This window comes from Arthrobacter sp. BGA-UO-ETr-C19 (genome assembly GCF_059568005.1).
Genome location: NZ_JCAQPC010000007.1, coordinates 1 through 56,745, shown reverse-complemented (window position 1 = coordinate 56,745; position 56,745 = coordinate 1). Strand labels below are relative to the sequence as shown.

General features: G+C 66.6%; 53 protein-coding genes (1 of these 53 only partly in view). 32 read left to right on the top strand and 21 right to left on the bottom strand.

The window, feature by feature from the left end:
* From AC57BR_RS02325 to AC57BR_RS02265, 13 genes are all read left to right on the top strand, one after another.
* On the top strand, positions 1-427 hold the 3' portion of the coding sequence (locus tag AC57BR_RS02325; protein ID WP_496358160.1) for an alternate-type signal peptide domain-containing protein. Its footprint begins 107 nt before the window's first position; the window shows 427 of its 534 coding nt (coding positions 108-534); the start codon falls outside the window, past its left edge; its stop codon occupies positions 425-427.
* A gap of 75 nt (positions 428-502) precedes the next feature.
* Positions 503-1,108: a hypothetical protein gene (locus tag AC57BR_RS02320; protein WP_496358159.1), complete on the top strand. Its 606-nt coding sequence runs from the start codon at positions 503-505 to the stop codon at positions 1,106-1,108.
* Complete coding sequence (locus AC57BR_RS02315; protein ID WP_496358158.1) at positions 1,095-1,757, top strand: signal peptidase I; 663 nt, start codon at positions 1,095-1,097, stop codon at positions 1,755-1,757. The genes AC57BR_RS02320 and AC57BR_RS02315 overlap by 14 nt, the downstream gene beginning before the upstream one ends.
* Positions 1,754-2,242 carry a hypothetical protein gene (locus AC57BR_RS02310; protein ID WP_496358157.1) on the top strand — a complete coding sequence of 163 codons (489 nt, stop codon included), beginning with the start codon at positions 1,754-1,756 and terminating at the stop codon, positions 2,240-2,242. The genes AC57BR_RS02315 and AC57BR_RS02310 overlap by 4 nt, the downstream gene beginning before the upstream one ends.
* A 52-nt stretch (positions 2,243-2,294) precedes the next feature.
* A complete protein-coding gene (locus AC57BR_RS02305) occupies positions 2,295-3,026 on the top strand; it encodes a GntR family transcriptional regulator (protein WP_496358156.1) in 732 nt (243 codons plus the stop codon).
* Positions 3,027-3,307: 281 nt separating this feature from the next.
* The gene (locus tag AC57BR_RS02300; protein ID WP_496358155.1) at positions 3,308-4,303 is read left to right on the top strand and encodes a sugar phosphate isomerase/epimerase family protein; all 996 of its coding nucleotides are present in this window, start codon (positions 3,308-3,310) and stop codon (positions 4,301-4,303) included.
* Between the two features lie 47 nt (positions 4,304-4,350).
* On the top strand, positions 4,351-6,126 hold the full coding sequence (dhaL, locus tag AC57BR_RS02295) for a dihydroxyacetone kinase subunit DhaL (protein WP_496358154.1): 1,776 nt from the start codon (positions 4,351-4,353) through the stop codon (positions 6,124-6,126).
* Positions 6,123-6,605 (top strand): ribose-5-phosphate isomerase, encoded by a 483-nt coding sequence (locus tag AC57BR_RS02290; protein WP_496358153.1) that lies wholly within the window; start codon positions 6,123-6,125, stop codon positions 6,603-6,605. The genes dhaL and AC57BR_RS02290 overlap by 4 nt, the downstream gene beginning before the upstream one ends.
* Positions 6,606-6,607: 2 nt before the next feature.
* Positions 6,608-7,576, top strand: a complete 969-nt coding sequence (locus AC57BR_RS02285; RefSeq protein ID WP_496358152.1) for a 3-hydroxyacyl-CoA dehydrogenase family protein — start codon at positions 6,608-6,610, stop codon at positions 7,574-7,576.
* A gap of 82 nt (positions 7,577-7,658) precedes the next feature.
* On the top strand, positions 7,659-8,426 hold the full coding sequence (locus tag AC57BR_RS02280; RefSeq protein ID WP_496358151.1) for an SDR family NAD(P)-dependent oxidoreductase: 768 nt from the start codon (positions 7,659-7,661) through the stop codon (positions 8,424-8,426).
* Between the two features lie 11 nt (positions 8,427-8,437).
* The gene (locus AC57BR_RS02275; protein ID WP_496358150.1) at positions 8,438-8,593 is read left to right on the top strand and encodes a hypothetical protein; all 156 of its coding nucleotides are present in this window, start codon (positions 8,438-8,440) and stop codon (positions 8,591-8,593) included.
* Between the two features lie 54 nt (positions 8,594-8,647).
* The gene (locus AC57BR_RS02270) at positions 8,648-10,051 is read left to right on the top strand and encodes an MFS transporter (RefSeq protein ID WP_496358149.1); all 1,404 of its coding nucleotides are present in this window, start codon (positions 8,648-8,650) and stop codon (positions 10,049-10,051) included.
* A 126-nt stretch (positions 10,052-10,177) separates the two neighbouring features.
* Complete coding sequence (locus AC57BR_RS02265; RefSeq protein WP_496358279.1) at positions 10,178-10,987, top strand: triose-phosphate isomerase family protein; 810 nt, start codon at positions 10,178-10,180, stop codon at positions 10,985-10,987.
* 9 nt (positions 10,988-10,996) lie between these two features.
* Here the strand turns inward: AC57BR_RS02265 and AC57BR_RS02260 are convergent, their stop codons facing one another.
* Entirely contained in the window at positions 10,997-11,293 is a 297-nt protein-coding gene (locus tag AC57BR_RS02260; protein WP_306921216.1) for a hypothetical protein, read from the bottom strand.
* Positions 11,294-11,456: 163 nt separating this feature from the next.
* Between AC57BR_RS02260 and AC57BR_RS02255 the strand changes: the two genes are divergently transcribed.
* The 3 genes from AC57BR_RS02255 (at position 11,457) to AC57BR_RS02245 (ending at position 16,494) form a co-directional block, all read left to right on the top strand.
* The gene (locus AC57BR_RS02255; protein WP_496358278.1) at positions 11,457-14,132 is read left to right on the top strand and encodes a Tex family protein; all 2,676 of its coding nucleotides are present in this window, start codon (positions 11,457-11,459) and stop codon (positions 14,130-14,132) included.
* A gap of 73 nt (positions 14,133-14,205) precedes the next feature.
* The gene (locus AC57BR_RS02250; RefSeq protein ID WP_496358148.1) at positions 14,206-16,065 is read left to right on the top strand and encodes a gamma-glutamyltransferase family protein; all 1,860 of its coding nucleotides are present in this window, start codon (positions 14,206-14,208) and stop codon (positions 16,063-16,065) included.
* A 108-nt stretch (positions 16,066-16,173) separates the two neighbouring features.
* Positions 16,174-16,494 carry a hypothetical protein gene (locus AC57BR_RS02245; RefSeq protein WP_307100118.1) on the top strand — a complete coding sequence of 107 codons (321 nt, stop codon included), beginning with the start codon at positions 16,174-16,176 and terminating at the stop codon, positions 16,492-16,494.
* 99 nt (positions 16,495-16,593) lie between these two features.
* Here AC57BR_RS02245 and AC57BR_RS02240 read toward each other — a convergent pair whose 3' ends face one another.
* From AC57BR_RS02240 to AC57BR_RS02230, 3 genes are all read right to left on the bottom strand, one after another.
* On the bottom strand, positions 16,594-18,693 hold the full coding sequence (locus AC57BR_RS02240; RefSeq protein ID WP_496358147.1) for an HNH endonuclease signature motif containing protein: 2,100 nt from the start codon (positions 18,691-18,693) through the stop codon (positions 16,594-16,596).
* Between the two features lie 133 nt (positions 18,694-18,826).
* Positions 18,827-19,687, bottom strand: coding sequence for an SDR family oxidoreductase (locus AC57BR_RS02235; protein WP_496358146.1), 861 nt, complete (start codon positions 19,685-19,687; stop codon positions 18,827-18,829).
* Positions 19,688-19,694: 7 nt separating this feature from the next.
* On the bottom strand, positions 19,695-20,654 hold the full coding sequence (locus AC57BR_RS02230; protein WP_496358145.1) for an MSMEG_6728 family protein: 960 nt from the start codon (positions 20,652-20,654) through the stop codon (positions 19,695-19,697).
* Between the two features lie 265 nt (positions 20,655-20,919).
* Here AC57BR_RS02230 and AC57BR_RS02225 point away from each other — a divergent pair, with 265 nt between their 5' ends.
* Entirely contained in the window at positions 20,920-21,447 is a 528-nt protein-coding gene (locus AC57BR_RS02225) for a hypothetical protein (protein ID WP_496358277.1), read from the top strand.
* Between the two features lie 188 nt (positions 21,448-21,635).
* On the opposite strand, the gene AC57BR_RS02220 is transcribed toward AC57BR_RS02225, so the two are convergent.
* Positions 21,636-22,301: a transglycosylase family protein gene (locus tag AC57BR_RS02220; RefSeq protein ID WP_496358144.1), complete on the bottom strand. Its 666-nt coding sequence runs from the start codon at positions 22,299-22,301 to the stop codon at positions 21,636-21,638.
* A 222-nt stretch (positions 22,302-22,523) separates the two neighbouring features.
* Entirely contained in the window at positions 22,524-25,181 is a 2,658-nt protein-coding gene (locus tag AC57BR_RS02215; RefSeq protein ID WP_496358143.1) for an excinuclease ABC subunit UvrA, read from the bottom strand.
* Positions 25,182-25,349: 168 nt separating this feature from the next.
* Here AC57BR_RS02215 and AC57BR_RS02210 point away from each other — a divergent pair, with 168 nt between their 5' ends.
* Positions 25,350-26,318, top strand: coding sequence for an adenosine deaminase (locus AC57BR_RS02210; protein ID WP_496358276.1), 969 nt, complete (start codon positions 25,350-25,352; stop codon positions 26,316-26,318).
* Between the two features lie 14 nt (positions 26,319-26,332).
* Here AC57BR_RS02210 and AC57BR_RS02205 read toward each other — a convergent pair whose 3' ends face one another.
* Together AC57BR_RS02205 and AC57BR_RS02200 are read right to left on the bottom strand one after the other, a co-directional pair.
* Complete coding sequence (locus tag AC57BR_RS02205) at positions 26,333-26,959, bottom strand: hypothetical protein (protein ID WP_496358142.1); 627 nt, start codon at positions 26,957-26,959, stop codon at positions 26,333-26,335.
* A gap of 110 nt (positions 26,960-27,069) precedes the next feature.
* Positions 27,070-27,891, bottom strand: a complete 822-nt coding sequence (locus AC57BR_RS02200; protein WP_496358141.1) for a CPBP family intramembrane glutamic endopeptidase — start codon at positions 27,889-27,891, stop codon at positions 27,070-27,072.
* 237 nt (positions 27,892-28,128) lie between these two features.
* On the opposite strand from AC57BR_RS02200, the gene AC57BR_RS02195 reads away from it, so the two are divergent.
* Positions 28,129-30,432, top strand: a complete 2,304-nt coding sequence (locus tag AC57BR_RS02195) for an FdhF/YdeP family oxidoreductase (RefSeq protein WP_496358140.1) — start codon at positions 28,129-28,131, stop codon at positions 30,430-30,432.
* An 82-nt stretch (positions 30,433-30,514) separates the two neighbouring features.
* On the opposite strand, the gene AC57BR_RS02190 is transcribed toward AC57BR_RS02195, so the two are convergent.
* The 3 genes from AC57BR_RS02190 to AC57BR_RS02180 form a co-directional block, all read right to left on the bottom strand.
* Positions 30,515-30,877, bottom strand: a complete 363-nt coding sequence (locus tag AC57BR_RS02190; RefSeq protein WP_496358139.1) for a DUF6457 domain-containing protein — start codon at positions 30,875-30,877, stop codon at positions 30,515-30,517.
* A gap of 58 nt (positions 30,878-30,935) precedes the next feature.
* Positions 30,936-31,910, bottom strand: coding sequence for an aldo/keto reductase (locus AC57BR_RS02185; RefSeq protein WP_496358138.1), 975 nt, complete (start codon positions 31,908-31,910; stop codon positions 30,936-30,938).
* Between the two features lie 223 nt (positions 31,911-32,133).
* The gene (locus AC57BR_RS02180; RefSeq protein WP_496358137.1) at positions 32,134-33,027 is read right to left on the bottom strand and encodes a glucose 1-dehydrogenase; all 894 of its coding nucleotides are present in this window, start codon (positions 33,025-33,027) and stop codon (positions 32,134-32,136) included.
* 306 nt (positions 33,028-33,333) lie between these two features.
* Between AC57BR_RS02180 and AC57BR_RS02175 the strand changes: the two genes are divergently transcribed.
* Positions 33,334-33,636, top strand: a complete 303-nt coding sequence (locus AC57BR_RS02175) for a DUF2630 family protein (protein WP_496358136.1) — start codon at positions 33,334-33,336, stop codon at positions 33,634-33,636.
* A 12-nt stretch (positions 33,637-33,648) separates the two neighbouring features.
* Here the strand turns inward: AC57BR_RS02175 and AC57BR_RS02170 are convergent, their stop codons facing one another.
* A complete protein-coding gene (locus AC57BR_RS02170; protein WP_496358135.1) occupies positions 33,649-33,948 on the bottom strand; it encodes a hypothetical protein in 300 nt (99 codons plus the stop codon).
* 234 nt (positions 33,949-34,182) lie between these two features.
* Between AC57BR_RS02170 and AC57BR_RS02165 the strand changes: the two genes are divergently transcribed.
* Positions 34,183-35,058: a pullulanase X25 domain-containing protein gene (locus AC57BR_RS02165; protein ID WP_496358134.1), complete on the top strand. Its 876-nt coding sequence runs from the start codon at positions 34,183-34,185 to the stop codon at positions 35,056-35,058.
* Positions 35,059-35,199: 141 nt separating this feature from the next.
* Entirely contained in the window at positions 35,200-35,502 is a 303-nt protein-coding gene (locus AC57BR_RS02160; RefSeq protein ID WP_496358133.1) for an acylphosphatase, read from the top strand.
* 2 nt (positions 35,503-35,504) lie between these two features.
* Here AC57BR_RS02160 and AC57BR_RS02155 read toward each other — a convergent pair whose 3' ends face one another.
* Positions 35,505-39,317 carry a TM0106 family RecB-like putative nuclease gene (locus tag AC57BR_RS02155; RefSeq protein ID WP_496358132.1) on the bottom strand — a complete coding sequence of 1,271 codons (3,813 nt, stop codon included), beginning with the start codon at positions 39,315-39,317 and terminating at the stop codon, positions 35,505-35,507.
* A gap of 133 nt (positions 39,318-39,450) precedes the next feature.
* Positions 39,451-39,753, bottom strand: a complete 303-nt coding sequence (locus tag AC57BR_RS02150) for a DUF1540 domain-containing protein (RefSeq protein ID WP_307100153.1) — start codon at positions 39,751-39,753, stop codon at positions 39,451-39,453.
* A gap of 311 nt (positions 39,754-40,064) precedes the next feature.
* Here AC57BR_RS02150 and fdhA point away from each other — a divergent pair, with 311 nt between their 5' ends.
* Together fdhA and AC57BR_RS02140 are read left to right on the top strand one after the other, a co-directional pair.
* A complete protein-coding gene (gene fdhA, locus AC57BR_RS02145) occupies positions 40,065-41,276 on the top strand; it encodes a formaldehyde dehydrogenase, glutathione-independent (protein ID WP_496358131.1) in 1,212 nt (403 codons plus the stop codon).
* Positions 41,277-41,404: 128 nt separating this feature from the next.
* The gene (locus AC57BR_RS02140) at positions 41,405-41,698 is read left to right on the top strand and encodes an Rv3202a family protein (protein ID WP_496358130.1); all 294 of its coding nucleotides are present in this window, start codon (positions 41,405-41,407) and stop codon (positions 41,696-41,698) included.
* A gap of 47 nt (positions 41,699-41,745) precedes the next feature.
* Here the strand turns inward: AC57BR_RS02140 and AC57BR_RS02135 are convergent, their stop codons facing one another.
* On the bottom strand, positions 41,746-42,498 hold the full coding sequence (locus AC57BR_RS02135; RefSeq protein ID WP_496358129.1) for an HNH endonuclease family protein: 753 nt from the start codon (positions 42,496-42,498) through the stop codon (positions 41,746-41,748).
* Between the two features lie 378 nt (positions 42,499-42,876).
* Between AC57BR_RS02135 and AC57BR_RS02130 the strand changes: the two genes are divergently transcribed.
* On the top strand, positions 42,877-43,422 hold the full coding sequence (locus AC57BR_RS02130) for a YceI family protein (protein WP_496358128.1): 546 nt from the start codon (positions 42,877-42,879) through the stop codon (positions 43,420-43,422).
* Positions 43,423-43,560: 138 nt separating this feature from the next.
* Here AC57BR_RS02130 and AC57BR_RS02125 read toward each other — a convergent pair whose 3' ends face one another.
* On the bottom strand, positions 43,561-44,292 hold the full coding sequence (locus tag AC57BR_RS02125) for a GntR family transcriptional regulator (protein ID WP_003804462.1): 732 nt from the start codon (positions 44,290-44,292) through the stop codon (positions 43,561-43,563).
* Between the two features lie 154 nt (positions 44,293-44,446).
* Here AC57BR_RS02125 and AC57BR_RS02120 point away from each other — a divergent pair, with 154 nt between their 5' ends.
* The 7 genes from AC57BR_RS02120 to AC57BR_RS02090 all read left to right on the top strand — a co-directional run bounded on the left by AC57BR_RS02120 (position 44,447) and on the right by AC57BR_RS02090 (position 52,611).
* Complete coding sequence (locus AC57BR_RS02120) at positions 44,447-45,868, top strand: MFS transporter (protein WP_496358127.1); 1,422 nt, start codon at positions 44,447-44,449, stop codon at positions 45,866-45,868.
* Entirely contained in the window at positions 45,865-46,890 is a 1,026-nt protein-coding gene (locus tag AC57BR_RS02115) for an L-idonate 5-dehydrogenase (protein ID WP_496358126.1), read from the top strand. Before AC57BR_RS02120 ends, AC57BR_RS02115 begins: the two co-directional genes overlap by 4 nt.
* A gap of 94 nt (positions 46,891-46,984) precedes the next feature.
* Entirely contained in the window at positions 46,985-48,196 is a 1,212-nt protein-coding gene (gene manD / locus AC57BR_RS02110; protein WP_496358125.1) for a D-mannonate dehydratase ManD, read from the top strand.
* A gap of 38 nt (positions 48,197-48,234) precedes the next feature.
* Complete coding sequence (locus AC57BR_RS02105; RefSeq protein WP_496358275.1) at positions 48,235-49,176, top strand: PfkB family carbohydrate kinase; 942 nt, start codon at positions 48,235-48,237, stop codon at positions 49,174-49,176.
* An 11-nt stretch (positions 49,177-49,187) separates the two neighbouring features.
* Entirely contained in the window at positions 49,188-50,651 is a 1,464-nt protein-coding gene (locus AC57BR_RS02100; protein ID WP_496358124.1) for a mannitol dehydrogenase family protein, read from the top strand.
* Positions 50,644-51,270 (top strand): bifunctional 4-hydroxy-2-oxoglutarate aldolase/2-dehydro-3-deoxy-phosphogluconate aldolase, encoded by a 627-nt coding sequence (gene eda, locus AC57BR_RS02095; RefSeq protein WP_496358123.1) that lies wholly within the window; start codon positions 50,644-50,646, stop codon positions 51,268-51,270. The genes AC57BR_RS02100 and eda overlap by 8 nt, the downstream gene beginning before the upstream one ends.
* A gap of 441 nt (positions 51,271-51,711) precedes the next feature.
* Positions 51,712-52,611, top strand: a complete 900-nt coding sequence (locus AC57BR_RS02090) for a serine hydrolase domain-containing protein (RefSeq protein ID WP_496358122.1) — start codon at positions 51,712-51,714, stop codon at positions 52,609-52,611.
* Here the strand turns inward: AC57BR_RS02090 and AC57BR_RS02085 are convergent, their stop codons facing one another.
* The 5 genes from AC57BR_RS02085 to AC57BR_RS02065 all read right to left on the bottom strand — a co-directional run.
* A complete protein-coding gene (locus AC57BR_RS02085) occupies positions 52,612-53,808 on the bottom strand; it encodes a TerC family protein (protein WP_496358121.1) in 1,197 nt (398 codons plus the stop codon).
* Between the two features lie 148 nt (positions 53,809-53,956).
* Positions 53,957-54,712 (bottom strand): ArsR/SmtB family transcription factor, encoded by a 756-nt coding sequence (locus tag AC57BR_RS02080; RefSeq protein ID WP_496358120.1) that lies wholly within the window; start codon positions 54,710-54,712, stop codon positions 53,957-53,959.
* Positions 54,713-54,737: 25 nt separating this feature from the next.
* Positions 54,738-55,013: a winged helix-turn-helix domain-containing protein gene (locus AC57BR_RS02075; protein WP_496358274.1), complete on the bottom strand. Its 276-nt coding sequence runs from the start codon at positions 55,011-55,013 to the stop codon at positions 54,738-54,740.
* A gap of 139 nt (positions 55,014-55,152) precedes the next feature.
* A complete protein-coding gene (locus AC57BR_RS02070) occupies positions 55,153-56,433 on the bottom strand; it encodes a dicarboxylate/amino acid:cation symporter (protein WP_496358119.1) in 1,281 nt (426 codons plus the stop codon).
* 190 nt (positions 56,434-56,623) lie between these two features.
* Positions 56,624-56,745: hypothetical protein (locus tag AC57BR_RS02065; protein WP_496358273.1), on the bottom strand; the 122-nt coding region annotated here is incomplete at its 5' end.

The following is a 56,745-nucleotide window of genomic DNA, read 5'->3' as shown; positions in this document are numbered from 1 at the left end:
AACCCCCGGCACCGTCATCGCCGGCGACCTGAACGTCCAGGCCGCTACCGGCGTCTGGAAGGACGGCTCCGGCAATACTGTGGATATCTCCTCCTACAGGGTTGTGCCGGGTGACACGTTGACCTACACGCAGGTCCTCACCGTGACGCTGTCGGGCGACAAGATGGCTGCGAACATCACGGCTTCGGGCACCGGCGCAAACAACGGGTTCACTCCCGCCAACGTGACCGTTAGCGCTCCCGTTCTCACTGCCGGTACGCCCAGCGCGGTCGTCGCCAACCCCCTGACAACGTCGAGGACGGTCACCGCGACCATCACCTTCGCATTCAAGTCCAGCACCACCGGCCGCGCGGACGTCGGCGCGACCTACAACTTCGGCAGCGTCGCCTTCAACCTGAACCAGATCACCCAGACGGGCCTGTCCTAAGTCGCTTCCGGCCGTCGCTCAGGGCGGCCGGAAGTTCAAACGTCGGCAGTTATCGAATGAGGGTCAGGAGGAGCCATGGGCATCCCGCGCCACCTGCGGGCCGCGGCACTTGTCGCCGCGGCAGTGCTCCTGGGCCTCCTGACCGTCGAGGGCAGCTATGCGCTCTGGTCTGCTGCTGCTTCCGCGGCACCCGGAACCGTGACATCAGCCTCGTTCGACGTCAACCTCTCGGGGCCCGCAACGCCGTTAACCAGCATGACACTGGCGGGGGGACAGTCGGCTGTCGTGTCGGTAAATCCGTCCGGTGCGCTGACGCCGGGAAGCGCTGTCTACTCCAACGTTTCGATAACCAACAATTCCGACGCCGGAGGCCAGTTCAATGTCAGCGTCGCCACGGGTCCAGCAGCAAAGACCAATGTTGCGTCGGGTGATTTGGCGCAATACCTCACTGTCAGCGCCAAGTTCGCGGCAAATGCAGCGGCCTGCGGCACCACGGCCTACACCAACATCGCTGCTGCCGGACTAACACCAGTGGCCGTCGCAAAAATGACCAGCACAACGCTGTGTTTTGAAGTCAAGCTCGCCTCCAACGCTCCAGCCACCGTGAAAGGACAATCCGTGACCATCACGATTCCCCTCACCGCGACTCAGCTCTGCGGGGTGCCCAGTGGCTGCGCCTAGTATTCTTCCGACGGCGGACCTGGCAGTTGTCGGTCTGGCTGGCGGTCCGGATTCCGGCGAAGCAGGTTCGGCGATAGATGGTTCCACGAGCAGCGTCCGTGCCGGGCGCCGGGCTGTCCGGTGGCTCGCGGCGGCAGGCAGAACCGCCAACTTCGTGCTGCTGATGATCGCGGTGTTTGCTGCTCTGGTGCTCATCCTGGTCCCCAAGGCCACGGGCTCTCAGACCTATGCTGTGCTGACGAACTCGATGGCGCCCAAGTACTCGCCGGGCACCTATCTGGTGGTCAAGCCCACGGCTTTCAGCGAACTGAAGGCCGGGGATGTCATCACGTTCCAGCTGGAGTCGGGAAAGCCTGCGGTTGAGTCTCACCGCGTCATTGGCTTTGGAACCACGCAATCGGGGGAGAAGACCCTCATCACCAAGGGTGATAACAACGACATCACCGATCCCAATCCCGTTCGTGAGCTTCAAGTGAAGGGCAAGCTCTTCTACGCCGTCCCGTATGTCGGCTACGTCGCCAACGCACTGGGGAACTCAGACCGCGGCCTCTGGGTGTCGGTGGGTGCAGCCGGCCTCATCGGGTACGGCGCCCTGCTCATCTTCCGACACGTCCGCAGGCGGCGCCGCGAAGCGGGTGTGCTGGCATGAAGACCCCCGACGTCGTCCAAGCCAAGGTCCCCGGCGCCATGCTGGCACTTTTCGCCTTCATGCTGACGGTGCTGCTGGGCATCGGCGGCACGGCGGCCGTCGCGCTGTGGCAACAGTCCGCAACGGCGACGATGTCGGTCTCCGCTGCTGCCAACTGGGCTTCCCCGACAATAACCTTGGCCTGCGCGCCCAGCACGAACGAAAAGACGGCCACCCTGACGGTAACTTCCGCGCAGACGCCCATGCTGCTCACTATTGCCCGGCAGACCAACGGCACTTACAGCCCACTCGCCATCGAGTACGCGTCCGACCTTAACGCGCAGACATTCACGCTAACCGAGACCTCGCTCATTGTCGTTGCCAACGCCGGTGCCAACCCAATGACCGTCCGCGTGACCGCTACCTTCCCTGACGGTCAAAAAGCGACCGCGGAATGGACCCTGGGCATCGTCGCCAACGGTGGGAAGGTCAAATGCGCGCCGTAACGTCTGCCTGAACGTGCCAGCCTTCCCTGAGGCGCCCCTATAGGATCTGATCATGCAAAAAGCGTCCAACGGCACCCGCGCCGGCACCCGGCCCGAGGATCCGACCGGGCGAAAGGCAGGCCGGACCGTCAGCCGCCAGGTCCTGGCAGACCACGTGTACGAGGAACTGCTGGCCTCGCTCATGGACGGCAGGCTGGAACCAGGGGCGGCCGTCAGCATCGACGGAACTGCCCGCGAGCTGGACGTTTCCCCGACGCCCGTCCGCGAAGCGTTGGCCCGCCTGGAACACACCGGCATGGTCCGCAGGGTGGCGCTCAAGGGTTACCGCGTGGCGCCGGTGTTCACCCGGGAGGACTTTGCGGACCTCATGGAGGCCCGGCTCGCGATCGAGCCGGTCAACGCCCGGCTTGCCTGCGCGCGCCTGAACCCGCACCGTCTCGCCGAGCTTGAGCAAACGGTCACCGACCTGAAGTCCGCGCCGCGCGGCCCGTCCTTTGCCGAGTACAAAGACTACCTCGAGGCCGACGAGCGCTTCCACCAGCTCATCGCCCAGCAGACGGACAACCAGTTCCTCGTCGGCGCCTACGCTGCACTCGGGGGACAGGTCCAACGCTTCCGGCTTTTCGGGGGAGTGGGGATCACGGACGCCGAGAATGCCATCGCCGAGCACCAGTCCGTCCTGGACGCCTTGTCTGGCGGCGACCCCAACAAGGCAGAAGCGGCCATGGCGGCCCACATTCAGAAGGTCCGCGAACGCGCCATGGCGGACGCCCCGGAGGAGTAGCGGCACCCGCTCAGCAGCGTCGGCGCACCCGAAAGTAAGTAGCAGCAGAGGGCGTTCCCAGCCGTGGGAACGCCCTCTGCTGCTATCTAGTTGGGTGGGGCGTAGCGTGGAAGATGGAATGACCCAATGCCCCGGACGTGAGGCTCTTCACACGCGGACGTCATCCCTATAGGATCTTCGATGGCCGTCAATCACGGCAGGGATGGGGAATGTGACCTTGACAACTCCTACTAGATAGTAAATCCTATAGGAAACAGGATTCCACGAGGGAGTGAACAACCATGGCTTACACCGCCGACAACTGGCCCATCACCGCGGCACTGCTGCAGTTCCCGGGCGTCGACGCCCAGGGCACCCACATCAACGACGCTGACTCCTCTGCCTGGGCGGAGGTCTTCACCGAGGTCAAGGAAGCAGGCTTCGCCAACGCCGACCTCACCGACAGCTGGGTCCGCCCTGGCGATCTCAGCAAGCAGCGCCTCGCCGAGTTCAAGCAGACCGCCGACAGCGTCGGCATCGGCATCCCGGTCATCTCCGCCATCCGCCAGAGCGTGATTGAGGAGGGCAAATGGGAGGACAACCTGGCCTACAGCCACCGCACCATCGACGCCGCCGCTGAACTTGGCTGCGAAGTGGTTTCCTTCGGCCTGCACCAGGCCATCACCCCGGAACAGCAGAAGCAGCTCTGGTTCTGGACCGTCGAAGGCCACAAGGACCCGGTCGGCGACAAGGAAGCCTGGAACAACGCCGTCGCCCGTTTCCAGGAGCTCGGCCGCCACGCCGCAGAGGTGGGTGTCCTGCTCTCGCTTGAGATGTACGAGGACACCTACATCGGCACCGCGGACTCCTCCGTGCAGTTCGTCCAGGACATCGGCCTGTCCAACGTTGGCCTCAACCCGGATTTGGGCAACCTGATCCGCCTGCACCGGCCCATCGAGGACTGGCGGGAAATGGTTGCCAAGACCCTGCCGTACTCCAACTATTGGCACATGAAGAACTACATCCGCGACGAGGACGTGGCACGCGACATGTATGTTGCCATGCCTGCACCCATGGAAAGCGGCCTCATCAACTACCGCGAGGCGTTCAAGGTTGCCCTCTCCGTGGGCTTCCAGGGCATCCTCTGCACTGAGCACTACGGCGGCGACGGCCTCTCCGTGACGGCCAGCAACCAGGATTACCTGCGCCGCCACGTACTGCCCAAGAACGAAGGCTACGCTCTCGGCCAGAGCCAGGTGGCGCAGGGCCGTCAGCAGCCGGCCGCCGTCGCCCGCTAAAACAGCTCACCAGAACCGATCAACCAACCCGGATTCAATGAGGAACCATGACCCAGATCTTCGACAATCCCGCTGATTTCGCAGACGAGGCGCTGGACGGCTTCGTGGCCGCCAACCGCGGGTACGTTGCCCGCGTGGACGGCGGCGTCGTCCGCTCCACCGAGATCCCCGCCGGCCAGGTGGCCCTCGTGGTGGGTGGCGGCTCCGGTCACTACCCGGCCTTCGCGGGCCTGGTCGGGCCTGGCCTGGCCGCCGGGTCCGCGTGCGGCAACATGTTCGCCTCGCCGGCCGCGGGACAGGTCTACCGCGTGGCCAAGGCGGCAAACGCGGGCGGCGGTGTGCTGCTGAGCTACGGCAACTACGCCGGCGACGTGCTGCACTTCGGCCAGGCCCAGCTCCGGCTCAACGCCGAAGGCATCGAGACGCGCACCGTTCTGGTCACGGACGACATCGCCAGCGCCCCGCTGGACCAGATCGAGAAGCGCCGCGGCATCGCCGGCGACCTGACGGTCTTCAAGATCGCAGGTGCCGCGGCCGAGGCAGGATTGAGCCTTGACGAGGTGGACCGGCTCGCCATCAAGACCAACCACCGCACGCGTTCGCTGGGCGTTGCCTTCGACGGCTGCACCCTTCCCGGCGCGTCTGAGCCGCTGTTCCACGTCCCGGCCGGCCAGATGTCGCTGGGCCTGGGCATCCACGGCGAACCGGGCATCTCCGAGCACCCCATGCCCACCGCCTCCGAGCTCGCCGAGCTGCTGGTCTCCCGGCTTCTCGAGGACAAGCCGGACGACGCCGGGGACCGCGTGGTTGCCATCGTCAACGGCCTGGGCACGGTCAAGTACGACGAGCTGTTCCTCCTTTTCGGCAAGGTCGAAAAGCTCCTCCGCGCCGCCAACCTGACCGTCGTGGAACCGGAGTGCGGCGAACTCGTCACCAGCCTGGACATGTCCGGACTCTCGCTCACCCTGCTGTGGCTCGACGACGAACTCGAGCAATTCTGGGCCGCGCCGGCCGATACCCCTGCCTTCCGCAAGGGCAACACCGCGCCGCGCGCCCGCCGCGAACTCTCCAGCGTCGAAGACACAGCCGACGAGGAGACCGAAAAGGCAACCGCGGCGTCCGCTGACCTGGGCCGGCTGGCAGCCGCCGTCCTCGCCCAGGTGCGGGACGTCGTCGTCGAGCACGAAGCGGAACTCGGCGACCTGGACGCGATCGCCGGCGACGGCGACCACGGCATCGGCATGCGCCGCGGCGTTGATGCGGCTGCCGCTGCCGGCGAGCAGAACGCAGCAGCTGGAACCTCGGTTGAACGGGTGCTCACCGCCGCAGGCGAGGCCTGGAGCGAGCGCGCCGGCGGAACTTCGGGCGCACTGTGGGGTACGGCTGTGATGGCCGCCGGCCTCGCGCTCGGCAACCGGGATTCGTACGCTCCCGGGGACGCGTCGGCCGCCGTGTCCGCCTTCAGTAACGCCATTACCGAACTCGGCAAGGCGGAGCCGGGGGACAAGACCATGGTTGACGCCCTCCTGCCGTTCCGGGACGCGTTCAACGAAGCGTTCGACGGCGGGGCCTCCCTGGCCGATGCCCTCACCAGCGCCGCTGCCACGGCGAACGAAGCAGCCCGCCGGACCGCGGACCTGCGCCCCCTCAAGGGCCGCGCCCGCCCGCTGGCGGAAAAGAGCCTTGGCCACCCGGACCCCGGCGCAGTCTCGTTTGGACTGATCGCAGAGCGTGTGGCCACCTACCTGGCATCTGAGGCGGCCGATTCCACACCGGCCGCATCCCACATGGCCTCGACGGCCGGAAACGGAGCAACAGAATGAACACCACAGAAGGCTGGCGCATTGTCATCGGCAACGATGAGGCCGGCGTCGAATACAAGGAAGCACTGAAGGCCCTGCTGGAGGCGGACCCCCGCGTTGCCTCCGTCGAGGACATTGGCGTGGCAGCCAACGACTCCACCGCGTACCCGCACCTGGCTGTGGCAGCCGCCCGCAAAGTGGCAGAAGGCGAAGCCGACCGCGCACTCCTGATCTGCGGCACCGGCCTCGGCGTGGCCATCGCCGCCAACAAGGTCCCCGGCATTCGTGCCGTCACGGCGCACGACAGCTACTCCGTGGAACGCTCCGTCCTCAGCAACAACGCCCAGGTCCTCACCATGGGCCAGCGCGTCATCGGGCTGGAACTTGCCAAGAAGCTCGTGGGCGAATGGCTGGAGCACCGCTTCGATGAAAACTCCTCGTCCGCCGCCAAGGTGGACGCCATTTGCTCGTACGAACCCGACTACACGAAGGCCGACTGAACATGACCGAAACACCCACCAGCTCACGCAAGTTCGCCGTCGTCGGATCCGGCTACATGGGCGGCGGCATCGCCCAGGTCCTGGCCCTCGGCGGTGCGCGCGTTGCCCTGGCCGACGTGTCCGCCGAAGTGGCACAGAAGAACTACGAGCGACTGCTCACCGAGTCCGACCAGTTCGTGGCCGACGGCCTGTTCCCCGAAGGATCCACCGAAATCCTCAAGCAGAACCTTTGGGCCGCGAAGGACATCGAGGAAGCCGTGGCCGACGCCGACTTCATCGAGGAGGCAGTGCCCGAGGTCATCGCCATCAAGCACGAGACCCTGGCCCGCATCAGCGCTGCCGCCCGGCCGGACGCCATCATCGGCTCCAACACCTCCACGATCTCCATCGCCGAGCTCTCCCAGCCGGTCGCCAACTCGGAGCGCTTCCTCGGCGTGCACTTCTCCAACCCGTCGCCGTTCATCCCCGGCGTCGAAATCATCCCCCACGAGGGCACCTCCCCTGAGACGGTGGCCGCTGTCCGCGACCTGGTCCACTCCGCCAACAAGCAGACGGCCGTGGTTAAGGACGTCACCGGCTTCGTGCTGAACCGCCTGCAGTACGCCCTCTTCCACGAGGCCGCACAGCTGGTGGAGCAGGGCATTGCGACGGCGGAGGACGTGGACACGCTGGTCCGTACCACCTTCGGCTTCCGGCTGCCGTTCTTCGGCCCCTTCGCCATCGCCGACATGGCAGGCCTGGACGTCTACAACTTCTGCTACAAGTCGCTGCAGACCGACTTCCCGGAGCGCTTCGCCACGCCGAAGATCCTCACGGACCTCGTGGAGGCGGGCAAGCTCGGCACCAAGACCGGCGCGGGCTTCCTGAACGTTCCGGCCGAGCGCACCCCCGAGCTGATTGCGTACCGCAACAAGGCCTACGTCGCGATGCAGAAACTCATCGAGGAACTCGGCCCGGCCCCGATCAACTAGTCTCCACCCCGCACGGACCGTGCCCGCAGCTGGGCACGGTCCCGCTGCGCCATGCCCAAACCCAACGCCTAGGAGCACATCCATGAGTACTTTTCCGTCCGAGCGCACGGCCATCGTCACCGGTGCAGTCTCGGAGCGCGGCATCGGCCGGGCCACCGCCAACTACCTAGCAGAGCAGGGCTGGAACATTGGCGTCGTCGACCTTGACGACGCCCACTGCCAGGCCACGGCCAAGGAGATCGCCAGCCAGTACGGTGTCAGGGCCCACGGCGTGGGCGCGAACGTCGCGGACGAGGCGTCGGTCCGCGCGGCGATCGATTCCATCGAGGCGGAGCTGCCCCAGATCGTGGCACTCGCGAACGTTGCCGGAGTCAGCTCGCCCGTACCGTACCTGGAACTCGACTCCGCCGAATGGGACCGCGTCCTCAACATCAACCTCAACGGCGTCCACTACGCCACCCGCCGCGTGGCCGAATCCATGGCCAAGCACCGGATCGGCCGCATCGTGAACATCTCCTCTGTCTCCGCGCAGCGCGGCGGCGGGACGTTCTCCAAGACCCCGTACTCCGTGGCGAAGGCCGGTGTGATCGGCCTGACCCGCGCCACGGCCCGTGAACTGGGGGAGTACGACATCACGGTCAACGCCATCTCGCCGGGCCCCATCGACACCGACATCATGGGCGGCACCCTGAGCCAGGAACGCAAGGACGAACTGGTCAAGGACCTCGTGGTCAACAGGGTTGGTTCCACCCGCGACATCGCAGCAGCCATCGCTTTCCTCATCAGCGAGGACGCCGGATACATCTCCGGCCAGACGCTGAATGTGGATGGCGGCCTCTACATGCATTAGGAAGGACCGACGTGGCCTCCAATCGGAACACTTATTCCACCCGGCGGGCAACTGCACAAGCCGTCCCCGCGGGCATCAGTTCGTGGACCAGGGAACGCAAGATCTACCTGGCCATCGGCGTCCTCGCCAGCCTGGCGGGCGTCCTGCTCATCGCCTTCTCGCTCTGAAGTTTTTGCCGCTAGACACCTGATTTGCTCACTTTTACTCAAAGAGGAGTTTGAATGACTGTCACCACCCCATCCACCACCAAGGAGCTGCTGGACTCGCCGGTTCTCAAATCGGCCATTTCCAAAGCCTCCTTCCGGCTCATGCCGATGCTCGTCATCCTGTACGTCGTGGCCTTCCTGGACCGTACCAACGTGGGCTTCGCCGAGGCTGCACTCGAAGCGGACAAAGGCATCAGCGCGGGCGCCTACGCACTCGGCGCCGGCATTTTCTTCATCGGCTACGCCCTCTTCGAAATCCCCAGCAACCTGCTCCTGACCAAGTTCGGCGCCAAGGTGTGGCTGGCTCGCATCGCGGTCACGTGGGGCATCGTCTCCGCCTGCTTTGCCTTCGTGCAGGACGAGACGTCCTTCGTGATCCTGAGGTTCCTGCTGGGCGTGACCGAGGCCGGCCTCTTCCCCGGCGTCATCATGTTCCTCGCCGCGTGGTTCCCGAACAAGGTCCGCGTCAAGATGTTCGCCATCTTCTACCTGGCACAGCCGTTCTCCCAGATGATGGGCGCCCCGCTGTCCGGCTGGCTGATCAACATCGGCGACCAGGTTCCCGGCGTCCAGGGCTGGCAGGTCATGTTCTTCGTCGAGGGCATGCTCGCCGTGCTGGCCGGCATCGCCGCTTTCTTCTTCCTGATCAACAGCCCGCAGGACGCCAAGTTCCTCAACAAGGACGAGAAGAAGGCACTGCTGGACGTCATGGCCCTTGAGGACACCGTCAAGGAAGAGTCCGGCCCCCGCGGCGTCCTCGCAGCCATGAAGAACGGCCGCGTCTGGTACTTCACGGTCATCTACTTCTGCCTCCAGATCGCCGTGTACGGCGTGACCTTCTACCTGCCCCAGCAGGTGTCCCAGCTGACCGGCCAAAAGGTGGGTCTCGCCGTCGGACTCATGGCTGCCATCCCGTGGTTCTTCGGCATCTTCGCCTGCTATTTCATCGGCAAGGCCGCCAACACCGTGGTCCGCCGCCGGGTCTGGGGCACCGGCCTGTTCCTCTCCACCGGCCTGTGCATCTTCGGCTCCGCCTGGGCCGGCGCCAACCACCTGCCCGCGCTGGGCATCGTGTTCATCACCCTCGCGGTGTGCAGCTTCCTCTCCATTGGCCCGATCGCCTGGTCGTATCCGACGGCGTTCCTCACCGGAACTGCCGCCGCGGCGGGCATTGGGCTCATCAACTCGCTGGGCAACCTGGGCGGCTTCGTGGCCCCGATCCTGCGGACCACCGTCAACCAGGTCACCGCCTCGGACACCGGCACGATGGGCGTCTACGCACTCGGCGTGCTGCCGTTCCTCGCCGCGGTCATGATGATCGGCACTCGGAAGTTCAAGAACAAGGCCGACGACCTGCTCGAAACCAGCGCCACCGGTCAGAAGGGCACTGCCCAAGATCAGGCACTGCTGGAAAAGTAGTCAGCAGCAAACCAGAGCGGCGCAGCCCGCACCGCAGCAACACCAGCAAAAGGCAGGAACCCCGTGACCCAGCTCAGCCAGGCCATCAAAGACCCCGGCACGATCTTCGTCGGCGTCAGCACCAAGATGTACCTGGGCTACGGGGACAGCCTCCGCTGGCTGGATGAACTGCGCCAGCAGGTGGACGCCCGCCCGGCCCTCGCGGCCGGGCGGGTGGTTCCGTTCGTGATTCCATCCTTCCCGATGCTTCCGGCCGCCGGGGAGATCATTGCCGGGTCACCGCTGGTGCTGGGTGCCCAGAACTGCGGCTGGGCCGACGGCCCGTGGACCGGTGAGCTCTCGCCGTCGCTGCTCGCCGAATTGGGCGTGGGACTCGTGGAGATCGGGCACGCCGAACGGCGGCGGCACTTCGGCGAGGACGACGCCATGATCGCGCTCAAGGTCAGGGCGGCCGACGACGTCGGCGTTACTCCGCTGCTGTGCGTGGGGGAGGAGTCGCGCGGGACGGAGACCACCCTAAGTACCGGAGCAGCCGACGCCGACAGTGCCGACGCCGACACTGCCGACGCCGACAGTACTGCCGGCGCGGAAGGCGCCGCCCGGTTCGTCTACGGACAGATCGAGGCCGCGGTCGGCGGCGACTGGGACCTCGCCGCCCGGCTGGTCATCGCCTATGAACCCGTCTGGGCCATAGGAGCAACCGAGCCCGCCAGCGCGGAGTACGTGTCCGCCGTCGTGCGGATCCTGCGCGAGCTGCTCGGTGCCCACGGTCTGCAGGGGCTGCCGGTCATCTACGGCGGCTCTGCGAAACCCGGCCTGCTGCCCACACTGGACGGAGTGTCGGGGCTGTTCCTTGGCCGGTTCGCGCACGAAGCCGCGAACTTCGGAAAAGTGCTGGACGAAGCACTGTCGCTGCCGGGCGCGGAGCGCTCCTGACGGCGGGCTCTAGAGGAAAGCTTCCCGGCCCGTCCCTTCGCTGAGCACGAGCTCGCCGTCCTCAATGGACACTAGGAGACTCCGCGGCCTGCCGTGGAGCTTCATTTCCGCACTGAGGTTGCGGCTGGTGACTTCAACCCCCACCGTCGCGCCTTTTGCCGGCAGTTCAACGGAGACTTCCTCGGCCATGCCCAAGAGCTCCCGGGTGGTGACATCGCGGTCGTACCGGGCCTCCTTGCCGTTGACCGTGATGGCGACTTCATCGTCGTTGAAGCCGTCCTGGAGAATGATGAGCAATTCCTGCATGATGCGCCGCCTAAGTCGATGACCCCCTCTGCATAAAGTCACTACACCACTTAAGGGCGGTTGTGGGTAGTGCGGTTTGGTCGACACTCAAACACCTGAACGCCCCCGATCCGGGTGTGTAGGGCAAAATGTTCTGGTGACCCAACAGCCGCAGCACCCCGCCATGCCCGCGCCCAGCCCTGCCTCCGCCGCCGGGACAAAGCCGAAGGATTCTCCCGCACCCGCACCGGTCGGCGGCCAAGGCGCGGACGATGTCGCAGCCCGAATCGCGGAACAGATCGCCGCCGAGCTCGGCGTGAAGGCATGGCAGGTGAAGGCGGCTGTGGAACTGCTCGACGGCGGGTCGACGGTTCCCTTTATCGCCCGATACCGCAAAGAAGCCACCGGGACGCTCGACGACGGCCAACTCCGCGAGCTCGACGAGCGCCTGCGCTACGTCCGCGAACTTGAGGACCGCCGTCGGACTGTCCTGGAGGCGATTGCCGCGCAGGGGAAGTTGACCCCGGAACTGCAGGCCGCCGTCGTGGCTGCCGATACGAAGTCGCGGCTTGAGGACATCTACCTGCCCTTCAAGTCCAAGCGGCGGACCAAGGCGCAGATCGCCCGCGAGGCCGGACTGGAGCCGCTCGCGGATGCGCTGCTCAAGCGCCCCGAGCTGGATCCGGAGCGGGAAGCGGCGAAGTACCTGAACGCCGAGCACGCAATCGACGACCCGACCTCCGCGCTCGCCGGCGCCCGCGCCATCATCGTGGAGCGCGTTGCCCAGGATCCCGACCTCGCCGAGACGCTGCGTGAGCGGCTGTGGACGCAGGGGCGGATGGTGTCCCGGGTAAAGAAGGGCAAGGAATCCGAGGGGCAGAAGTTCGCGGACTACTTCGAATTTTCGCAGGCGCCGTCCGGGATGCCGTCGCACCGGGTGCTCGCGCTGCTGCGGGGTGAGAAGGACGGCGTCCTGGAGCTCGACCTCGCCGAGGCGGATCCGGCCGACGACGACGCCCTCGCCGCCGCGCGCGCCCGGTACGAATCAGCGGTGGCCAGGTTCCTCGGGGTCGCCGACCGCGGCCGGCCCGCCGACTCGTGGCTGCTCCAGACCGCCCAGGTGGCGTGGCGCTCCCGGGTTCTTGCCCGGCTGACGGCCGACCTACGGGGACGGATGTTCGCCGCCGCGGAAGACGAAGCTGTGCGCGTTTTCGCCGCCAACCTGCGGGACGTGCTGCTGGCCGCGCCTGCCGGAAATCGCTCCACCCTGGGCTTGGACCCCGGGCTGCGGACGGGCGTGAAGGTGGCTGTGGTCGACAAAACCGGCAAGGTGGCGGCCACGGATACCGTCTACCCGCACGCACCGGCACGCAAGTGGGACGAAGCCCTGGCGACGCTGACGCGTCTGGCGCGGCAGCACGCCGTCGAACTCGTGGCCATCGGCAACGGAACGGCCTCGCGCGAAACGGACAAGCTCGCGGCCGAACTGATCAAGCAGCTCTCCGCAGCTGCCGGCTCCGGCACTGGTACCGCGGCGCCGCAGAAGCTGGTGGTGTCCGAGGCGGGCGCGTCCGTGTACTCGGCGTCCGCCCTGGCCGCGGCCGAACTCCCCGGCATGGACGTGTCCCTGCGCGGCGCGGTGTCCATTGCCCGCAGGCTGCAGGATCCGCTCGCCGAGCTGGTGAAGATCGATCCGAAGTCGATCGGCGTGGGCCAGTACCAGCACGATGTCACGGCCGCGAAGCTGGACCGCAGCCTGGATGCCGTGGTGGAAGACTGCGTAAACGCTGTGGGCGTAGACGTGAACACGGCTTCACCGGCGCTGCTGAGCCGGGTGGCCGGCGTCGGACCGCTGCTGAGCGAGAACATCGTGGCATACCGCAACGAGCATGGACCGTTCGCCAAGCGCAGCGAGCTGAAGAAGGTGCCGCGGCTCGGAGCGAAGGCGTTCGAACAGTGTGCCGGGTTCCTGCGGATCACCGGGGGAGCGGAGCCGCTGGACGCCTCCAGCGTGCACCCCGAGGCGTACTCGGTAGCCCGGAAAATCCTGACGGCGGCCGGCGCCTCTCGCGGGTCCGGCGCTTCCGGTACTTCTGGGGGCACCGCCGGTCTTGCTCCGCTGGCCGATGCCGGACGGCTGAACGCTGCCGATTTTGTCGATGGCACCTTCGGGCTCCCCACCGTGCGCGACATCATCGCCGAACTGGAGAAGCCGGGCCGCGATCCTCGTCCGGCATTCAAGGCCGCGGCGTTCTCAGAGGGCATCGAGAAGATCTCGGACCTGGTGCCGGGCATGGTCCTCGAAGGAACCGTCACCAACGTGGCTGCCTTCGGCGCGTTCGTGGATGTGGGGGTTCACCAGGACGGGCTGGTTCACGTGTCCGCCCTCGCGAACCGGTTCGTCGCCGATCCGCGCGAGGTGGTGAAGTCCGGACAGGTGGTTCGCGTGAAGGTCCTCGAGGCCGATCCGGAGCGGAAGCGTATCTCCCTTACGCTGAGGCTCGACGACGAACCGGCCGCTTCCGGCGACCGACCGGCCGCGGGACGCTCGGCTGGGGGACGCTCGGCTGGGGGACGCGGCGGTGGTGACCGCGGCAGCGACCGCGGCCGGGAAGGCGGCCGCACCGCCGAACGTTCGGCGGCCGGCAACCGCGACGACAACCGCGGCGGCGGCCGAAACCGGACTGCTACCCCTGGCCAGGCTGGCGGAAAGCCCGGGGCACGCCAGGGGAATGACTCAGGCCAAGCTACGGCAGAGCGCAACAACGCTAAGCGACAGCCGAAGCAGTCCGGCCAGCGGCCGGCCCCAGCGGATACAGCCATGGCCGAAGCCCTGCGCCGGGCCGGTCTGGGCAAGTAGGCTCCCGTCCGGGCAGACCGTGTCGCGGGCGCCGGATCCCGGAACGGCGGAAGCCGGTGACTACAGTAGCCCCATGAGTTTTACGAGGCCGGAGTCTTTCACCACCCGTCCTACCCTGCAGGGCACGTTCGGCATGTCCGCCACGACCCATTGGCTCGCTACCGGCACTGCGCAGGCAGTGCTGGAGCGGGGCGGCAACGCGTTCGACGCGGCCACGGCCGCCGCGTTCGTATTGCATGTGGTGGAACCGCACCTCAACGGGCCAGGCGGTGACATGACCGGCGTCTTCAGCGCGGCGGAGGAACCTTGGAAACCGGTGGTCCTGATGGGCCAGGGCCCGGCTCCCGCGGGCGCGACAGTCCAACACTTCCGCGCCGAGGGCCTGGAACTGGTGCCCGGCTCAGGTGCGCTGGCGGCGGCGGTTCCCGGCGCCGTCGACGCCTGGCTCTTGCTGCTGCGAGACTACGGAACGTGGGAACTGGCTGAAGTCTTGGACTTCGCCATCCGGTATGCTCGCGACGGCCACCCGGTGCTCGCACGCGTCTGCAGCACGATCGGGGCAGTTGCGGGGCTGTTCCGGGAGCACTGGCCCACGTCGGCCGAGCTGTGGATGCCGGAGGGACGCATCCCGGAGGAGGGCGAGCTGATCCGGAATCCCGCGCTTGCCCGCACCCTCCAGAAACTGGTCCAGGCCGGCGCCGGTCTTGGCGAGGCATTCGCCCCGGAGCCGGCGCATACACGCGAGGAGCGCATCGACGCCGCCCGCAGGGAATGGGGCGAGGGCTTCGTGGCCCGTGCCGTGGCCGAAAGCGTCCGCACACCGCACCGGCACTCGTCCGGAACCAACCACCGCGGCGTCATGACGGTTGCCGACATGGCCGGATTCTGGGCGTCGTACGAGGAAGCGACCACGTTCGAGTTCCGCGGTCACACCATCGCCAAAACCGGGCCGTGGGGGCAGGGGCCGGCCCTGCTGCAGACGCTCGCGATCCTGGCCGGCTTCGATGACGACCACCTCGACCCGTCCACCGAGCTCGGGGCGCACACCATTCTGGAGGCCCAGAAGCTCGCCCTGGCGGACCGCGAGGCTTACTACGGCGACGCGGACGTCCCGCTCGACTACCTGATGTCGGAGGAGCACGCGGCCTCGCGCCGGGAGCTGATCACGGAAAATGCGTCGCTCGAGTTTCGTCCGGGCTCCGTTCCCGGGCGCGAGCCGTACGTGCCCACTCTTCGCACCGAGTATGTCCCGGCTGCGGGGGCGAATGCCACCGCAGGGGTTGGTGAACCCACGATCGGTGAATCCACGCCCGGTGAACCCAGCGTGGCGTCCAACGGGGAAACCCGCGGCGACACGTGCCACATCGATGTGGTGGACCGGTGGGGCAACATGGTTTCGGCCACGCCGTCCGGCGGTTGGCTGCAGTCGTCCCCCGCGATCCCTGAGCTCGGGTTCTGTCTGGGCACGCGGTTGCAGATGACCTGGCTTGAGCCCGGAACGCCGTCCACGCTGACGCCGGGCAAGCGGCCGCGGACCACGCTGACGCCCACGCTGGTGTTGCGCGATGGCGCTGCTGTCTCCGCGCTCGGCTCGCCGGGGGGAGACCAGCAGGACCAGTGGCAGTTGCTGTACCTGTTGCGGACCATCGTCGGCGGGTACACGCCGCAACAGGCCATCGATGCGCCGGCGTTCCACACCACGTCGATGCCGGGGTCTTTCTGGCCGCGCACATGGGAGCCTGGTGGTGCCGTCGTAGAGGACCGATTGGGCAACGACGTTATCGCCGGACTCGAGCGGCGGGGACACCGGATCACCAGGGCAGGTGACTGGACGCTGGGACGGCTGTCCGCCGTCGTACGCGATCCCAGGACTGGTGTGCTGCGGGCTGCCGCGAACCCGCGGGGTGCGCAGGGATACGCGGCGGGCCGGTAGGAGCGGAATCTCTTTCCGTTCACGTTCACGTTGAGGGGCAGCGAATATTCGTGCCCGCGGCCGCGGTGCGGGGTTTCTGGCGTGGCGGTTATCTGCAAGGCTGGGGGCATGAACTACTTCCTGGAGTACACGATTCCCGCTGCCCCCGACGACGCCGAATTCGAGTTTCCGCACGACGAGATTCGACCCGGGACTACCATCCCGCTCTCGGAGACCAATGCCGACGTAGTGCACACTCCCGAGCTTCCCGCCCGTACCGGCATCATCGGTGCCACCGTGCCCGAAGCGAAGCTCGAAGCCGAGCAGCTCATCACCCACAGCCGGGCGACGGAGGCGTCCCTGTACGAGGACCCCTCGAATTCGCTTCAGGCAGGTGTAGGCACTCTCGTAGCTACCTTTACGGAAGGCAGTGGCTGGCAGGACGCCTAGGAGTTGCAAGGATCGTTTCACCGGAAGCGCTTGGTCCCTGGTTTAAGGGGGCCGGGCGCTTCTGTTTTTGATGGTCCTTCTACCCCATTGTCCGCAGAGTCACGTTTTGTGGTGGTGGTTTTGTCGGGGTTGTTGGCGGGGGTCGATGTGGGGTGGCGGGATGAACCAGGGGGTTCCGTTTTTGACGTGGATTTTCCACTGTTCTTTGTGGATGAGGTGGTGATGGTGGGTGCAGAGGAGGACGCCGTTGTCGGTGCTGGTGGGTCCGCCTTGTGACCAGTAGGTGATGTGGTGGGCTTCGCACCAGGGTGCGGGGATGGTGCAGTTGGGGAAGGCGCAGCCTTGGTCGCGGGCGTTGAGGGCTTTGCGGATGTGGGGCGGGAAGATGCGGGTGGTGCGGCCGATGTCGAGGATGCGTCCTTCGGTGCCGAGGAGGACGGGGATGATGTCGGCGTCGCAGGCGATTTTGCGGATGGTGGAGGCGGTGACGGGGCCGGTGTAGGTGAAGGTTCCGCTGCCGGCGGGTGTGCCCAAGGGTTGGATGTCAGGTGGTGCGGTTGCGGGCAGGGGGTCGGGTTCGCTGGCCTGCCAGGTGTCTGTGGCGGTGCCCGGCTCGGGCCAGGGTCCGCTGGTCTGCCGGGTGCTGTCTGTTGGCCGGAGGTTGCGGGGGTGGTTCTGAGCGTAGCGGGGGCCGCGGCTGGCGGTGGTTTGGATGCTGTTGAGGAGGTCCCGGTGGTTGATGGTGACCATGACCTGGGGGCGGAGTCCGCCGGTGGTGGGCAGGGTGCCGGCGGTGAGGGCTGCCTTGCTCGCGCCGACGAGGCCGTCGAGGCGTTGCTGGGCGAGGGTGCGGCGGTCCAGGTCCGGTTCCGGGGCGGCGGCGTTGAATGCGGAGTCCAGGTCGACGGCGGCGCTGTCACTGTTGGCAGCGTTGTCACTGTTGGCAGCGTTGTCACTGTCACTGTCACTGTCACTGTCACTGCCGCTGTCAGGGCTGGTTCCCTCATCGCTGCTGTCACTCCCGCAGTTGGTGGTGTCCGGGGTGGTGGTGCGGGGGTTGGTGGCGGTGTTCATGACGGTGGTGAGGACTTCGTATTGGTCGGTGGTGGCTCGGATTTCGAGGTGGTGGAGGCCGCCGCGTTTGTGGTGGAGGAAGACGCCTTGGCGGTGGCGGAGGTTTTCTTCGGACGGTTCGGTGCCGTCCTGGTCGAGGGCGTCGATCCAGCGGTGGGCGATGCGGGTGAGGAAGTCGTGGTCGTTTTCGATCGCTGTCAGGGTGAGGTTGTGCTCCATCTCGGCCAGGGTAGCGGGGTCGGGGATGTGGCGGACTTTGTCCAGGGCGGTGGTGATGGTGGTTCCGGCGCGGGAGGAGATGATTCCGGCGGTGAGGGCGGCGGCGGTTTCTTCGTGTTCTGGTGGCATGGGCCGGCCGGTGAGTCCGGTGCGGGGGAGGGTGGCGTTGGCGAGGGCGAGGCGGCGTCGGGCTTCGGGGGTGCTGATCCGGAGCCGGGTGCGGAGGAACTCGGCGGTGTTCCGGGCTCCGTCATCGGTCGGGGACCAGGCCACCGCAGACGCAGAGGCAGGGGCGGCAGCTTCGGAGGGCTGAGCGCCAGGAACCGAGACAGGCTCGGGTTCGGGTTCGGGTTCAGTGCCCCAGCCGGTGGTCCAGCCGGCCGCGGGGCTGGCGGTTCCGGCGGCGTTGATCGCCTCGGTCCGTGTCCGGTCCACCGCGCCGGCGGCGAGCAGCTGGAGGTATTCGAGGCGTCGGGAGAGTTTCTCGGTGAGCTCCGCGAAATCGGCCGCCTGTAGGAAGTTGGCTGCGGCCAGCTCCTCCATCGCCGCATCCGTAACCGAGTCCAGCAGCGCCAGGGACGCCTCCAGGTCAGGTGTTGCCAGGGCCGGGGACGCCGGGCTGGCTGATGCCAGGGCGGGTGTCCCGGCGCGTGCGGTGGAAGAAACCGGGCGTGCGGTGGATCCGGCGCGTGCGGTGGCAAAAGCAGAGCCGGACCCCAAACGGTTGGCGGCACCGAAGCCGGCGGCAGCACCGCCGTCGGACGCGTCCCCTATAGAGCTGTCAGCCACGGAACCAGCCGAGGGAACGCTGCGAAGCCCGCCGCCCCGCAACAGAGCAGCCGCACTTAGACCGGAGACGTCCGTCCCGGCCGCGGTATCCGCTCGATCCTCCCCAAAGGCTTCCACAGGAAAACTATCTCAACAGGCTCTGACATTTTTACGGGTGATGAGGGTCACTGCGGGTGAAAAGGGAAAAGTGTTTGAAAAACTTTTAGAGCCGGAAAGTTCAGCCGCACCTCATCCAGGGCGCTGTACCTGCTCAGGGGTGGCGCACTCCGACGCCGGCCAGAATGTCGCGGTAGCCTTCACGGAAGGAGGGGTACTTGAACGAAAACCCTGTTTCCCGAAGCAGTGCATTGCTGCACCGCTTGTTGCCGCCACGCGCGTCGCCCAGAGAACCCGTCGGCGGAACATCCAACCCCAACTCAGCCGCCAAGAAACGCAGCACGTCGCCCAACTCGGCTGGATCGTTGTCCACGCCAACATACACCCGTGACGGCGCCTCAGGCATGCTGAGCAGATGCACGATGGCACCCGCGGCGTCATCGCGGTGGATCCGGTTGGTGTAGCGCGGTTGGTCTGGAATGACCGCGGAGCCAGTCCGAACCTGGTCGACGAGCCGGGTGCGGCCCGGCCCGTAAATTCCGCCAAGCCTGAGCACGACAGGTGAGGTTCCGGTTCCATCGAGCCGCTTCAGCAGGAGCTCCTCAGCCTCACGCATGACTCGGCCCGAGAACCCGCCGGGTTCCGGCGTCGTATTTTCATCGATCCATCCGCCTTCGGCGTCGCCGTACACGGCCGTGGACGAGACGAAAAGGACGCGTTCGGGGGCAACGCGGTCGCGTTCAAGGGCGTCGAGCACATGCGCCACGCCGTCCAGGTAGGCGCTTCGGTATGCCTCCTCAGCAGGCGCATCCGCTGCCACAGCAATGACGACGGCGGTGGTGTCCGCCGGGACATGCGGCAGTTCTGCGGTGCTTAGGTTCGCAGCGGTGCCCTCAATCTCAGCCGGCAGCTTGTCCGGCGATCGGCGCCAGCCCACCACCCGGTGCCCCGCAGCGGCGAACCGCAGACCCGCCTCGGTTCCCAGATCGCCGCAGCCGGCCAGAAGGATAGTCATCCCGGGCTCAGAGCGCCGGCACCGGGAAGAAGACCCGGGGGTCCTGCAGCAGCGCCGGGTAGTCGAATTCCGACCGGTCGATGATGTCGGTGACCTGGAAGTTGCGTCCGAAGCGCCCGTCGTCGAGCGTGATAGGACGGCCCACGACCATTCCGACGGCGAACCTGCTGCCGCCGTCGAAAGGCACGGCCACCGGCGACTTGCCCGGAAGCGTTGAGAAGGCTGCCTCCTGGCGCTGCCGTTTCCGGGACGGCTTCTTGACCAGCGGCTTGGCGGGGGCCTTCCGGGCGACCTTGGCGGGGCGGCGCGAAGTTTCCTGCGTATATACGAACTGGTAGTCGTCGTCGGAATCCCCGGCGGCGCCCGAACCAGCCCCAGCCGCCCCGCCGCCCGAAGCAACAGCAGAACCCTGAGCCGCCCGCCCCACGGCAGGAAGCCCCACCTTGTCCAGTTTCTCGGGGTCGCCGTGGCCGACGTGCTCGCGAAGAATCCAGAGAACCTCGCCTTCGGGATCCTCCGGCAGGAACTCGTGCCTGGGCTCCGGCCAGACGTACTCCAGCCCGTGCTCGGTGCCGGGGAACACGTCTTCGTAGAAGTGCGGGTCCTTGCGGATCAGGTTGGAGCGGTGGCTCAGGTGGAATTCGGGATCGCCGAGCCACGGTGGAAGCACGATCTTAGCGGCGTAATCCGGGTGCGCGGCCTGGGGTGCGAACTCACGGATGTTGTCCCGGGTGGTGTCGTCGAAGCCGCGCTTGGTCCATTCGTCCACCATCGCCAGGCCGTACATAGTGAGCGCAGGAACGTGCCCCATCCACATGCGGATGGCGGGGTGTGACTGCCACCCGTATTCCGGGATGACCAGCGCACGGAGTGTCTGCAGCGCTTCTACACGCTGCTTGCCGAGCCGGGGTGTGTCCAGCGCGGCCGCGCTTTGCCGGAAATCGGGATAGGGAAGGAAGGTTTGCATCCCTTCAGTCTGCCGTCCTTGGCGCCCTGTGCCAATTGAAGTGCCGGACGGCACAGTCAGCGGCCAAAATGGACAGCAGGGTGTTCACATAGTGGACCCATGCATACGGAAGGTTGATTAATCCACTAAGATATCCGAAACCTCAACAGCGTCTGGAAGCCACCTCATGACTCTTACCTCTCCCGCACCACTGTCCTCCGCCCCCGCGGAGGCGAAATCACACGCGTCACAGGAGCCTCAACTGTTCGTTCCGAAGTACGGCCAAATGCTGGGCGCCGACGCGAACGGGATCCTCGTTCTCGACGAGTTTACTCTGGACCCGGCTGCTGCGCGCAAGGACCAGCACCGTTTCCGCACCGCCCTTGCTTCCGTTGCGCTGACCCTGCGCCGCCTTGTGGCACTGCGCGTTTTCATTGCCGTGGTGGCCGTCGCCAACCTGCCGCTCTTCCTGATGTCGACCGGTTGGTGGATCTACGCCGTGTCGCTGGGCCTGGTGATCGGCGTCCACGCCGCCGTGAACTGGCTGAACAAGCACGAGCCGCGCGTCAAGCAGCGCCACGAACTTGAGCTGCACCTGCACCGCGAACGCAGCGACAACTACCGCAAGGTGCGCGACGCCGTGAAGTTCGTCGTCGACAGCCCGGCCCGCGTCAACGAGCACCTCTACCTCGAGCTTCTGCACGCCAAGCGGGTTGCCCTGCACCTCGCGTCCGGCACCGTCGCCCTCCTGGACACCAGCGACGACGCCGCCTGGAAGGTGCGCATCGTCCGGGAACTTCCCGCCGCGGTCTAAGGCCGAATACTGACGCTTCCAGCCGTCACGCTATAGAGAATAAATAACGACGCCGGGCGTCCCCACTCAGGGGGCGCCCGGCGTTGTCGTTTCTAAAGACAGACACAACGACGCCGGGCGGCCCCTCGAAAGGGACCGCCCGGCGTCGAGCTTTAAGGCAGTGCCGCTACGCGGCCTGACCAGGCAGGTTAGGCAGGGAGCTGCAGAACCTGGCCCACGAACACCAGGTTCGGGTTGCTGATGGTGTCAGCGTTGGCGTCGGCGAGGTGCTGCCAGCCGCCGTGGATGCCGAGCTTGTCGGCGATCTTGCTCAGGGTGTCGCCATCCTGGACGGTGTAGGTCTCGCCGCTCACCGCGATGGCGGCAGCGTGACGGGCCTGGACGGGAGCCTGGGCTACTTCGGCCACCGGGGTCTGGGCGACGGGAGCGGTCTGGACCGGTGCAGCCTGGACCGGCGCGCTCTGCGGCAGGATCTGCGGTGCAGGGGCGCCACCGCCACCGTTCAGGCCCAGCTTGGCGGAGCAGGCGGGCCATGCGCCCCAACCCTGGCTGGCCTGGACCTTTTCGGCCACGGCGATCTGCTGGGCTCGGGAAGCGTTCTGGGGCGAGCCGGTTCCGCCGAAAGCGGCCCAGGTCTGCGGGGTGAACTGCAGGCCGCCGGAGAAACCGTTGCCGGTGTTGGTGGACCAGTTGCCGCCGCTCTCGCACTGGGCGAGGGCGTCCCAAGTGGACGCGCTGGTGGCGGTGGGCGTTGCAGCGTTGGCAGCAGTGGCGGATAGTGCCAGCGTTGCGGCGGAAACGGCGGCCAGGGTGACTCCACGGCGCGCGGCAGTGCTAAGAGTGGACTTCTTCATTTGGGATGCTCCTGAGGCCACCCGCGCTCGGTCCGTCCCCGGACGTTTTCGCGCTACTGCCCGCCCCTGACGAACTAGAGGTCATTTCGGTGTCCGCCGGCCGGGCAGTAACTGGTGGTGGCGGCACCGGGCATTCAAGGGCCCGCGTGCGCGGGCATGTGTCCCACCCTAAAGGTGTTGCGCGCCGTTATCAAATCGAGATCTTTATTGACAGTAAAGCAGTTAAGAGGCACTCCGGCCGAGCGCGGAAGCCAGGTACTGCGCCGTTCGGCTGTCGGGTGAACCGGCGACGGCGGCCGGCGTTCCGGAGGCTACGATCTTGCCGCCCGCGTCCCCGCCGGCCGGCCCGAGATCGATCACCCAGTCCGCTTCTGCCACCACGTCCATTTCGTGCTCCACTACGACCACGGTGTTTCCCGCGTCGACGAGCCGATGCAGCTGGGCCATGAGGAGCCGGACGTCTGCCGGATGCAGCCCTGTGGTGGGCTCGTCCAGCAGGTACAGGGTGTGGCCGCGGCGGGCACGCTGCAGTTCGGTGGCGAGTTTGATGCGCTGGGCCTCGCCGCCGGAGAGTTCCGTGGCGGGCTGTCCGAGCCGCAGGTAGCCCAGCCCGACTTCCCGCAGCGTCTGCAGGCTGCGGGCGGCTGCGGGAACGTCCTGCAGGAATTCGGCGGCGGCGTCCACGGTCATGCCAAGGATCTCGGCCACGTTCTTGCCGCGGTAGGCGACTTCAAGGGTTTCCGGGTTGTAGCGGGAACCGTCGCATTCCGGGCACGGGCCGTAGCTGCCGGGCAGGAACAGCAGCTCGACGGCGACGAATCCCTCGCCCTGGCAGGTCTCGCAGCGCCCGCCGGCCACATTGAAGGAGAAGCGTCCGGCGCCGTATCCCCGCGCCCGGGCTTGATCCGTGGCGGCGAATTCCTTGCGCACGGCGTCGAACAGTCCGGTGTAGGTGGCCAGGTTGGACCGGGGCGTGCGGCCGATCGGTTTCTGGTCCACCGTCACCAGCCGGTCCACGTGTTGCAGGCCGGTCACGGTTCCGACGCTCAGCGGGGTGCCGGGTTCGACGGCGTCCAGGGGCTGGTCCTCGCCGGTGCCGGGAACCTCGGTGCCCGCGTCTCCGTGCAGTTGCGATCCAACTATCTCGGCCAGAACGTGGCTGACCAGCGTCGACTTGCCCGAGCCGGAGACTCCGGTGACGGCGGTCAGGACCTGCAGCGGGAAGGACGCGTCGAGGCCGCGGAGGTTGTGGCGTGTGATGTCGTTCAGTTCCAGCCATGCACCGGGATCCCGACGGCGGCCGGTTCGCGCGCTGCTGTCAGGCTCGCCGCCGTCAGGCGTGCCACTGGGAGCCGCGCTGCCGTCACCCGCGCCGCTGTCAGAGCTATCCGGCACGAGGAACGGACGCGTGACGGAGGCCTCCACGGCGGCGAGGCCGGCAACCGGGCCGCTGTAAAGCACTTCGCCGCCGCCCTCTCCAGCCCTCGGCCCCACGTCCACAAGCCAGTCGGCGCGGCGCACAATGTCCATGTTGTGTTCCACCACGAACACGGAGTTGCCCGATGATTTGAGCTGTTCCAGCACAGCGAGCAGGGGCTCGGCGTCGGCGGGGTGCAGCCCGGCCGACGGCTCATCCAGCACGTAAACGACGCCGAACAGCCCCGAGCGGAGCTGGGTGGCGATCCGGAGGCGCTGCATTTCGCCAGGGGAGAGGGTGGGCGTCGACCGGCCGAGGGCGAGGTAGCCGAGGCCCAGATCCAGCAGGACCGTGATCCGCTGCAGGAGGTCGCGCGTGATGGCCACGGCCACCTCGTTGCTTTCGCCGGAGGACAGCTTGCGGGAGGCGGTGCCGGCGTCCTTTAGCTCGGTCGTCGGGCGGATGATGTCCGCCAGTTCGGCCATCGGCACCGCGTTGAGTTCGGCGATGGTCCTTCCGGCGAAGGTCACGGCCAGGGCCTCCGGTGTGAGGCCGCTGCCGCTGCACCGCCGGCAGGGGCCGGTTTCCATGAAGCGGAGCACCCGTTCGCGCATCGTGTTGCTCTTGGAATCCGCGAGCGTGTGCAGCACGTGGCTCTTGGCGCTCCAGAACTTGCCCTTGTACGGTTTGGCCACGCGGTCGCGCTGAGGGGTGATTTCCACGACCGGCTGCTCTTCGGTGAAAAGGATCCAGTCGCGGTCCTCCCGGGGCAGCTCGTGCCAGGGGGTGTCGACGTCGTAGCCCAGGTGGGTGAGGATGTCCCGCAGGTTCTTGCCCTGCCACGCCGTCGGCCAGGCGGCGATGGCCCCGTCCCGGATGCTCAGGGACGGGTCCGGGACCAGGGAGGCTTCGCTGACTGTGTGCGCAACGCCGAGGCCGTGGCACTCGGGGCATGCCCCCGCGGCAGTGTTGGGCGAGAAGGCGTCCGAGTCCAGCGTGCCGGCACCGGCAGGGTAGCTGCCGGCGCGCGAGAACAGCATGCGGAGCGAGTTGGACAGCGTGGTCACCGTTCCCACCGTGGAACGGCTGCTCGGTGTCCCGCGGCGCTGTTGAAGCGCGACGGCGGGAGGCAGCCCGGTGATCATTTCCACCTTGGGATTGTGGCCCTGCTGGATGAGGCGGCGGGCGTACGGCGCCACGGATTCGAAGTACCGGCGCTGGGCTTCGGCGTAGATCGTGCCGAATGCCAGCGAGGACTTGCCCGATCCCGATACGCCGGTGAAGGCGACGATGGCGTCGCGCGGGACGGCCACGTCCACGTTGCGAAGGTTGTTCTCGCGGGCACCGCGCACCCGGACGAAGCCGTCCGCGGAATGGTGGGCACCGATGGCATGGGAACCGGGGCCGGATTCCAGGCTCCAGTCCAGATCGGACAAGGGGTCAGCATACTCTTCAGTCCGCATCTGTTCGACTCTAGCGGTCATGGCCGGTCCGGGGACTATTCTGTCGGGGTGAACACTTACGACGCCGCAGCCGAACCGGTCGATTCCGCTGCTCTTTCAGGTCAAACCGGGCCTTCAGGTCAAACTGCGCTTTCAGAGGAAGAGGAGCTGGCGGCGACCCCCTCGCGGATGCCTTTGGCGGAGCTCCACCTTCACATCGAGGGGACCCTGGAGCCGGAACTGATCTTTGCGCTCGCTGAACGGAACGGGATCGAGCTGCCGTACGCGAACCTGGACGAGCTGCGGAGCCGTTACGAGTTCACCGACCTGCAGTCGTTCCTCGACCTGTACTACGCCAACATGGCCGTGCTGCGGACGGAGCAGGACTTCGCGGACATGACCCGGGCCTACCTGGCACGGGCCGAGGCGGCCGGGGTACGGCACGCGGAAATCATGATGGATCCGCAGGCGCACCTCTCCCGCGGGGTCTCCCTGGAAACGTGCGTCAACGGCGTGGCCTCGGCGCTCGCCACCTCCGAGGAGGAGTTCGGCATTTCCACGCTGCTGATCGCCGCCTTCCTCCGCGATCTCTCCGAGGACTCGGCGCTCGAGGTCCTGGAAGGGCTTCTGGCGATGGGTGCGCCGATCGCCGGCATCGGCCTGGATTCCGCAGAGGTGGGCAACCCGCCGTCGAAATTCACGCGGCTGTTTGCCCGGGCCGGCGAAGCAGGCCTGCGGAAGATTGCGCATGCGGGGGAGGAGGGCCCGCCGTCGTACATTGTGGAGGCGCTGGACGTCCTGGCGGTGGAGCGGATCGATCACGGGATCCGGTGCATGGAGGATCCCGAGCTCGTGGAGCGTCTGGTCACTGACCGGGTACCGCTGACGGTCTGTCCGCTGTCCAACGTCCGGCTCCGCGCCGTGGACATGCTGGCCGCCCATCCGCTGCCGGCGATGCTGGCTGCCGGGCTCAACGTCAGCGTGAACTCGGACGACCCGGCGTACTTCGGCGGCTACGTGGACAACAACTTTGCCCAGCTGGAGTCGGTTCTGGGGCTGTCCGAGTTCGACCGGGTCAGGCTGGCCGCGAACTCGATCAGGTCGTCCTTCGCCAGCGAGGAGCGGAAGCAGGAACTGCTGGCCGAACTGTCAGGCTAAGCCGCGCTGTCGGGCTAAGGCTCGGGCGGGTTGGCCGGCCCGCTTAGAGCCGGAGCCGGCGCACCAGTCCGGATGATCCACCAGCCCAGCGCCGCCACCACCAGACCGATCGGGATCCCGTAGGGCGGCAGTCCGGCGTTGTAGCCGAGGAATCCGGCAACAATGAACGCCACACCAAGCCACCAGGGGAACATGCCTGAGCGCCAGCCGGTGATGCCGAAGACCATCCAGCCCAGGGCGAAAAGCACGTAGCTGGAGAGGCCCCCGACCGCCAGCATGCCGGATCCTCCGGCGAGGATCGCGCCGGGGGCGACGTCGGCGATCCAGGGGGCCGCGAAGCCGTCGAACCACATGTTGCCGGCCATGTCCAGGGTGCCCACCAGCGCGAAGCAGAAGCCGACGGCGCCCCTTCCGCCCGCCCGGTCGCCGAGCCTGAAGTAGACGGACACCAGCGCGAGGGTGAGCCCAATGAACACCACCCAGTACAGGGCGTTCGTGACCTGGAAGGGCGTCTGCCGCATCATCTCGATCCGGTCCAGGCTCCGGTCGGCCGCGAGCAGGCGCGCCACGTCCACTGCGGCGAAGACAAGGCCCGACGCCAGGGCTATGGAACCGGCGGCTCTTGCTAGTGGTGAGGACATTGTTCCTTCTGGGGGTATGGGGTTACCGGTTCCTGGATGGGAGCGCGGGCGCCGTTCGCACGGTGCCAATCGCACGGTGCCAAGCCCCAGCGCCAACGACCCGCCGCCGTTCACATGGGACGCATGCCGAGCGGAAAACGCCCGACGGCGGTGGCAGAGCGAGGTGCCTTGCGCCACGCCCGGCGGTCCAGCACCACGGTGGCAAGAACCGCCAGGACCACCACCAGGAAGTAGATCAGCTCGGCGCGGCCAGCGGCGGCGGCGCTGAAGCCGAAGGAACCAACGGTGAAGGTGCCTTGGCTGTTGTGGAACAGAAGCGTCAGGAGGACGCTGCCGCCGGTGCGGTTGAAAAGCCACACGTAGAGGAACGTGATGGCGAACGTCGTCGGCAGACCGATCGCGCTTAGGCCGCCGAAGAGGACCAGCGGCAGGTGCCACAGCGTCACGAGCACACCGAGGATCGCCGCGGACAGCAGCGGCGGACGCGATGCCTGGAGCAGGGGCAGGGCGTAGCCGCGGAACCCGGGCTCTTCGCCCAGTGGTCCGTCCAGCGGATTCACCAGCCTGACCGCGAACACGGTCAACAGACCGCCCCACGTCAGCCGTCCCAGGCCGGGGGCGGCGGCGCCGAGTGCCATGGCGACCAAGCCGGTAACCAGGACGAGTGCTGCAGGGAGGAGGAGTGCAACGGCGTACCAGATCCACCCGACACGCCACCGGATCAGCCGCTGTCCCCAGGCACGGAACCCGGGGCGGCCCTCGGTCAGGGCTATCACGAGGACTGCCGCGGCAAGCGGGCCCACCGGCAGGAATTCCATTCGCGGCATCAGCCCGGCCGCGAAGAACGGCCACGAGGCCCAGGAAATTGCGTAGGCCAGGATAAAGAAAGCCAGAAGCCTGTGGTGCTTTAGCCACCCCATTGAACGGCCCATTGCGGCTCCAAACGGTCTGCAGATGCTCCAATTGTCCGCCCCGTCGGCGTCGATGCGCCAGCAGGCAGGACCTAGGCAGGACCTAGGCCGGACCTAGGCGGGGCCGCCCAGCCCGGCAGGGGGTCGAATGCTTGCAGGCGCCTTCCATAACTGCTAGTCCTGTGAGGGAGGCAAAACTGCGGCGATGGTGCCGCGGACAGCAGTACCTGGACGATGCCGAGTCAAGGAGAGTGCAGCATGCCGCGCAAGAACCCAGACGTTGAAGAGGCGGACGAGAAGGACCTCGAGGTAGGCAAGCCGAAGGAGTGGGCCGCCGGCATCCCGGGCGTCCTGCACTCGATGCAGCCAGCCATCAAACATATGGGCCTGGCCAGGTCAGAGAAGACGCTGCTGGCCCTGAACCAGAAGCACGGCTTCGACTGCATGAGCTGCGCCTGGCCGGACCCGGACCACCGGAAGACTTTTGAGTTCTGCGAAAACGGGGCCAAGGCGGTCACCTGGGAAGCCACACCGGTGGTGATTGAGTCGGACTTCTGGGCGGAGCACCCGGTCAGCGAGCTGCGCCAGAGAACCGAGTACTGGCTCGGGATGCAGGGACGCCTGACGGAGCCGGTGTACAAGCCGGCAGGGGAAGACCATTACCGTCCCGTGAGCTGGGACGAGGCATTCGGGATTCTGGGCCGAAAGCTTAACGGACTGGCCAGCCCGGACGAGGCCGCCTTCTACACGAGCGGCCGGACGTCGAACGAGGCCGCCTTCATCTACCAGCTGTTCGTGCGGGCCTTCGGCACCAACAACCTGCCGGACTGCTCCAACATGTGCCACGAATCGTCCGGCTGGGCGATGGGCCAGACCATCGGCATCGGCAAGGCCACCATCACCTATGACGACTTCGCCAAGGCGCAGCTCATCATCATCATGGGGCAGAACCCGGGCACCAACCACCCGCGCATGCTCACCGCGCTCGAGGAGGCCAAGGAGGCGGGCGCCGAGATTGTGGCCGTCAACCCGTTGCCGGAAGCCGGGCTGCTGCGGTACAAGAACCCGCAAAAGGTCAAGGGCATCATTGGCCACGGCACCGACCTCGCGGACCAGTTCCTGCAGATCCGCGTTGGCGGCGACATGGCGCTGCTGCAGGCCATTTCGAAGCGGGTCCTCGACGCCGAGGCGAAGAACCCGGGGACCGTGCTGGACCACCAATTCCTCGAGGAGCACTGCGAGGGCCTGGACGAACTCAAAGCGCATCTCGACGGGCTGGACGACGAGGCCGTCCTGGCCGCGACCGGGCTCCGCAGCGACGAAATCGACGAGCTTGCCGCCCGGTACCTGCGAGCCGACCGGGTCATCATCACGTGGGCCATGGGGATCACCCAGCACAAGAAGGGTGTGGCCACCATCAAGGAGATCATCAACCTTCTTCTGCTGCGCGGAAACATCGGTAAGCCGGGCGCCGGCGCCTCGCCGATCCGCGGGCACAGCAACGTGCAGGGGGACCGGACCATGGGCATCTGGGAGCAGATGCCGCCCGCCTTCCTCGACGCGCTCGGCAAGGAGTTCAGCTTCGACCCGCCGCGCGAGCACGGGGCTGACGCCGTGGAGACCATCCGGAGGATGCGCGACGGCGGGATCAAGGTTTTCGTGGCACTGGGCGGAAACCTGGTGGCCGCCATTTCGGACACGCACGCTGCCGAAGCGGCAATGGAGAACACCGACCTCACCGTTCAAATCTCCACGAAGCTGAACCGCTCGCACACTGTGACGGGCAGGGAAGCCCTCATCCTGCCCACCATGGGTCGCACGGAAATCGACCTCCAGGAGTCCGGTCCGCAGTTCGTTTCCGTGGAGGACACTGTTTGCGCTGTTCATCCCTCGGCCGGGCGGGTGGAGCCCGTTGCACCGAACCTGCTGTCCGAGGTGGCGATCGTCTGCCGGATCGCCCGGGAGACGGTGGCGGGGAAGTCCAGCGCGGACTGGGAAGGGTTCGAGAAAAACTACGACCTCATCCGCGAGCACATTTCCCATGTGGTGGCTGGCTGCGAGAACTACAACGACAAGATCCGGCAGGAAGGCGGCTTCGTCCTGCCCAACGGCCCGCGCGATTCGCGGACCTTCCCCACGCCCACCGGCAAGGCCATGCTGACGGTCAATCATCTGGAGAGCATCGATCGGCCGGCCGGCACGCTGATCCTGCAGTCCGTCCGCTCGCACGACCAGTTCAACACCACCATCTACGGACACAATGACCGCTACCGTGGCATCAAAAAGGGCCGCGACGTGGTGTTCGTCAGCCCCGAGGACATCGCCGAACTTGGCCTCAGCGACGGCCAGTTCGTGGATATCCACGGCGTGTATGAGGACAACGTGGAGCGGGTGATGAGGAAGCTGCGCGTCGTTTCGTATCCCACGGCCAGCGGCTGCGCGGCCACGTATTACCCGGAGGCCAACGTGCTGGTGCCCCTGGACAGCGTCGCGGAGGGAAGCAACACGCCGGCGTCCAAAGCTGTGCTCGTGCGGTTGGAGCCCAGCGCGGAGCCTGCCTAGAGCCCGGCGCTTCCTGACGGGGGCTTCCTGGCGGCCCGGTCCCAGAGCGCCCGTCCCAGAGCGCCCGTCCCAGAGCGTGGGGCTACTGGGCGGTGCTTGACCAGCCTTCGCTGTCAGGGCCGCCTTCGGTGCCGTGCTCACACAGCCGCAGGGCGACGTCGGCCGCCGCTTGCACGGCCTCCTGTGGTGACGCGCTGCTGCCGTGTGCCCGGAGTCCGGCTGCGTAGCCAACCAGCAGCGCAGTGACAGGAGCGGCCTGTCCGCTCACCGCGCGGGAAGACTCGTCGGCCAAGCGATCGACCAGTTGCTGGTCCACTTTGAGATCCAGGATCTGCAGCGCCTGGGTGAGCCGCTGGCTCCAGTGTGCGAGGTCCTGGTCCGTGGCGCCGATGCCGGCCGCTCCGGCGGAGGCGGTGCCGCCGTCGCCCTCGGTAATGCCTGTCATTGGACTCCCTTCCTGTTCGTCTCTTGCTCCGTTGGTGCTGTTGCCCCCGGCGGGCGTTCTAGGTGTCTATAGAGGACATGTGCGGGTAGCGCGCCCCTGCGGCGGCTCCCGGCGGGGCAAGTTCATCAAGGCGGGCAAGGTCGCGGGCTGAAAGCTCGACGGCGGCCGCGCCCATGTTCTCGGCCAGGCGTTCGCGCTTCTTGGTGCCGGGAATGGGGACGATGTGATCGCCCTGCGCGAGCAGCCAGGCCAGAGCGAGCTGTGCCGGACTGCACTGCTTCTCATCTGCGAGTTCCTTGACCCGGTCCACAAGCTGCAGGTTCCGGGTGAAGTTTTCGCCCTGGAAACGGGGAGAGTGCCTCCGGAAATCGTCCGCAGCAAAGTCGTCGGGGCTGCGCAGCTGGCCGGTGAGGAAGCCACGGCCCAGGGGGCTGTAGGGCACGAAACCGATTCCCAGCTCGGCCAGCACGGGGAAGACTTTCGTCTCCGGCTCCCGCTCCCAGAGGGAATACTCCGTCTGCAATGCGGTTATCGGATGGACGGCGTGCGCCCGGCGGATGGTGTCGGCGCTGGCTTCGGACAGCCCCAGATAACGCACCTTGCCGGCCGCTACGAGCTCCGCCATCGCTCCGACGGTGTCCTCGATCGGGACGGTCTTGTCCACCCGGTGCTGGTAGTAGAGATCGATGTGGTCCACGCCGAGTCGCTGCAGGCTGGCGTCGCAGGCGGCACGGACGTAGTCGGGGCGGCCGTTGATGCCCACCCAGGACCCGTCCTCCCGACGCTCATTACCGAACTTCGTTGCCAGGACCACATCGGAGCGCCGGCCCGCGATGGCCCTGCCCACCAGCAACTCGTTCGTGAACGGGCCATACATGTCTGCGGTGTCCAACAGGGTTCCGCCGGCGTCCAGGAAGGCGTGGATCGTGGCGATGGATTCGCTGTCATCGCCGGTTCCGTAGAACTCGCTCATGCCCATGCAGCCCAGGCCGAGACTGGAGACGGAAAGTGAACCAAGTGTGCGGGATTCCATGGGGCTCTCCTCAGGTAGGTTGCGGGAGTCGCTCAGGGAGGTGCGGTGTAGTCGCCACTATAAGCCGATTCGCGGCGTTTTTGCTCCACTTTCGTGGTGCCGAGACGCCGCCCGCCCCGGGTCTCCCGCATGCTGGCGCGGTTTTCCCGGTGGCTGGCGGCGGTGCTGCCTCCTGAAGTGGTGCAGAAATGCGCTGCAACCTGACGCGCGGAGTGGGCAACTGCTACGGCGTCGGGCTGCCGCCGTTGACGTTTAGGGTCTCGCCGACCACGAAGCTCGACTCCGCCGAAGCCAGGAACACGTACGCCGGGGCGAGTTCGGCAGGCTGTCCTGCACGGCCCAGGGGAGTGTCCTTGCCGAACTCGGGCAGCGCTTCCTTGGGCTGTCCGCTGCTGACCTGAAGGGGTGTCCAGATCGGCCCGGGAGCCACGGCGTTCACGCGGATGCCCTTCGGCGCCAGCTGCTGTGCCAGTCCCTTCGTGAAGTTGTTGATGCTCGCCTTCGTGGTGGCGTAGTCCACGAGCGTTGGCGACGGGTTGTAGGCCTGGATCGATGTGGTGTTGATGATCGTGGAGCCGGCGGGAAGGTGCGGAACCGCGGCCCGGGTGAGCCAGAACATGGCGTACACGTTGGTCTTCTGCGTGTGGTCGAACTGCTCGTCGGTGATGTCGCCGATGTCCTCCTGTGCCACCTGCTTGCCGGCGTTGTTCACGAGGAGGTCCAGTCCGCCCAGTTCCTGCAGTGCGGTGTCCACCAGCTTCTGGCAGGTTGCGGCGTCCTTGAGGTCGCCCGGCACTTTCACGGCCTTGCGGCCGGCCTTTTCGATCAGATTCGCGATCCTGGCGGCGTCTTCCTCCTCCTCGGGAAGGTAGGAAAGCACGACGTCGGCCCCTTCCCGGGCGAACGCGATCGCCGTCGCTGCACCGATGCCTGAGTCGGCGCCCGTGACGATTGCCTTCCTGCCGTCGAGGCGTCCGGTGCCGCGGTAGGTGTCCTCACCCAGGTCGGCCTTGGGTTCAAGCTTGGCGTCCAGGCCGGGCTCGGGCTGGTGCTGCTTGGGTGGCTCGATGTGCTCGTACGCGGTGACAGGATTCTTGAACGTGTACTGGTCGGTCATGGTTCTCCTCCAGATGGTGTTGAACGTGGACAGGATCATCGTGCTCTGGCGGTGCTGGCATCGGGGTAATGCTAAGCATGCTTACCGTCTACCCTAACGAGACGCTGGTGGTGCCGCCAGTGGTGCCGCGATTCGAATTGCGAGGGCAGGCATTCGACTGCGAAGGGCGTGCGGCAGCCTCTTCCGCGGGCTGCGTCACCTCATTAGGCTGGCAGTCCCAGCCCAGGCGAGCTGTCGCCCGCGGCGGTCCTCATGAGTAAAACCGGCACGCGGTAACAAGTACGCGGCAACCAAGGAGTGAAGGCGATGGACGACCAGGACATTCTGCAGCGCATTCAGGCGCTGGTTGACGAAGAGCACCAGCTCCGTGAGCCGGCGGCGTCGGGCCCGGCCAGCGGCTCCGGCCCGGCCAGCGGCTCCGGCGGGGACGGCTCGGGTGGTGACGAGGAATCCCAGCGTGAACGCCGCGCCCGGCTGCGGCAGGTGGAAGAGGCGCTGGACCAGTGCTGGGATTTGCTGCGCCAGCGGCGGGCGAAGGCGAAGGCCGGCGAAAATCCCAACGAGGCGGATGCCCGGCCCGTCAATGAGGTGGAAGGCTACGTGCAGTAAGGAGTGCGGTAGCTACTGTTCCTGGCCGCTGTGCAGTCCGTCGTCACTGCTGTCTGCGGAAGCCGCGTCACCGGTGTCGTCGGACAGGTCCATGTTGCCGCGGGCTTCCTCCATGGTGGGCCCGCCGGATGGGACGTTGTAGCGCTCCGGGCGGATGCCGTGCGACTGTTCCTCGATGAGCGCCTGCTCTTCGCTGAACCGGATGGCGTTGGCGTCATCCCCTGCGTCGCCAGGACCGTCGTCGCGAATCTTCGACGGGTCCGGAACGATAAAGCCGTCTGCCTTGCTGCTGTGTTCACTCACTGAACTCATCCCTTCCGAATAGTGCCTCGTTATGTATCGTAAGCCTACTTGCTATTTCCGGGGCCAGAAAATGTGAGGGTAGGCTGGTCGCCGCAAACCTCCAAAAACCGAGATTTCGGCCTCAATTCAGGTGTAATCCCCGTCATAGTCGGTCACGACACACAATGTTTACCGAACAAAGTCGCCAGATTCCCCCAGTACTTGGCAAACTACTGGGGGAACAATCGCTCTGTAAGGGGAACCATGCGCAAGACTGCCGCCGAAAACACCAACATCCGCCTTAAGGCCGTGCTGGACGTTCTGGCAGAGGGGGTGTTGTCCGGTGAGTCGCAGAACGCCGGCGCCGTGCTGGCTGAAGCGCTCGTTCGGGTTCCGCTGAACGCCTACGAAGCTGAACTTCTCAGCGGTGGCATTCCGCGTGGCCACAAATCGCTGACCACCGCCACGGCCAAGCTGGTCAAGGCCGGCTGGCTGGTTAAGGGACGCTCCGGCTGGACCATCACCGAGGACGGACAGCGGGCAACAGTCGCTTTCCCGGACGCGGCCAGCTTCTCGGCTGCGCTCGACGCCGGTACTCCGGTCCCTGCCGGCACGCCCCTTCCGGTGGCCGCACCTGCCAAGCCTGCAGCCAAGAAGGCGCCCGCTAAGGCCGCCGCCGCAAAGGCCGAGAAGGCTCCGTCCAAGGCAGCGAAGGTTGTCGACAAGGCGGCCAAGCTGATCGAGGATGCCGTCGCTCCGGTGGCCAAGGCTGTCCGGAAGAAGGCAGAGGCTGACGCCGAAGCGCAGGCTCCCGCCGTCGAAAACTCCGTGGAGACCATCGACCAGCCCGCCGCCGTGGCCGTGGCCGGCGACTTCAACACCCTGCTGGGCGCCCCGGAGAACTGGGCGCCGCAGTATGACGAAGCACAGATGAAGCTGGACGAGCTGGACCAGCTGTGGAAGCTCTCGGCTGAAATCCCGGCGGGCTACTACACCTTCAAGATCGCACTCAACCGTTCCTGGGATGAGAACTACGGCGCGTTCGGCGCGTTCGATGGTGCCAACCACGAACTGCACCACTCCGGCGGCCAGCTCACCATCCGCTACAACCACCGGACCCGGGACATCACCGTCAACTGACTCCATCGGCCAAAGCCCCGCCGCAGCACCACGCTGCCGCGGGGCTTCGCTGTTCGCAAGCCTGTCGAGCACGGAGCCGCCGGTCCCTGTGCCGTTGGTCGAGCCTGTCGAGACCGAGGCCGCCGGCGCTACATTGGTTCCATGACTGACTCGAAGGCAGCAGACCCGGACAGTGTCCGCCTCACCGCACGCGTCACGGGAATGGTCCAAGGTGTCGGCTTCCGCTACTGGACCGCGCGCAAGGCCGACGAGCTGGGGCTGACCGGTTCGGTCAGGAACGACGACGACGGTTCGGTCGCCGTCGTCGCGGAGGGTCCGCAGCCGGACATCGTCGAATTCAGGCGTTGGCTGGGCTCATCCCAGGCGCCGGGCAGGGTTGCCCACGTCGATGAGAAAGTCTCCCCGGCTAAGGGCGGATTCAGGAGCTTCCAGGTCGTCGGCTGAGTTCACTCTTGGTTGAGTTCACCAGGGCTAAGACCCAGGAAGGCCCCGAGTTCCTCGAGCGCGAACGGGCGTGAGGGCATGTAGTTGGTGAGCTCGGGGGAGCGGACGATCACGGCCCGCCATTGACCACGGGACACGGCAACGTTGATCCGGTTGCGGTTGAGCAGGAACTCGGCCCCGCGGGGTGCCTCGGCAATGGCAGAGCACGCCATGGACACGAGCACCACGGGAGCCTCCTGCCCTTGGAACTTGTCCACGGTCCCTACCCGGGCGTCCGGCAGGCCCTCATGATCCAAGGCATGACGGATGGTCTGCACTTGGGCGTTGTACGCAGCCACCACCAAGATGTCCTTGGCTTCCAGCCGCCGGATCGGCTCGTCCTTGCCCGGCGTCCACTTGAGCCCGATATGCTCCCGTGCCAGTCCGACGATCGCGGCAGCCTCTTCCGCTGAACTCGTGGTGTTCCCGGCATGCGGCACCAGGATGGTTTCAACGCCCGGCGGCACCCCGTCGAGATGGCGCAGGGACGCCGCCGGCGCGGACTCCAGCCTGCCGTCGTAGCTGAGCACCGACACCTTGCGGCACAGCTCCGGATGCATCCGCCAGGAATCGGCGAGGAAGTAGCCCAGCTCGGCAGGCATCGTGGCATGGCCGGCCGACAGCCAGCCCAGCGCCGACTCGTCGACCGGCTCCGGATGGGAGCCCTGGGTGACCTGCGGAAGCTGCTGCGGGTCGCCGAGCAGCAGAAGCCGCTTCGCGGACCGGGCCACAGCCAGGGTGTTGGCCAGCGAATACTGCCCGGCCTCGTCAATGACCAGCAGATCCACTGACCCTGGCCGCACGCATTTGCCCGTCATGGTCCAAGCGGTTCCGCCAACCAGGCAACCGCCGTCGGCGTCCAGAAGCCTCGCAATGTCCTCGTCGGCGACGCAGGTCCACGGAACGTCGTGCGGTTGGGCCAGTCTTTTGGCAACGACTGCAGGATCCACCCCGGCCTTCGAAATCGCCGTGCAGAGCATGTTCTCGACGACGGCGTGGGACTGGGCGACTACGCCCACCTTCCATCCAGCTGCCACGAGCCGGGCAATGACGTGGGAGCCGACAAACGTCTTGCCGGTCCCCGGAGGTCCCTGAACAGCGAGATACGACCGATTCAGGTGCTTCAGCGCCTGGACAATGGCTGAAACGTAGTCGGCGTGGCCGTCTTCATCATTGCGGACGGCCGGCAGATGCGGGAGGGTGGCCAGCCTCGGTGCTGTGCGCCGCAGGATGTCCACGCCCGGATGCCTGGGAAGTTCGGGCAGCGTGGACCCGACAAGCTGCGCGAGCTCTGCCAGGGCTGCCTCGATGCTGACGGTGGGAATGGGACGGTCGTCCGTCAGCGCCATAGGCAGCTGGAAGTACGGCGGCACCTTGCCCGTGGACTTTTCGGTGATGGTGATGACGGTCCGCCCGGGCTGACCAGGATGGTCCTCAACAGACTCCACGAGCGTGCCGAAGATGCCGTCGCGGGAGGGCGGCATGGCGGCTTCATGGAGTGCTGTTGCCGCGCCTGCCGACTGGCCGGCCGCCGCACGCCTCGGTGTACGCCCGCCGTCGACCTCGCCCAGACCGTCGGGCAGGGGGTCCTCGAACATCCGGAACCACGTGGAGCCGGGCTTGAATTCCGAGCCCTCGCTCATGATCCCGGTGAGCCGCAAAGTGCGGGACTCCGTCCGGGCCCGGGAGGTGGGCGGCGCCCAGTCCGAGACCACCTCGGCCGCTTCCACGATGAAGACGTTGCGATGGTCCCGCCACCTGTCGACCTCGGATTCGAGGCGGTCGAAGTGCTCCCACCAGAACTGCTTGCGCTCCCGCCGGTGATAGCCGGTGGCCGCCGCGACCATGGCCACGGCCTGCTCGTCCGGCCGCAGCTCGCGGTGCTCCGGAATGGCGTCCAGGAAGGCGCGCAGGCTTGCTTCCTCCGGCGAAGGTTCCGCGTCCGGCACTGCATCCGGCGGCGTTCGGGAGTCGGCCGCCGTCCCCGGACCGGCAGTAGAGGTCCCCACACTGGCCGTCTCCACACTGGCCGTCTCCACACTGCGAATCCCCGCGCCAGCGTCCGCCATGACAGCCTCGCCAGGAGCGGCAGGCGCACCGCCACTCAGCTGCAGCAGCCAGTCCCGCAGGCGAAGCGTGGAAAGGCAGTCGTACTGGTTGTAGTCGGAGATGGAGGCCAGGATGGCGGCAGCCTCAGCGTGCGTCTCGGGGCCGGCGTCGCGCGCCTCGCAGTAGGCGGCGTAGGCCACCACGGAAGCGCCGGCGTCCTTGACGTCCCCGGAGCGGAGGTTGTCTCCCATGTACAGGGGCTCGAGCTTCTTGATGGAGTACGAGGCCTCGGAAATCCGGAGTGAATGCCGGACTGTGGCATAAAGGTCCACGAGGAGCCCGTCCCGCAGCCACGAATCCACCACATCCTCGCCGGCAACGTGGTTCAGCGACAGGTTGCGCAGGGCAGTCTTTTCGTAGGGCGCGTAGTGGTATACGTGCATGTCCGGATACTGTGCGCGGCGCTCCTCCACGTAGGCGAGGAAGTCCAGGAACGCCTGCCGTTCGCCGGCTCGGGAGTGAGCCCAGAAGGGGCGGAAGACCGGCTGCTGGCCCGGCGAATCAGTCGGCCGCGGGGCCTCAACCACGCCGAAGAGGTACTCCAGGCCCCACTGGCCTGTGGGATCCTGCCAGAGCGGGTCGCCCTCGAAGTCGAAGAAGATGTCGCCGTCACTCGGGGCGGGAAGGCCGGCCAGCGCGTTGTCCGCCAGCACCTTGTACGCGACGGTGTGCGGCTGGCCCTCCTTCACGAAAGAACGTGAGCCGTCGGCTGCCTCGAGCCCGGTCTGCATTCTGGCCTGGTCACGCAGGCGCCGCCGCGAACCCGTGGCCAGGTGCAGCGGCAGGTCGGCGAGGGCGTCGATGGTAGTGATGCCATCCGCGACAAGCTTCTTCCGCTGGACGGAGGTCATGCCTGCCACCATCAGCAGGTCCCGGTGCCCTGCCACCTGCTCGGCGCAGTAGTCGCACCGGCCGCAGTAACTGACACCGGGCTGCTGCCAGGCCACGGGGGCCTCCCCGTGACGGTGCGCCGCAGTGAGCCGACGGAAGCGCGCCCGGCGCTCCCGGTAGACCGGCAGCAGATCGTCCAGTGAGTGCGAGCTGTGTTCCATGTTTCCGAGCACCAGGGTGACGCGCGGGGCAGGTACCAGCCCGAGACCGATCAGCTGGTCGCCGTAGGCGGCGAGCTGCAGCAGCGCCCCTACCTTGGCATGGCGTGCCAGCTTGCTGTCCCAGACCGCGTACCGCAGCGTACCGCGCTCTCCGCTGGGCAGGTCAGAACCAGACAGGTCCAATTCCTCGCGCACGATTTCCTCACGTACAAGGAAGTCCGCGTAGCCGAGGAACTCGCCGTCGAAGAAGGTGGCCTGGAACACGACGTCGGCCCCGGCGCGGAGCACAGCGGCCGTTTCGCGCGCCTTGTCCGCCAGGTCGGCCCGGTCCGGAGTTCCACGTTCTATGCAGTAGACCCCGGTCCCACGCGAGGCATCCCACAGGCCGTGGCGGTCGATGAGTGAAGCAAGCACCTTATGTTCGTGGACGTCGCCGAGTTTGCCCGCCCGTCCCTGCATCTCATCGGCTGGGAAGTCGGCTTTGGGGGAGCGGCCCAGCTTCTCGTCCAGGATCCGGAGCGTGCGGTACTCGCATTCGCTGGCGGCCACGAGGTCGCTGGCTGAAAACACCAGATCAGCCGGTGCTCCCGGCGTGGTTGGGTCGAGCAGGAACATGGGGCCTCCCCATTGGCAGCCTCGCTCCGGGACGGTTCCCGGTGCGCTGATTTGAATCTAGCAAGAGGCTATGACAATCAAGCCGCACCGGCCCGGGACTGCGCCAATGAGGGACCCTACATGCCTGCGCAGGTTAGGTGACGGGCTGCTTGCCGTTGTGGGAGTAGGTGAGGCAGTCGGCGTTGTCCGGGCCGGGGCCAACGTGGACTTCCGATGCGTTGCACATCAGGTGGTCGTTGTGGACGCATTCGGCCCGCTGGCATGCTCCGACGCCGGCAAGGACTTTCGGAAGGCCGCCGTGCGTGCCCGTGTCAATGAAGGTGGCGCACGAAGCATGGTCTGTGGTGCCGCCAACTGTGATGGCCTCGGCGTTACATTCAGAGTGGTCGTTGAAGGAGCAATTGGTGACGCTGCAATCGGCTACATGCGTGCTCATGGGATTCCTCCACGTTCCGGACGCCCTGGCTGGGCGACTCGCTGTTCCCAACGTAGGCCCGATGGGCCGGATCAAAAAGACCCAATTGTGTTGCGTAATTATCGTAATTGCAGGAGTCGCCCGGCATGGCTTAGCACCAGCCCCATGGACCCCTTGCGGGCACCGTTCTAGACTGGCAGGACCCTCCACCATTAAGGCACGACGGCGTCGTCCGGCCTTTCAAGGGAATGCCCTGGAGGGCGCATCACATCACTCAGGAATTCACCGCCGACCCTTCATGGGGAAGGGTCCGTGACGCCAGGAGGAAAGAGATGGAAGGGAACAAAGCCGTTGCCTACAAGGGGCCCGGCAAGGTGGAAGTCATCGATATCGACTACCCCACTTTTGAACTCAAGGACGGGCCGGGCGTAAATCCGGCCAACGTGGGGCGCCAGGTTCCCCACGGCGCAATCATCAAAACAGTGGCCACCAACATCTGCGGTTCGGACCAGCATATGGTCCGCGGCCGGACCACGGCGCCACCGGACCTGGTGCTGGGCCACGAAATTACCGGTGAAGTGGTGGAAGTCGGGCCCGGCGTCGAATTCATCAAGGTCGGGGACATCTGCTCGGTGCCGTTCAATATTTCCTGCGGCCGGTGCCGGAACTGCAAGGAGCGCAAGACCGGCATCTGCCTCAACGTGAACCCGGACCGGCCGGGCAGTGCCTACGGCTATGTGGACATGGGCGGCTGGGTGGGCGGCCAGGCCAACTATGTCCTGGTGCCGTACGCAGACTGGAACCTGCTCAAGTTCCCGGACAAGGACAAGGCCATGGAGAAGATCCTGGACCTCGCCATGCTCTCGGACATCTTCCCCACGGGCTATCACGGCGCCGTATCGGCGGGAGTCGGCGTCGGCTCAACGGTTTACGTCGCGGGGGCGGGTCCTGTTGGACTGGCAGCGGCGACGAGCGCGCATCTGCTGGGTGCCGCCGTCGTAATTGTGGGTGACATGAACAGTGACCGTCTGGCGCAGGCCCGCAGCTTCGGCTGCGAAACCGTGGACCTGACTAAGGGCGGCCCGGCGGAGCAGATCGAGCAGATCCTGGGGGTCCCCGAGGTGGACTGCGCCGTGGACGCTGTGGGGTTTGAGGCGAAAGGCCATGGCGAGGGTGCCAAGGAGGCGCCGGCCACGGTGCTGAACTCGCTGATGGAGATCACTGCCGCGGGCGGTGCGCTGGGCATTCCGGGACTGTATGTCACAGGTGACCCGGGCGGCATCGACGAGGCCGCCAAGAAGGGATCGCTGAGCCTGAATCTCGGAACGGGCTGGGCGAAGTCGCTGAGCTTCACTACAGGACAGTGTCCGGTGATGAAGTACAACCGGCAGCTGATGATGGCCATCCTCAATGACCGCGTGCAGATCGCCAAGAACGTCAACGCGAAGCCGATCCTGCTGGAGGACGCACCGCAGGGGTACGCCGAGTTCGACGCCGGTGCCGCCACCAAGTACGTCCTGAACCCGAACGGATACCTCAGCTGACACAGGGGCAGCGATGCGGGCCGCATGCAGTTTTCCACTTAAGGGTTGGGCTGCACGCGGCCCCCATTGCCGTCGTCGTAGAGTAGGGCCAGACTCGTGGAACGACCGACCCAGCCGCAGGAGGATCCATGAACAGCCAGCCTGACGAGACACCGCTCGAAGTCCCGGAAGCCGACGCGTTTGAGCAGCGCCAGCCGGCGGGCGGGGAATCCGGGGAGGAGGAACAGCGGCCGCTGCCCGAGGACGTTCCCGAGGCGGACGCACTGGAGCAGCGGACCCCGCTGCGGTCCAATGGGCCGCCCACGGCGCCAGACCTCTCCGCCGAGGAGGCGGCCGAGGCCGACGCCATTGAGCAGGCCGCGGGCATGCCTGGCGGCGACGAGGACGACTACCCGTTCGCGGGGGAAGTGGAGCCGGAGTAAAGGCGAGGGGCCGAGCGCCGGGGCTGCGACCGGCTTAGGACGTCCGGCTATTTGCCACCGGCCGCCGCTCCTGCGGCAACAGTGCCGCCGCACTGGGCGAGGACTGAGGCCATGGCGGTGCGTTCGGCCTGGGTCACCCACAGCTTGTACTTCGCCTTGACTGAGATCTGCCGCGCGACATACGGGCAGCGGTAGGCGCGGCTGCCGGGCAGCCAGGTGGCGGCGTCGCCGTCGGACTTCTGCTGGTTGGCGGGGCCGGAAGCGGCGAGCAGGTTGAGGGGGTCGTTGGCGAAGGCGGTCCGCTGTACCTTGCTGAGCCGCTGGGCGCCCTTTTGCCACGCGTCACTAAGGGCGACCACGTGGTCGATCTGGACCGCGCTGCTGGTTTTGCTGCCGCGGGTGAAGGCGATGCTGGTGGCCGTATACGGATCCGCGAGCGTGCCGGTCAGGACGATGCAGTTCTTCGTTCCCGGCTTGAAGGTTGTCTTGGTGAGGTCCCGGGCCAGGATGTCGTTGCGGGTGTCGCAGCCGTTGTGGTCCGTGTCTGACCAGGCTGGCCCAAACTGCTCCCGGTCGTAGCCGGTTTTCGGGGCGCGGCCTTTAACGGGCAGGGTGGCGAGGAGGTCGGCTGCCTTGACGGCGTACCCGGGTGCGTTCGCGGCTGACCCGCCGGGAACAGCGTCCGACGTCGGCTGCCGGGTTGCGCTGATAACCCCGCCGCAGGCGGTGGTGGCCAGGATGACGGCGGCAAGGGCGCCGGCTGCAAACCAGTTCCTTCTGCGGGGTGGTGCGTGGTGCAAGGCGGTTTACTCCCGTAGCGCTGGTTGTCGATTCAACGATCGATCGTACTGGCCGGCGGGACGGAGCCGGCGGTGCCACGCGGATGACGTACTTAAACGCAGGGAGCCCTTAACGCAGAGAGCCCCGCACTGCCTGATGGCTTTGCGGGGCTTCTCCTAGCGGCAGGACCACCCCGGATGGGGGATACGCGGTGGGCCTGCTTCTAGGCTAGAGAAGTTTCCTGAAAATTGGCTAGGAATGTGTGCCCTTCCCGGTTGGTTGGCTTGCCCCGCTCGTATGCCCTCCGATGAAGCTACTCGACCTTGACTTCACCGCCGGGCTAAACCAGTGTTGAAATCGCACTGACCAGCAGGTTTTTCCTATTAAGGAGATGCGCCATGACTCTTCCCGCAGGCCTGACCCCCGGCGTTTGGACACTCGACATGTCCCACAGTGAGATCGGCTTCAGCGTACGGCACGCCGGGATCAGCAAGGTCCGCGGGCGGTTCCGGGAAGCAACGGGCGAAGCCCACGTGCGGGACTCGCTGGCCGATTCCTCGCTGCATGCCACCGTCAGTACCGCAAGCTTCGATTCCGGCGACGCCAACCGTGACGCGCACGTGAAGGGGGAGGATTTCTTCGACGTCGCCAAGTACCCGGAGATGACCTTCAAGGGCACGCACATCGACGGCGACGGCGAGGACTACACGCTGACGGGCGACCTCACCATCAAGGGCATCACCAAGCCGGTTGAGCTGGAGGTCGAGTTCACCGGCATCGCCGTCGACCCCTTCGGTGCCACCCGCGCAGGCTTCTCGGCCGAGGCCGACATTAGCCGCAAGGAGTTCGGCCTGACCTGGAACGCCGCGCTGGAAGCCGGCGGCCTCCTGGTCAGCGACAAGGTGAAGATCAACCTCGAGGCCGCCCTGGTGAAGCAGCAGTAGGACTTCGATCCGTCGGGGCTGACATCCTCCGCGTGCTCGGTCGCGTGGACGCCCGCTGAGCGGACATGACGCTCCCGGATGGGCCCACGCCGTCAGGGTTCCCTGGCCGAGCTTGCGAGGTTAGGGAGACAGTGGGGACTAGGAAAGCCGGGCAATGCTGCGGCGGACTGGGCGTGATGCCGTGCCGTCCGAGAAGAGCTCGGGCGACGATGCCTGGATGCGCTTGACGTCCTCGAAGACGCCGCGCAGGTGGACCCGCAGGGAGCTGTCCGCTTCGGGGCGGTTGTTGGCCTCGAGCGCGTCCACCACGGCGGTGTGCTGCTCAATCAGCGTCGACACGGGCCGTGTGTCGATCAGGCTGAGCCGCCGGGCGCGGTCCAGGTGGGCCTTGGCGGAGTTGACCGCTGTCCAGGCCGACTCGTGTCCCGCCAGGCGGAGGAGCTCGCGGTGGAAGTCCTCGTCGAGCCGGAAGAACTCCTCGACGTCCCCGGCGGATTCCGCGTCCCGCTGGGCAGCCAAAATCTCCCGCAGCCCGGCGAGCCCCGCGGCGTCAACGACGGCATCCTTCAGGGAGGCGCACTCGATGGCCTCGCGCACAAACTGGGCCTCGGCGACCCGGCCCAGGTCCACGAGTGAGACGAACGAGCCGATCTGCGGGAAGACCTGCACCAGCCCTTCTTCGCGCAGCAGGATGAGGCTTTCGCGCACGGGCGTCCGGCTGACACCGAGTTCCTGGGCGAGCTCGTTCTCGGACAGCGGCTCACCGGGGGGGAGCTGCAGGGAGATGATGCGACGCCGGAGCGTATCCAGTGTCTGGTCCCGCACGGAAAGCCGCGGAGACTGCCCTTTTTCGGGTTTGCCGGTTGCCATGCATCCAGTGTAGCCATCGTTGACAAACTAGAATGGTAGTGCTTGTATGGTAGTCAGTAAGCGGCCGCAGGACAGCTCTCCTGTCCTCCAAACCGGCCACATCCAGGCAGAACTCTCCACCTCCCCTTCTTCATCGCCTGCAAAGGAGCAACTGATGACCGAGAGCATCGCACCGCCCACCGCCAAGACCGAAACGAGGACCACTAAGGACCTCGCAAAGGTCGCGGTCTCCGGCTGGCTGGGAACGGCCATGGAATTCATGGATTTCCAGCTCTACTCGCTGGCCGCGGCCATCGTCTTCAACAAGATCTTCTTCCCCGACGTCAGCCCGGTCATCGGCCTCATCGCAGCGATGGCAACCTACGGCGTCGGCTACGTGGCCCGCCTGGTCGGTGCCGTCTACTTCGGCCGCATGGGCGACAGGATCGGCCGCAAGAAGGTCCTCTTTATCACCATCGCGCTGATGGGTGCGTCCACCACGCTCATCGGTGTCCTGCCCACCTACGCCATGGTCGGGATCTGGGCCCCCATCCTCCTCGTGGCATTGCGACTGATCCAGGGCTTCGGTGCAGGCGCGGAAATCGCCGGCGCCACCGTGATGCTGGCGGAATACGCCCCGGCCCGCCGCCGCGGCCTGATTTCCTCGCTCGTCTGCCTCGGCACCAACTCCGGCACCCTCGCCGCCTCCGCGCTCTGGGCCATCCTGGTGGCGGTACTCTCCGAGGATCAGCTGCTGACGTGGGGCTGGCGCCTGCCGTTCCTGGCGAGTTTCCTGCTGATGATCTTCGCCGTCTGGATCCGCCGCTCCCTCAAGGAGAGCCCCGTCTTCGAACAGCGTGAGGACGTCGTCGACGGCGTCGCACTAGCCAAGCGCGACCTCGCCGCTGAAGCAACCACGTCCGCTGCAAACGAAGCAGTCCAGCCCAAGCACAAGACCCAGTCCACCAGCACGATCGAAGCCGCGCTGCACCAGCGCAAGGGCAAGTCCTTCCTGATCGCCCTCGGCCTTCGCTTCGGACAGGCCGGCAACTCCGGCCTCATCCAGACCTTCCTCATCGGCTACCTGGCTACGGTCCTGCTCATGAACAAGTCCGTTGGCACCACGGCCATCATGATCGGCTCGATCATCGGCTTCGCCACCATCCCGCTGATCGGCATCCTGGGCGACCGCTTCGGCCGCCGGCCCCTGTACATCATCCTGAGCGCCATCACCGCCGTCTTCGCAATTCCCATGATGCTCATGGTCACCAGCGGCAACCCCACTCTCGTCACCATCGCCATCGTGGCCGGCCTGAACCTGGGTGTGCTGAGCCTCTTCTCGATGGAGAGCGTCACCATGGCCGAGTTCTTCGGAGCCCGCACCCGCTTCACCCAGCTCGCCCTGGCCAAGGAAATCGGCGGCATCCTCGCCACGGCCATCGGCCCGCTCCTCGCCGCCACGCTGACCGCCGTCACCGGACACTGGTGGCCGCTGGCCGCCATGCTCATCGGCTACTCGCTGATCACGCTGGTCTCTGCGGTTGTCGGCCCCGAGGTGCGCGGCCGCGACCTGGTCCGCTTGGAAGACGCCGCGTGAAAGCAGTAGTCGTCCACGGCGCCAACGACCTCCGCATCGATGAACGCCCCGAGCCCGTCGCCGGTCCGGGGGAGGTTGTCCTCGACGTCGAATGGGGCGGGATCTGCGGCTCCGACCTTTCCTACTGGCGCCACGGCGTCTCCGGGACCGCGCAGCTGAAGTCCCCGCTCGTCCTCGGCCACGAGGTGGCCGGCCGGATCGCCCAGCTGGGCGACGGCGTCGAAAACCTCGACGTCGGCCAGCCGGTCACCGTCCACCCCGCGGAACTCGTGGGGGACGGGATCATGCCGGAGCGGCTCAGCGGGCGGACCAACCTGTACCCCCAGATCCGGTACTTCGGATCGGCAGCCTTCGATCCGCACACGGATGGCGGTTTCAGCGAACGGAAGCTGGTCCGCGCGTCGCAGATCCGTCCGCTTCCCGACGGCGTGGACACCCTTCGCGGGGCACTTGCTGAACCGCTCGCCGTCGCACTTCACGCGGTGGGCCGGACGGGTTCGCTGGCCGGCCGCGACGTGCTGGTCAACGGCGCCGGGCCGATCGGATCCCTGGTGATCGCGGCCGCCAAGTACGCCGGCGCACGGACCGTCATCGCCACGGACATCAACGACGCCTCACTCCGGACCGCCAAGGCCATGGGCGCGGACGAGGTCCGCAACCTATTTGACGGAGCAACGCTGCCGGAGGACGTGGAGCTCGTGTTCGAGGCGACCGGGATCCCCGCCGTGCTGGGCGGCATCCTCCGCGCCACCGCCCGGGGAGGCACCATCGTCCAGGTGGGCAACCTGCCCGGTGCCCCCGCCCCGGCCGCACTCGGGGACCTCGTGACAAGGGAAATCACGTGGATCGGCTCCTACCGGTTCGCGGACGAGATCACCGACGCGCTCAAGGCGATGTCCGAAGGCCTGGACGTTTCACCGGTCATCACCCACAAGTTCGGCATCGACCAGGCCGCGGAGGCGATGCGGGTCTCCGCGGACCCGGCCGCCGGCAGCAGCAAGGTCATGCTCCGGCTCTCCTGACCCAACTAAGTAGCAGCAGATGGCGTTCTGAGGGCTCAAAACGCCATCTGCTGCGACCTACTTGCAATACCCGACACACAAAAGGACCCCACCAGTGAAGATCACCGACGCACGCGTAGTGGTTTCGTCGCCAGGACGGAATTACGTCACGCTCGTTATCGAAACCGAGGACGGGATTACCGGCATCGGCGACGCCACCCTCAACGGACGTGAACTGGCCGTGGCGTCCTACCTGTCCGAGCACCTCTGCCCGCTGCTGATCGGCCGCGATGCCCGCCGCATCGAGGACACGTGGCAGTACTTCTACAAGGGTGCCTACTGGCGCCGCGGCCCGGTGACCATGACCGCGATCGCTGCGATCGACGTCGCACTTTGGGACATCAAGGGCAAGGCCGCCGGCATGCCGGTGTACGAGCTGCTGGGCGGCGCCGCCCGCGAGGGCGTCATGGTCTACGGCCACGCCAGCGGTTCCGCGCTGGAGGACCTCAGTGCTGACTTCCAGCACCACCTGGACCTCGGCTACAAGGCCATCCGCGCGCAGGCCGCGGTGCCGGGGCTGGAGAAGACCTACGGGATCGCGCCGGTCGACGGCAAAACCTACGAGCCGGCCAGCGGCAACATCCCGCAGGAGGACCTGTGGGAAACGACGGCGTACCTGGACTTCGCGCCGAAGATGATGGCGCACGTGCGGGAACAGTTCGGCTACGGCGTGCACGTCCTGCACGACGTCCACCACCGGCTGACCCCGATCGAAGCCGGCCGGCTGGGTGCCTCGCTGGAACCGTTCCGCCCGTTCTGGATCGAGGACCCGACGCCGGCCGAGGACCAGTCCGCGTTCCGCCTGATCCGCCAGCACACCACCACGCCGATCGCCGTCGGCGAGGTGTTCAACTCGATCTGGGACTGCCAGCAGCTCATCACCGAACGCCTGATCGACTACATCCGCACCTCGGTCTCGCACGCCGGCGGCATCACGCACCTGCGCCGCATCTTCTCCCTGGCGGACCTGTACGGCGTCCGGTCCGGCTCGCACGGCGCGGGCGACCTCTCCCCGGTGTCCTTCGCCGCAGCGCTGCACGTGGACATGAGCATCCCCAACTTCGGGGTCCAGGAATACATGGGCCACCGCGACCCCGCGAACGAGGTGTTCAAGACGTCCTACACCTTCGCGGACGGCTACATGCACCCCGGCGACGCACCGGGCCTCGGCGTCGAGTTCAACGAGGAGGCAGCTGCCGCGTTCCCGTTCGACCCCAAGTACCTGCCCATCAACCGCCGGCTCGACGGGTCGGTGCATGACTGGTGAGTAATCCCACAGAAGCACAGCCGTTCGGCGTCGTCGCGATGGGGGAGATCCTCCTCGAGGTGGCCACCGACGTCCCGTTCGGGCACGGTGTTCCGGCACAGCTCGGCATCTCCGGCGACGCCCTGAACGTCGCGGCGGCTGCCGCCGCGGCCGGTGCCCGCACTGCGCTGCTGGCAGTACTGCCCGACGACGACCTCGGCCAGGCGGTCGCCGCCCGGATCGCTGAACTCGGCATTTCCACCGAGCTCCTGAAGTTCCGTCCCGGCCAGCAGGGCGTCTACCTGGTGCACTGCGACCCGGACGGGCAGCGCGAGTTCTCCTACGCGCGCAGCGGCAGCGTCGGCTCCACGCTGGGGCCCGACGACGTCGATCCGGAGGTGTTTGCCGCGGCCGGCGCCGTGATCGCCGGCGGCATCGCCTGCGCCATCTCGGCTTCCTCCCGCGCCGCCGTCTTCAAGGCCGCCGAGGTTGCCAGCCGCTTCGTCCTCGATCCCAACTACCGCCCGCGGCTCACCTCCGCGGAGGACGCGACGGCGGCTCTCGCCGAACTGGCGCCGAAGGCCTTCCTGGTGACGCCCTCCTTCCCGGGGGAGACGTCGGCCCTGCTGGGCACGTCCTCGCCGCAGGAGGCAGCCGCGAAGCTGCGCTCGCTGGGCACGGCCAACGTCGCCGTTACGTGCGGGGCGAAGGGAATCCAGCTGGAGAGCGACATCGACTCGGCCTGGATCGAAGCCATTCCCGCACCTGCCGTGGTGGACCAGACCGGAGCGGGTGACGCCTTCGTGGGCACGCTGGCTGCGCGGCTGGTGCTCGGCGATAGCCTCCCCGAAGCTGTCCGGTACGGGGCAGCGGCGGCGTCCCTCGTGGTGGGCGGGAAGGGCGGCACCGGCTTCATTCCGAGCTTCGAGCAGACCCGCGCCCACGCCCTGGGGACACAGACCCTCGGGACACCCGAAGGAGAGCTGTCATCGCACGCCTGAGCAGTGCCAATTTGAGCAGTGCCAACGTTGGAGCGGCAGCGGAGTTCCCGGGCGCCGCGCTGCGGGCCAACGGCCTGAAGCCCGGCATCGTGCACCTGGGCCTCGGCGCCTTCGCCCGCGCCCACACCGCCGTCTTCACCGAGAACGCCATGCTGGCCAACGGAGAAACCGGCTGGGGGATCACCGGCGTGACCCAGCGCTCGGACACCGTGGCCCGGCAGCTCGCTCCACAGGACGGACTCTTCACCGTGGCCGAACGGGGCGAGGGCGCGGCACCGCTCCGGGTGGTTTCGAGCGTCGTGAACGCCATCTCCGGACGGGACAACCCGGCCGCCGTCGTGGACAGGATCGCCGCGCCGCAGACGCTGGTGGTCACGCTGACCATCACCGAGAAGGGCTACCGGATCGACCCACAAACGGGATCCCTGAACCTGGAGGATGCGGAGGTCCGGGCGGACCTCGATGCCCGTGCGCCGCTCACGGCCATCGGCCAGATCGCCCGGGGCCTGCAGCAGCGTGCGCGCACCGGTGCCGGTCCGCTGACGGTGGTCTCATGCGACAACCTTCCCGGCAACGGCGAACTGACGGGCAAGCTGGTGAACGCCTTCGCCGCCGCACTGCCGCCCGAGGAGTCGGAACCGCTGCAGGCCTTCCTGAACGCCTACGTCACGTTCCCCAGCACCATGGTGGACCGGATGGTGCCGGCCACGACGGCGGATGACCTGGACGCCGTCGAACATGAACTGGGACTCCGGGACGAGGCAGCCGTGGTGGCCGAGCCGTTCATGCAGTGGGTCATCGAGGACAACTTCGCCGCGGGCCGCCCGCGGTGGGAGGATGCCGGAGCGCTGTTCAGCACCGACGTCGCGGCCTGGGAGGCGGCGAAGCTGCGGCTGCTGAACGCGAGTCACTCGCTGCTGGCCTATCTTGGCCTCGCAGCCGGCAGGGAGACCATCAGCGACGCCGTGGCCGAGGGAGCGTTCTTCACTGCCGCCCGGCGCATGATGACCGAGGACGTCCTGCCCACCATCACGCTCCCCGAGGGGCTCGACGCGGACGAGTACTGCGCCCAGGTGCTGACCCGGTTCGCCAACCCAGCCCTGGGCCACACCACGGCCAAGGTGGGCAGCGACGGTTCGCAGAAGATCGGCCTGCGCCTGCTCAGCACCGTCCGCGGAAACCTCGACGGCGGCCGCGAACCCCGGTGGGCGGCGCTCGCCGTCGCTGCCTGGATGAGGCACGTGGCCACCACGCCCGTGGACGAGCTAAACGATCCGCTGGCCGCCGAACTCCACGCCGCCCTGCCGGCGTCGCGGACCGCGGCTGACGTAGTTCCCGCGCTGCTGGGCTGCCGCAGCATTTTCGACGCCGAACTGGCCCGGCATCAGGGGTTCGCGGACCTCCTCATGCACTGGTACAGCATCATCGACACGCACGGGCTCGAAGGCCTGAGAAAAGAGATCAACCATGGCTGACGCCACCAGCGTTCTGAACGTCTCCCCGGTCATCCCCGTGGTGACCATCGAGGACCCGCAGCACGCGGTTCCGGTTGCCCGGGCCCTGGCCGACGGCGGCGTCCGGATCATCGAGCTGACCCTGCGGACTGACACGGCGCTCACCTCGCTGAAGGCCATCGCCAACGAGGTGCCGGACATCCTCGTGGGCGCCGGCACGATCCTCACTCCCGGCCAGGCCGACGCCGCCGTGGCCGCCGGCGCGCAGTTCCTGGTCAGCCCCGGCGTGACCCCGTCCCTGCTGGCCCACATGCTCTCCCTGGAGGTGCCGCTGCTTCCGGGCGTGGCCACGGTGGGCGAGATGATGGCTGTGCTGGAGCGCGGGCTGGACACCATGAAGTTCTTCCCGGCTGGTCCTGCCGGTGGACCGTCGTACGTGGCGGCGATCGGGGCACCCGTCCCTCATGTGACGTTCTGCCCGACCGGCGGCATCAGCCTGGCCACGGCGCCGGACTACCTCAAACTGGCGAACGTCAGCTGCGTCGGAGGAAGCTGGCTGACGCCGCGCGCCGCCGTCGAAAGCGGGGACTGGCAGCAGATCACCGAACTGGCCCGGGAAGCGGCAGCCCTGGGCCGATGAAAGTTGCCCGGGATCTACTTGACCGTAGATCTGCCTCCGGGACGCGCGTAGAGTCGGGAAAGACCGGTCCTAAGACCCGGTCGCAGCCTGAACAGACGCACAACCTAAGGAGTTCATCATGAACTTGGGCAACATGATCAGGAATGCCGCAGGACGTATTTCCGGACGGACCACGCACGGAACAACCGGTGGATACACGAGGGGATACACCCGGGGCACCAGGCCCTACACCGCGGGACGGACCTCTTCCATGGGTCGCGGGCGCACCGCCGGAGGACTCGGAGACAAGATCCGCCACATGCTTCACAGGCACTGACACTGGAGCGCCTGCCGGTTCCTGACGTCCACGGCGACGCACGGCTGTCAGAACAACTACAACAAGTCCTTGGCCGCAGCCATCCGGTTTTTGCCGCGGCCACTGTTTCCGCAGGGGAGGTTGCCGTGGCGAGCCGCGGCGCCTCCCTTGCTGCTGATTTCGAGATCGGGTCGGTCTCCAAGGGCCTCACCGGGGTACTCTATGCGGACGCCCTGAGCCGTGGCGAGCTCGGCCCGGGCACCACGCTGGGGGAGCTGCTGCCGCTCGGCGACGGCCCCGCGGCGGGCGTGACGCTGGCTTCCCTGAGCCGGCACTCCTCAGGGTTGCCGGGGCTGCCCCGGCAGGCGGGCACCCTTCGGCGCACGCCTGCCCTGATGCTGCGCGGCACCAATCCGTACGGCGAAACCCTGGCGGAACTGCTCCAGCAGGCCCGATTTGTGCGGCGGCTGGGAGCCCCGCGGCCGCGCTACTCCAACTTCGGCTTCGAGCTCCTGGGCCACGCCGTCGCCGCCGGTGCCGGGCTGAGCTTCCAGGAGTTCCTCCGCGAGCGGCTCACAGGTCCGCTGGGGCTCAGCTCTGTTTACGCACCAGCCACTGCCGCTGAGGTGCGTCCGACGGCGGTCACCGGCCGGAGCCGCTCGGGCAAGGTGATGCAGCCGTGGACCGGCGAGGCGCTTGCCCCGGCCGGCGGAATCCGTGCCTCCATCAGTGACATGGCCCGGCTGGTGCGGGCCATGCTGGACGGATCAGTGCCGGGCCTGGCCGCGCTGGACCCGGTGGCGAACTACGCCGGGCCGGCCGCACGCATCGGCGCCGGCTGGATGACCCTGGATGCGAAGGGCCGCGAGGTCACCTGGCACAACGGAGGCACGGGCGGTTTCCGTTCCTGGGTGGGCCTGGACCGGAAGGCGGGGGCCGCCGTCGTACTTCTGACCGCGACGGCGGCACCCGTGGACCGTCACGGCTTCCGTCTTCTGACGGAGCTGGCGGAGCTGGCGGGAGCCGCGGGAACCCCGGGAAGCTGACTACTTCTCGCCGGCGCGCTCGAGTGCCTGGTCGTGCTCGGCGTGGGCCTGGCGGATCAGGTTCATGAACTCGGTCTGGTTGCGGATGAGCCGCTTGTACTTCTCCGGGAGCTTCTTGAGTTCCTGCTCCTCGTGGACCAGCTTGTCGAAGATCCGCTCGCGCTCGGCAATGTCCGTCTCGTAGTTGAGGTCCACATACGTGGTGGCGTGCCGCTTGGCGCCCGAGACCATGGTCTTGGCCTTGCCCTTGGGGCTGAGCACGGAGCCGATGATAGTGATCGCGAGTACGCCGAGGATCACGCCGAGGGACGTGCCGGTGCTGATTTCGAGGACGTTCACGTGTTCGCCGTCGTTGATGAACGGCAGGTTGTTCTCGTGCAGGGCGTGCAGGATCAGCTTCACGCCGATGAAGCCGAGGATGGCGGCGAGGCCGTAGGAGAGGTAGATGAGCCGGTCGAGGAGCTCATCGATCAGGAAGAACAGCTGCCGCAGGCCCATGAGCGAGAACGCGGTGGCGGTGAAGACGATGAACACGTTCTGCGTCAGGCCGAAGATGGCCGGGATGGAGTCCAGCGCAAAGAGAATGTCCGTGGCGCCGATGGCCACCATCACCAGGAGCATCGGGGTGAGGACCCTCTTGCCGTCCACCTCGGTGAAGAGCTTGTCGCCGTCGAAATGCTCGGAGGCCGGCAGGAACTTCTTGGCCAGCCGGACCACGAGGGTTTCGCTGTCGTCGTCGTGGTTGTCCGGCTTGAGCAGGTTGCCGGCGGTGATGAGCAGGATTAGCCCGAAGATGTAGAACACCCAGGCGAAGCTGTTGATCAGCGCGGCGCCGAGGAAGATGAAGCCGGTCCGGGCGAGCAGCGAGAAGACGATGCCGAACAGGAGCACCTTCTGCTGGTCGGCGCGCGGCACCTTGAAGCTGGACATGATGATCAGGAAGACGAAGAGGTTGTCCACGGACAGCGCCTTCTCCGTCACGTAGCCGGCGAAGTACTCGGTGCCCATCTTGGAGCCGCCGAAGAGCCAGATGCCGAGGCCGAACACGAGGGCCATACCCACGTAGATGGCGGACCAGGTGCCGGATTCCTTCAGGGACGGGGTGTGGGCCTTGCGGACGTGGAAGAAGAAATCGAAGGCCAGGAGCGCGATGATCCCGGCGATCGTGAGGATCCAGACTGTAGCGGGGACTTCCATGCTGCCTCTTTCCTGAATGCGATTCGGGCGGAGCGCTTGGAATCAACCCTACCCAGCCTTCCCAACTGACTGGCAGTTGTTGCCGTTCTCAGCCCTCAGAACGACAAGTATTGCCAGTCAGTTGGGCCGGAGGGGCCCAACCGTGGGCTCAGCCGTACATCAGCGAGCCCGGCGTGGTGAGCTTTTCCCCGGTCTCGAGCCAGGTCTTCAGGCCGGAAAGGATCATCGGCCAGCCGCCGTAGAGCTGTTCGTTGGCGCCGTCGCGGAGCTGGTCATGCGTGACGGTGAGGTGGCAGGAGTCGTCCCCGACAGGCTCGATTTCCCAGGTGACGCGGGAAGTCCCCTCGGCTTTGACGTCCTCGCCCCAGAGCGCCTGCATGGTCTGCACCAGCCGACGCGGGGGATCGACCTCCAGGTTTTCGCCCTCGCCCAGGAGTGCCCCGGCCTTGGGGTTGCCCATCTCGAACCGGGAGCCCGGCGTCCAGTCCGACTTCAGCGTGTTCCCGAACTGGTACTTGCTGCGGATGTCGCTGTCCGTGATGGCTTCCCAGAGCCGCTCCGGTGTGGTCTTGATGTAGATTTCGAAGATCTTTTCCATGGGACTTTCCAATCGGGTCTTGAGGTCGCTAAGCGCAGCGGCCCATGGTTCTGCATACTTACTCACCCACCGGTCGTGGACGAGCCTGATGGGCACCGGATTGAGGAAGTGCAGTTTCTCGCGGCCGCGGCGCCGGGTCACCACGAGGCCTGCGTCCTCCAGGATCTTCAGGTGCTTCATGACGCCGAATCGGGTGATCTCGAACCGTGACTCCAGTGCGCTGAGGGTCTGGCCGTCCTCGAGAAAGAGAGCATCCAGCAGGTCCCTGCGGATGGGATCGGCGAGGGCCTTGAATACGGCGTCCACAGGCTCAGAATAGGTGACCATTTGGTCACATGTCAACGCCTCCGCGGCCTCTTTCTCTGGAATCGTCAACTCGGGTGAGCGAGTAAAAGGGAGTGAACCTGGCCCGGTTTCCGGGAGGAATGTTGGACGTCACTATCGATGCGGTCTCAAGCGCAGCCAGGTGGTACCGGACGATTTCCTGGGAGGCACCAAGTGCCCTCTTGATGTCGGATACCCTGCTCGCCCCGTTGTGCCCCAGAAATTCCACGATTTCCGACCTGATCTTGTTGCTGGCTGACCGGGTACTTCCGTGAATGGCCACCCGGCGGCCCAAGACGCTAATTATTTCGGTCAATTCAACTGCCTTTCACTCGGCGCACCTAACCGCGCTGTTTGTGGGTGTTTTCTCCTCGGAGGGGCCACCCTCGGGCCAGTGCTATCGCTGACCGCGTGTGATCTGGTCAGTGGATCGAGGTTTGCAGCTCTTTGGCCTCTTCTGCATCCCCCTCCGCGAGCGAGGCCTCGCGGGGAGCGGCTTTGTCGTGGTTCCGGCCGATCACCGCGGTGGCGATGGCATTTCCCAGGATGTTGGTGGCGGTGCGTCCCATGTCCAGGAGCTGGTCGATCACCAGCAGGACACCGATTCCGGCGGCGGGGATCCCGAAGGCAGGGACCACGGCGGCGACGACGACGAGCGACCCGCGCGGCACGCCGGCCATGCCTTTGCTGCTGAGCAGGAGCATTGCCGTCATGGCGATCTGCTGGCCAAGGTCCATGTCGATGCCGTAGGCGTTGATCAGGAAGACCGACGCGAAGGTCATGTACATCATCGAGCCGTCGACGTTGAAGGAGTAGCCCAGGGGCAGCACGAAACCGGTGGTGCGCTTCTCGATGCCGAACCTGGTCAGGCCTTCAATGAGCTTGGGCAGGGCGGCTTCACTGCTGGAGGTGGCGAACGCGATGACCATGGGTTCACGCACAATCCTGACGAGGCGGAATGCTGCCCGCCCGAGGAAGGCGACGGCGACGGCGATCATGATCGCCCAGAGTGCGGAGAGGGAGACGTAGAAGCCGCCGATGAAGGAAGCGTAGGTGGCAAACGCGTCGAGCCCCTGGGAGGTGAAGGCCGCCGCGATGCCCGCAAAAACGCCTACCGGTGCTGCCAGCATCACGTACCCGGTGACCTTGAGCATGACGCCCATCAGTTCGTCGATGGCGTTGGCTATGGAGGAGTGACCCTTCTTCCGAAGGTTCAGCAGGGCGATGCCGAAGAGCGCGCCGAAGACGAGGATCTGGAGGGGGTTGTTGGCTGTGAGGGCGGCAAAGACGCTGGTTGGGATGATGTGGGTGATGAACTCCTGGTAGTCGAGAGGCTTCGTTTCCATCCCGGCGTCACCTCCCGGCACCAGGTTGAGCCCGTCACCGACATTCAGCACATGGGCGGTGATGAATCCGAAGGCGCCCACCAGGACGGAGGCTGACAGGAACCAGATCATCGAGCGGCCGAAGAGTTTTCCCACACCCGCGGATTTCGCGGCCCCTGCAATGCCGGAGACCAGGGTGGCGAAGATCAGCGGGGCGATGATCATCTTGATCAGGTTCAGGAACATGTGGGTCACGGTGTCCAAGACCGCCACGAGAGATTCGCGGGCGGCATCGGCGAGCAGCCAATGGCACACCAGTCCTCCGATGATTCCGATCAGAAGCGCAGCCAGAATCCACATCGTTGATTTGTTTTTCAAGATTAATCCTTCGGATAGGTCCAGGGAGAGCAGTGTTTAAGAGCACGACGGCGTGCCCCTCGCCGCTGTGGGGGAGAGTAATTGCGTGCGGTGGTTCCCGCCGGTCGAGCTTGTCGGGACCGGCGGGTGGCTGGGCCCACGACCGCCGGGTTCCCTAACCGAGCTTGCGAGGTTAGGGGGCGGTCGGGGATTACTTGCTGAGGTTTGCCAGGCGTTCGGGGCTGAGGAGTTCCTGGAGTTGGGTTTCGGTGAGCAGGCCGTGTTCGAGGACGAGTTCGGCTACGCCGCGGCCGGTGGCGAGGGCTTCCTGGG

Excerpts from the sequence above, each read along its gene's own strand:
- AC57BR_RS02320 (WP_496358159.1), top strand. The coding sequence starts at position 503 with ATGGGCATCCCGCGCCACCTGCGGGCCGCGGCACTTGTCGCCGCGGCA.
- AC57BR_RS02310 (WP_496358157.1), top strand. The coding sequence starts at position 1,754 with ATGAAGACCCCCGACGTCGTCCAAGCCAAGGTCCCCGGCGCCATGCTG.
- AC57BR_RS02305 (WP_496358156.1), top strand. The coding sequence starts at position 2,295 with ATGCAAAAAGCGTCCAACGGCACCCGCGCCGGCACCCGGCCCGAGGAT.
- AC57BR_RS02300 (WP_496358155.1), top strand. The coding sequence starts at position 3,308 with ATGGCTTACACCGCCGACAACTGGCCCATCACCGCGGCACTGCTGCAG.
- dhaL (WP_496358154.1), top strand. The coding sequence starts at position 4,351 with ATGACCCAGATCTTCGACAATCCCGCTGATTTCGCAGACGAGGCGCTG.
- AC57BR_RS02290 (WP_496358153.1), top strand. The coding sequence starts at position 6,123 with ATGAACACCACAGAAGGCTGGCGCATTGTCATCGGCAACGATGAGGCC.
- AC57BR_RS02285 (WP_496358152.1), top strand. The coding sequence starts at position 6,608 with ATGACCGAAACACCCACCAGCTCACGCAAGTTCGCCGTCGTCGGATCC.
- AC57BR_RS02280 (WP_496358151.1), top strand. The coding sequence starts at position 7,659 with ATGAGTACTTTTCCGTCCGAGCGCACGGCCATCGTCACCGGTGCAGTC.
- AC57BR_RS02270 (WP_496358149.1), top strand. The coding sequence starts at position 8,648 with ATGACTGTCACCACCCCATCCACCACCAAGGAGCTGCTGGACTCGCCG.
- AC57BR_RS02265 (WP_496358279.1), top strand. The coding sequence starts at position 10,178 with ATGTACCTGGGCTACGGGGACAGCCTCCGCTGGCTGGATGAACTGCGC.
- AC57BR_RS02260 (WP_306921216.1), bottom strand. The coding sequence starts at position 11,293 with ATGCAGGAATTGCTCATCATTCTCCAGGACGGCTTCAACGACGATGAA.
- AC57BR_RS02255 (WP_496358278.1), top strand. The coding sequence starts at position 11,457 with ATGCCCGCGCCCAGCCCTGCCTCCGCCGCCGGGACAAAGCCGAAGGAT.
- AC57BR_RS02250 (WP_496358148.1), top strand. The coding sequence starts at position 14,206 with ATGAGTTTTACGAGGCCGGAGTCTTTCACCACCCGTCCTACCCTGCAG.
- AC57BR_RS02245 (WP_307100118.1), top strand. The coding sequence starts at position 16,174 with ATGAACTACTTCCTGGAGTACACGATTCCCGCTGCCCCCGACGACGCC.
- AC57BR_RS02235 (WP_496358146.1), bottom strand. The coding sequence starts at position 19,687 with ATGACTATCCTTCTGGCCGGCTGCGGCGATCTGGGAACCGAGGCGGGT.
- AC57BR_RS02230 (WP_496358145.1), bottom strand. The coding sequence starts at position 20,654 with ATGCAAACCTTCCTTCCCTATCCCGATTTCCGGCAAAGCGCGGCCGCG.
- AC57BR_RS02225 (WP_496358277.1), top strand. The coding sequence starts at position 20,920 with ATGCTGGGCGCCGACGCGAACGGGATCCTCGTTCTCGACGAGTTTACT.
- AC57BR_RS02220 (WP_496358144.1), bottom strand. The coding sequence starts at position 22,301 with ATGAAGAAGTCCACTCTTAGCACTGCCGCGCGCCGTGGAGTCACCCTG.
- AC57BR_RS02215 (WP_496358143.1), bottom strand. The coding sequence starts at position 25,181 with ATGCGGACTGAAGAGTATGCTGACCCCTTGTCCGATCTGGACTGGAGC.
- AC57BR_RS02210 (WP_496358276.1), top strand. The coding sequence starts at position 25,350 with ATGCCTTTGGCGGAGCTCCACCTTCACATCGAGGGGACCCTGGAGCCG.
- AC57BR_RS02205 (WP_496358142.1), bottom strand. The coding sequence starts at position 26,959 with ATGTCCTCACCACTAGCAAGAGCCGCCGGTTCCATAGCCCTGGCGTCG.
- AC57BR_RS02200 (WP_496358141.1), bottom strand. The coding sequence starts at position 27,891 with ATGGGCCGTTCAATGGGGTGGCTAAAGCACCACAGGCTTCTGGCTTTC.
- AC57BR_RS02195 (WP_496358140.1), top strand. The coding sequence starts at position 28,129 with ATGCCGCGCAAGAACCCAGACGTTGAAGAGGCGGACGAGAAGGACCTC.
- AC57BR_RS02190 (WP_496358139.1), bottom strand. The coding sequence starts at position 30,877 with ATGACAGGCATTACCGAGGGCGACGGCGGCACCGCCTCCGCCGGAGCG.
- AC57BR_RS02185 (WP_496358138.1), bottom strand. The coding sequence starts at position 31,910 with ATGGAATCCCGCACACTTGGTTCACTTTCCGTCTCCAGTCTCGGCCTG.
- AC57BR_RS02180 (WP_496358137.1), bottom strand. The coding sequence starts at position 33,027 with ATGACCGACCAGTACACGTTCAAGAATCCTGTCACCGCGTACGAGCAC.
- AC57BR_RS02175 (WP_496358136.1), top strand. The coding sequence starts at position 33,334 with ATGGACGACCAGGACATTCTGCAGCGCATTCAGGCGCTGGTTGACGAA.
- AC57BR_RS02170 (WP_496358135.1), bottom strand. The coding sequence starts at position 33,948 with ATGAGTTCAGTGAGTGAACACAGCAGCAAGGCAGACGGCTTTATCGTT.
- AC57BR_RS02165 (WP_496358134.1), top strand. The coding sequence starts at position 34,183 with ATGCGCAAGACTGCCGCCGAAAACACCAACATCCGCCTTAAGGCCGTG.
- AC57BR_RS02160 (WP_496358133.1), top strand. The coding sequence starts at position 35,200 with ATGACTGACTCGAAGGCAGCAGACCCGGACAGTGTCCGCCTCACCGCA.
- AC57BR_RS02155 (WP_496358132.1), bottom strand. The coding sequence starts at position 39,317 with ATGTTCCTGCTCGACCCAACCACGCCGGGAGCACCGGCTGATCTGGTG.
- AC57BR_RS02150 (WP_307100153.1), bottom strand. The coding sequence starts at position 39,753 with ATGAGCACGCATGTAGCCGATTGCAGCGTCACCAATTGCTCCTTCAAC.
- fdhA (WP_496358131.1), top strand. The coding sequence starts at position 40,065 with ATGGAAGGGAACAAAGCCGTTGCCTACAAGGGGCCCGGCAAGGTGGAA.
- AC57BR_RS02140 (WP_496358130.1), top strand. The coding sequence starts at position 41,405 with ATGAACAGCCAGCCTGACGAGACACCGCTCGAAGTCCCGGAAGCCGAC.
- AC57BR_RS02130 (WP_496358128.1), top strand. The coding sequence starts at position 42,877 with ATGACTCTTCCCGCAGGCCTGACCCCCGGCGTTTGGACACTCGACATG.
- AC57BR_RS02125 (WP_003804462.1), bottom strand. The coding sequence starts at position 44,292 with ATGGCAACCGGCAAACCCGAAAAAGGGCAGTCTCCGCGGCTTTCCGTG.
- AC57BR_RS02120 (WP_496358127.1), top strand. The coding sequence starts at position 44,447 with ATGACCGAGAGCATCGCACCGCCCACCGCCAAGACCGAAACGAGGACC.
- AC57BR_RS02105 (WP_496358275.1), top strand. The coding sequence starts at position 48,235 with ATGGGGGAGATCCTCCTCGAGGTGGCCACCGACGTCCCGTTCGGGCAC.
- eda (WP_496358123.1), top strand. The coding sequence starts at position 50,644 with ATGGCTGACGCCACCAGCGTTCTGAACGTCTCCCCGGTCATCCCCGTG.
- AC57BR_RS02085 (WP_496358121.1), bottom strand. The coding sequence starts at position 53,808 with ATGGAAGTCCCCGCTACAGTCTGGATCCTCACGATCGCCGGGATCATC.